The sequence below is a fragment of the Streptomyces sp. H27-C3 genome, assembly GCF_030063415.1.
Lineage (GTDB): Bacteria > Actinomycetota > Actinomycetes > Streptomycetales > Streptomycetaceae > Streptomyces.
This window is the reverse complement of sequence record NZ_JASITA010000023.1, coordinates 54,925-112,595: the sequence shown is the minus strand read 5'-3', so window position 1 is coordinate 112,595 and position 57,671 is coordinate 54,925. Positions and strand designations below refer to the sequence as shown.

The window sequence follows — 57,671 nt, the reverse complement described above, 5'->3', positions numbered from 1 at the left end:
GACTTGGGAGGCTCGGCCTTGCGCGGCGGCCACTGCGGCGGCCGCTGGGTCGCGGCGCGGTGCTGCTGCTGCGCGTACGAAGGCATGACGGGTGCCTGCGGGACGGCGTCACTCGGTCCCGCTCCGGCTCGCGTCCGCCGGCCTTGCCCGGAACCGGGCTCGGCGGGCGGCGGAGTGGATGGCGTAGTGGCAGGCGTGTCGGACACGGGACCCCCTCCCGGCCGGGCACGGCACGCGGCGGAAAGGCAGCGCGTACGACCCGGTGTCTCGTCGGCGCACGCCCGTCATGATCATCGGACGGCGTGGCCGCCAGATTAACGCCGCCCCAGGCCTCCAGCGCTTCCAGGACCGTGGTGTGGCAGGACCGTGACAGTCCCCGGCCCACGCGGCCACGGAGGACACGGACGGCACGGACGGGCACGACTGAACCGTCGGGCGCCACCAGCCCGTCAGACACCGAGCGAGCCCCCGCCCAGTTCAGCCCGTCCGGCGTTTGAGGACCGGGGTCCGGGGCGGAGCCCCAGTTTCGGGAAGGGGCGGGTAGGGGAAAGCGCCGCAGGCAACCCGCACCGCACCCACCGCCACACCACGCAGACCCGCGCCGGCTCCCGAGGCGCCCGCACCCGCCCCACGGCGGGACCCCCGCCTCAGCCGACCCGCGAAGGCACCCAGCCCGGCACCGCTTCGGCCTGCTCCAACCACTCGGCCGGCGGCGCCCCCGCCGACCCCGCGGCAACCACCCCGCCCACGATCGCGCAGGTCGTGTCGACATCGCCGCCCACCTGCGCAGTGGCCCAGAACGCCCGCTCGAAGTCACCCAGCGACCGCGCCGCGGACCACAGCGCGAACGGCACCGTGTCGTGCGCGCTCGTCCGCCGCCCGCAGCCCAGCACCGCGGCCACGGTCCCCGCGTCGTCGTAGTCGAGCATGTCCTTGGCCCGCCGGAGCCCCGCGCCCACCGCGCTGCGCGGCACGAGCGCGATGACGCCGTCGAGCAGCTCCGCCGGCCCAGGCGGCCCGGCCGGGTTCGCCGCGAACGCGGCTGCGGCGGCCACCGCCATGGCGCCCACCACGGCCTCGCGGTGCTGGTGCGTGGTGTACGCCGAGACCTCGGCCTGATGGGTGGCCTGCTCGGGATCGTCCGCGTACCAGGCCCCCAGCGGGGCGATGCGCATCGCGGCGCCATTGCCCCAGGAGCCCTGCCCCTGGAAGAGCGCGGCGGCGAGCTCGCGCCAGTCGCCGCCCTCTCTGACCAGCCGCAGCATCCGGTTGACGGCAGGGCCGTATCCCCGGTCGAAGTCGTGGTGGTCGGCGAAGGAGCGGGCCAGCGCGTCCTGGTCGACCCGGCCGTGCGCGGCGAGCACGGCCAGTACCGAGCAGGCCATCTCGGTGTCGTCGGTCCATTGCCAGGGCCCCGGAGGCAGCTCGCGCCTCTTGAGCAGCGGGTAGTTCACGGGGACGAAGAACTGGGAGCCCAGGGCGTCACCGAGCGACAGCCCGTGCAGGCTGGCCAGTGCGCGTTCGAAGCGCCGGTCGGTGGAGAAGTCAGCGGTCATCGCCCAGCCACTCTATCCGGTGATGCCGTACGGCTCGGGCACCCGCCAGCGTTCGAACTGCCGGTCAAGGCTGTAGCGGCCGTCCTCGCCGAGCTGCAGGATCCGTACCTCGGCGTTGCACGGGTTGGACAGCGACTCGAATTCGGCCACCGACCAGTGGAACCAGCGCATGCAGAACAGCCGCATGGTCAGGCCATGGGTCACCAGCAGCACGTTCGGCGGGTGGTCGGGCGCCTCGAAGCTGCGATAGAGGCTCTCCAGGAACGCCCCGACCCTGTCGTACACATCGGCCCCGGACTCCCCCTGCGCGAACCGGTAGAAGAAGTGCCCGTAGGCGTCCCGGTAGGCCTTCTGCAGCTTTACGTCGTCCCTGTCCTGCCAGTTTCCCCAGTCCTGCTCGCGCAGCCTGGGCTCCTCCCTGGCCCGCACCCGTTCCTGGTCGAGCTCGAACGCGGCGAAGGTCTCATGGGTCCGGCGGTACGGGGAGACGTAGGCGCTGACCTGCTCGTCGCCGAACAGCTCGCGCAGCCGCACGCCGGCCTCCCGGGCCTGCCGCTGCCCGGTCTCGGTGAGCCTCAACGCATGGTCGGGCTCGCGTTCGTACACCGTGTCATCGGCGTTGCCTTCGGATTCTCCGTGCCGGACGAGGACGATGCGCTGCGGTCTTGCCATGCCGAAACCCTAGAACGGGAGATCCGCGGCGGCTCGACCGGGCCGCCGCCCGGCCTCCATACGGCGGATGGTGATCACACCGTCCAGGTCGGCTCCAGCTGGACGACGTCGCCCGCCACCTCGGCCACATCGGCCTCGGTCTGGGCCCGCAGCGACAGACGCTCCACCCGCTCGGCGCGGTACTTGCCGTGCTCGGCGGTGGACTGCCACATGGAAAGCACCAGGAATTCGTTGCCCGGCGCCTCACCGAACATTCCGCGCAGCATCCCGGGCGATCCGGCCATCGCCGGATTCCAGATCTTCGCCTGCATCAGTGAGAAGTGCTCGACCCGGCCCTCGTGCACCTTGCAGTGCGCGACCCGCACCACATCGGCGTCCGCGAACTGCGGCTCGAAGCCCGTCTTCACGTCGAACCGGTGCTCGAAGAGGGCGACTTGGGGGTTCTTGAACGTGCCCGACTGGGCCGATGCGAGCCGCTGGTGCGCGCTCGCCATGAAGGAGTCGTAGAAGGCGCGGCTCTCCCAGAAGGTAAAGACATGCGCCGCTCCCGGCCGCCCCCGGCTCCAACCACCGCCCTGTCCCCGAAAACCCGGTTCTCCCAGCAGCCCCGCCCACTTCCGCTGCCCCTGCTCAAAACCTCGACGGTCGATCACGGTGCAGCGAATCCACTTGACCAGCACCGAGCCATCGTACGACCACCGACGTGTCGCCCGTCACGCTCCGGAGGTCACCGGAGCCCGGTTGACGCCCCTACGACCCGCCCCGCACGCCCCGCACCACGTCCGGCCGTGATCGTTCGCCGCCCGCGCGGTGTCTGTGCGTGACAGCATGGCCAATCAAGCTGATTCTTCTGACAGTTGTGGGAAGGAAAGACCGGTGAGCAGTCTCAACAAGGGGATCGGGAAGGTCGAAGTGACGCTCAAGTGGGACCCCAGTCCCCTTGGTGCCCCTGCCAATGACCTCGACATCATCGCCGCGACGTACTCCGTGGACGATCCGCACGGCGGTCCGGTGTACGTCGTGCACTTCGGCAGCCGGTCGCCGGACGGCACGATCACGCTCAACCGGGACAGCAGGACCGGTCAGGGCTTCGGCTACGACGAGGTCATGACCCTGGAGTTCGACCGGCTGTCCGCCACGTACGCCCGGGTCATGGTGGGCGTGGCGATCCAGCAGGGCGGCGGGCGCAAGGCGTTCGGCGACATAGTGAATGCGAGCGTCCGTATCAGTGAAGACCACACCGTTCTGACGGAAGAGGACTTCACCGCCGTCTCCTCGTCCACAGCGGCCACCATCGCCGAGTTCACCCGGGACGAGGCCGGCGGCTGGGGCATGGTCGAGGTCGTGCGCGGATTCGACACCGACCCGAATTCCTTCGCCCAGCTGATGGGCAATGCGCCTGCCTGACCTGAGAGAGGGGGCCGGCCAGTGGCCGCCCCCCTCTCTCACCTCGCGTGTCCTACCGTCGGTACCGGCGGAGATCACTCACCGGGATGTCCGGTCGATCGTCAGGCGCGGCAGCGCAGCATCTCCAATGGGGGGTTGGCGAGGAGGTCCGCCCAGAAGTCCGCACCGAACGTGCGCACGCCGGCGTCGGACACCGCCAGCGGGACCCAGCTCACGTCGCTGAACCCGGCCGCCCGCAGGGACTTTTCGTAGACCTCGCGGCGCGGGCAGGTGGTGACGAACCCGATCGGCCCGACCGGCGGGTCGAGCAGCGCCGTGATCCGCACGCGCGGTCCGGTCTCGGCCTCCTCGCCGGTCAGCTCGGAGCGAAAGCCGTACTTGTCCAGGGGCGGGCCGTCGAAGCGGTAGTCGGGTGTCTGGGCGAGCACGAAGAACTCGGCGCCGGGCGCCAGGCTCCGGCGCACGTTGCGGCACATCCGCTCCATGGCGGCGACGTCCTGGGCGTAGTTGAGCAGCTGGACCGCCAGTGCGATGTCGAAGCGCCGCCCGAGGGGCCGCAGTTCGGACACATCGCCCACCTCGTAGCGCACACCCAGCGGATTGCGCTCCTCCAACTCCTGCGCCGCCGCGACCATTTCACCGGAGATGTCGACTCCGAGTACCTCCGCGGCGCCGCGCCGCCTGAACTCCCTGCTGTAGAAGCCGGTGCCGGAGGCCAGGTCGAGGACCGACTTGCCGCGCACGTCCCCGACCATGGCCAGGAAGCTGGGCACCTCCCCGTAGTGCGCCAGCGGCAGGGTCTTGAAGCCCTCGAAGGCCTCACCGATCTCGTCGTACTGCTGCCTGCTCACAGTGCTGCCATCCCCCACACTTCGTCATGCCCTTGGCCGCGGGCCACCCCCGTCCCCGGAACGTGCCGCGACCTCCGGCGGGCAGTCTCGCGCACCCCTGGCAGACCGTCGCACTGGCAGAAGCCACAAAGATATGGACACCGTCCCGGCACGTGTACGGGCGGGTGTATGGGTTCGAGGCGAGGCGAACGCACGGACGGGCCTGGGGCATCGCCGGAGACCGACTCCGCCGGCCGGCTCCGGATGCGCGGCACGACGAAGGGGACCGGCATCGGCCGGTCCCCTTCGTGAGCCGTTGCTCAGCTACCTCCGCGGACTACGTCGGATGTCGCATCCCACGCGATCCCCCCAGGTACTAGCTGCAGCCGCTGGTCGAGCCGCAGCCCTCACAGATGTAGCAGCTGCCCGCACGCTGCATCTTCGTCCCGCAGGAGAAGCACAGCGGCGCGTCCGCGCTGATACCGAGCTGCATCTCGACGAGCTCCGCCGAGGTGTGCGCCTGCTTCGGCGCCGGGATGCTCTCCACCTTGGGCGTGGCGACCGCCTTCAGCGGCTCCGCCGGGCGCGGGGGTGCCTGGTGCGGGGCTGCCTGGAGCGGAGCGGACTGGGCCAGGCTCTCCACGTCCATGTTGTCGTCGTCGTCCATGGAGGGCTCGTACGAACCGGTCTCCAGGTGACGCTGACGCTCGTCGGCCGAGTGGATGCCGAGCGCCGACCGCGTCTCGAAGGGCAGGAAGTCCAACGCCAGGCGGCGGAAGATGTAGTCGACGATCGACTGCGCGAGACGCACGTCCGGGTCGTCCGTCATGCCGGCCGGCTCGAAGCGCATGTTCGTGAACTTCGAGACGTACGTCTCCAGCGGAACGCCGTACTGCAGACCGACCGAGACGGCGATCGAGAAGGCGTCCATCATGCCCGCGAGGGTGGAACCCTGCTTGGACATCTTCAGGAAGACTTCACCGAGACCGTCGTCCGGGTAGGAATTGGCGGTCATATAACCCTCGGCGCCGCCCACCGTGAACGAGGTGGTGATGCCGGGACGGCCCTTCGGGAGGCGCTTGCGCACCGGGCGGTACTCGACGACCTTCTCGACCGCGGTACGAATCGTCGCCTCGGTGTTCGCCGTGACCTCGGCCTTGACCTTGTCCTTGGTCTTGGCGGAGAGGGGCTGGCCGACCTTGCAGTTGTCGCGGTAGATCGCGAGCGCCTTGACGCCCATCTTCCACGCCTCGAAGTAGACCTCTTCGACGTCCTCGACGGTGGCCGTCTCCGGCAGGTTCACCGTCTTGGAGAGCGCGCCGGAGATCCACGGCTGGATCGCCGCCATCATCCGGACGTGGCCCATCGCGGAGATGGAACGCTCGCCCATCGCGCAGTCGAAGACCTCGTAGTGCTCGGCCTTGAGGCCGGGGGCGTCGATCACATTGCCGTTCTCGGCGATGTGTGCGACGACCGCCTCGATCTGCTCCTCCTGGTAGCCCATACGACGCAGCGCCTGCGGCACCGTGCCGTTGACGATCTGCATCGAGCCACCGCCGACGAGCTTCTTGAACTTGACCAGCGCGAGGTCGGGCTCCAGGCCGGTGGTGTCACAGGACATCGCGAGACCGATGGTGCCGGTGGGCGCGATGACCGAGGCCTGCGCGTTGCGGAAGCCGTTCTTCTCACCGAGGCGGAGCACGTCCTGCCAGGACTCCGTGGCCGCGGCCCAGACCGGCGAGTCCAGCTCGTCCACGCGGGGAGCCGTGGTGTTGGCGTCGGAGTGCTGCTTCATGACGCGCTTGTGCGGCTCGGCGTTGCGGGCGTAGCCGTCGTACGGGCCGACGACGGCGGCCAGCTCAGCGGAACGGCGGTAGGACGTACCGGTCATCAGCGAGGTGATGGCGCCGGCGAGCGAACGGCCGCCGTCGCTGTCGTACGCGTGACCGGTCGCCATCAGGAGGGCGCCGAGGTTGGCGTAACCGATGCCCAGCTGACGGAAGGCGCGGGTGTTCACGCCGATCTTCTCGGTGGGGAAGTCCGCGAAGCAGATCGAGATGTCCATCGCGGTGATGACCAGCTCGACGACCTTGGCGAAACGCTCCACCTCGAAGGACTGGTTGCCCAGGCCGTCGTCCTTGAGGAACTTCATGAGGTTCAGCGAGGCGAGATTGCACGAGGTGTTGTCCAGGTGCATGTACTCACTGCACGGGTTCGAGCCGTTGATCCGGCCGGACTCGGGACAGGTGTGCCACTTGTTGATCGTGTCGTCGTACTGAATGCCGGGGTCGGCGCAGGCCCAGGCGGCTTCGGCCATCGTGCGGAAGAGGGACTTGGCCTCGACCTCCTCGATGACGTCGCCAGTCATCCGGGCGCGCAGGCCGAACTTGCCGCCCGCCTCGACCGCGTTCATGAACTCGTCGTTCACGCGGACAGAATTGTTGGCGTTCTGGTACTGGACGGACGTGATGTCGTCGCCGCCCAGGTCCATGTCGAAGCCCGCGTCGCGCAGGGCGCGGATCTTCTCTTCTTCCTTCACCTTGGTCTCGATGAAGTTCTCGATGTCGGGGTGGTCGACGTCGAGGATGACCATCTTGGCCGCCCGGCGGGTGGCGCCACCGGACTTGATCGTTCCGGCGGACGCGTCGGCGCCACGCATGAACGAGACCGGCCCCGAGGCGTTGCCGCCGGAGGACAGCAGTTCCTTGGAGGAGCGGATGCGGGAGAGGTTCAGGCCGGCACCGGAGCCGCCCTTGAAGATCATCCCCTCTTCCTTGTACCAGTCGAGGATCGACTCCATGGAGTCGTCGACGGCCAAGATGAAGCAGGCGGAGACCTGCTGCGGCTGGGGGGTGCCGACGTTGAACCACACCGGCGAGTTGAAGCTGAAGACCTGGTGCAGGAGGGCGTACGCCAGCTCGTGCTCGAAGATCTCGGCGTCAGCGGGAGAGGAGAAGTAGCTGTAGTCCTCACCGGCCTTGCGGTACGTCTTCACGATCCGGTCGATCAGCTGCCTGAGACCGGTCTCGCGCTGCGGCGTACCGACAGCGCCGCGGAAGTACTTGCTGGTGACGATGTTGACCGCGTTCACCGACCAGAAGTCGGGGAACTCGACGCCGCGCTGGTCGAAGTTGACCGAGCCGTCGCGCCAGTTGGTCAGGACGACGTCACGGCGCTCCCAGGCCACCTCGTCGTACGGATGCACGCCGGGAGTGGTGTGAATGCGCTCGATGCGCAGTCCCTGCCGATTGGCGGTCGACCCCTTGGAACCCTTGGTGCGGGTCCCTCGTGCCGAACCGCTCGCCGTCTCTGTCATGCCGCCTCCCATATACGGACGAAAACGCCCTGAAGTGCCCGGTTCTTCCCAGGTCACATGTGTTTTTGATGTCCTTGACGTCACACACGGCGCCAGGACAGGTCTGTGTTGTGCCGCCGACTCGGTCAGTCGGTGGCAGCGGCGGGCACGGGGACCTCTGGGGTCACGCCGGCACCACAGCCGCAGTCGCTAGCCGGGGGCTGCTCATCGCGGAGCTCCGCGATGGCGGCCTCGAAGTCTTCGAGCGAGCCGAACGCGCGGTAGACGGAGGCGAAGCGCAGGTACGCGACGAGGTCGAGCTCCTGGAGGGGCCCCAGTATGGCCAGGCCCACGTCATGAGTGGTCAGCTCGGCGCTGCCGGTGGCGCGCACCGCTTCCTCGACCCGCTGGCCGAGCTGGGCGAGGGCGTCCTCGGTGACCGGCCGCCCCTGGCACGCCTTGCGCACCCCGGAGATGACCTTGGTACGGCTGAAGGGCTCGGTGACACCGCTGCGCTTGACCACCATCAGCGCTGCGGTCTCCACCGTCGTGAAACGGCGGGTGCAGTCGGGGCACTGACGGCGACGGCGGATCGAGGTGCCGTCATCCGTGGTCCGACTGTCGACGACGCGACTGTCGGGGTGTCGGCAGAAGGGGCAATGCATGGGTCCCAAGCCTCCTTCACAGCACGACTGAATAGCCTCGGCAGCCCCGCGAGGGGCCTCTTGAAGCAGCTCCCAGCATAGGCGATCGCCGGGCCCCTGAGAGACCGGGGACCACAACTTGTGGGCAGCTGAGGCAATCCAACCACTAGATCTGGGGTTCGGCCGCACTTGGCGCGTTGGCGCGTGTCGTGCGTGTCGCGTCACCGGGGGCCGTGCGGGCCGCCCATGAGAGTACGGGACACACCCCGGGCTCCCGAGGCCGGTGCCGCGCGATGGCACACTGGGGGCGACCCCGGCCGCCCATCGGCCCGGCGTCGAAGGGTACCGTAAATGCCCGAATTGCCTTTCACTCAAAAGGCCCCCCACATACACCCGAACGCGTAATCGCGTAAGGCATTCTGCGGTTTTTCACTCGAACGTGTGTTTGGCGCAACCTTTCGAAAGCTACTACCGTTGTGCCAGCCAGGGAGAGAACATCTCGAAGAGGGGCCGACGTGACCACCACCGCTGACAGCGCAACCATCACTGCCCAGGACCGCTCCCAGAGCCGACTCGAGCCGGTGCATGCAATGAATGAAGCAGCCACAAATCCGGAGGGCACCAAGCCCTCGCGTTCGCTGCCGGGCAGGCCTCCGGGAATCCGGGCGGACAGCTCAGGTCTCACCGATCGGCAACGACGCGTCATCGAGGTCATCAGGGATTCGGTGCAGCGGCGGGGCTATCCGCCGTCCATGCGCGAGATCGGTCAGGCGGTGGGCCTTTCCAGTACCTCTTCCGTGGCCCATCAGCTAATGGCTCTCGAACGCAAGGGCTTCCTACGCCGGGACCCGCACCGCCCTCGGGCGTACGAGGTGCGCGGCTCCGACCAGCCGAGCAATCAGCCGACCGACACGGCGGGCAAGCCGGCCGCGTCCTATGTACCGCTCATCGGCCGCATCGCGGCCGGTGGCCCGATCCTGGCCGAGGAGTCGGTGGAGGACGTCTTCCCGCTCCCCCGTCAACTGGTGGGAGACGGCGAGCTGTTCGTCCTCAAGGTCGTCGGAGACTCGATGATCGAGGCCGCCATCTGTGACGGCGACTGGGTGACGGTCCGCCGCCAGCCGGTCGCGGAGAACGGCGACATCGTGGCCGCGATGCTGGACGGCGAGGCGACCGTGAAGCGGTTCAAGCGCGAGGACGGCCATGTCTGGCTGCTCCCGCACAACGCCTCGTACGAGCCGATCCCCGGCGACGAGGCCACCATCCTCGGCAAGGTGGTGGCGGTACTGCGGCGGGTCTGACATCGCGCCGGCCAAGATCGGGCCCCGGAACCCACTGCGCGGTTCCGGGGCCCTGCTTTGTGCCCTCATGGCGCGCTGCGGCGCCTACAGGCCCTCCGCTTTGGCCTTGGCGTCGATCGCGGAGAGCGACCGGCGGACCTGATTGCGGTCCGTGGTGTACCAAAAATCGGGCAGTGAGGCCCGGAGGTAACTGCCGTAGCGGGCGTTGGCCAGCCGCGGATCGAGCACCGCGACGACGCCGCGGTCGCCCGTGGCCCGCACGAGCCGCCCGGACCCCTGGGCCATCAGCAGCGCGGCATGAGTCGCCGCGACGGCCATGAAGCCATTGCCCCCGCCCTCCTCGACCGCCTTCTGGCGGGCGCTCATCAGCGGGTCGTCCGGGCGCGGGAACGGGATCCGGTCCATGATCACGAGCTGGCAGCTCGGGCCCGGGACATCGACGCCCTGCCACAGCGAGAGCGTGCCGAACAGGCAGGTCTCCGGATCGGCGGCGAAGTTCTTGATCAGCTCGCCCAGCGTCTCCTCGCCCTGGAGCAGGATCGGCTTGTCGAGCTTGCCGCGGAGTTCCTCGGCAGCGGCCTGGGCCGCGCGCATCGAGGAGAAGAGCCCCAGCGTGCGACCGCCCGCGGCCTCGACCAGCTCGGCCAGCTCCTCCATCATGTCCCCGCGCGAGCCTTCGCGACCCGGCGTCGACAGATGGCGTGCGACATACAGGATTCCCTGCTTCGGATAGTCGAACGGCGAGCCGACGTCGAGGCCCTTCCAGACCGGAACGTCCTCCCCTTCGGTGCCTTCCGGTGCCAGGCCGAGCGAGGCGCCCACCCCGTTGAAGTCACCGCCGAGCTTGAGCGTGGCCGAGGTGAGGACGACGGAGCGCTCGGTGAAGAGCTTCTCGCGCAGCAGCCCCGACACAGAGAGCGGCGCGACCCGCAGCGAGGCGCCGAAGCGGTCGTGCCGCTCGTACCAGACGACGTCCCACTCCGAGCCGTTGCAGATACGCTCGGCGACGCCGTGGATCGTCTCGACGGCGGCGCGGGCCTGCTTGCGTACGGCGTCCTCGTCCTGGACGGACTTGTCCCGGGTGTTGCCGAGGGCCGAGATGACGTTACGGGCGGCGTCCCGCAGCGCCATCAACGCGTACCCGAGGTCTTCGGGGACCTCTTCCAGGCGGCCGGGGAGCGCCAGCTCCATCAGCCGCTCGAAGGACTCCGCGGCAGTCTGCAGGGAGTCGGCGACCTTCTCGTCGACCAGCTTGGCCGCCCTTCGCACCGCACGGTTGACCTGCCCCGGGGTGAGCTCACCGGTGGCCACACCGGTGACCCGCGAGACCAGCTCGTGCGCCTCGTCGACGATCAGCACCTCGTGCTGCGGCAGGACCGGGGCGCCCTCGATGGCGTCGATGGCGAGGAGTGCGTGGTTGGTGACGACGACATCGGCGAGCTTGGCGCGCTCGCGGGCGGCCTCGGCGAAGCACTCGGCCCCGTAGGCGCACTTCGTCGCGCCGAGGCACTCCCGTGACGAGACCGAGATCTGGCCCCAGGCGCGGTCCGAGACACCCGGTGTCAGGTCGTCGCGGTCCCCCGTCTCGGTCTCGTCCGCCCAGTCGCGCATGCGCAACAGGTCCTGACCGAGCTTGCTGGTGGGCGCGGCCGCCTCGAACTGGTCGAAGAGGCCGTCCTCCTCCTCCTGCGGGACGCCCTCCCGGAGCCGGTGCAGACACAGGTAGTTCGAGCGTCCCTTGAGCATGGCGAACTCGGGACGGCGGCGCAGCAGCGGATGCAGCGCGTCGACCGTCCGCGGCAGATCGCGCTCCACGAGCTGGCGCTGGAGGGCAAGCGTCGCCGTGGCCACCACGACGCGCTCGCCGTGCGCCAGGGCCGGGACCAGGTATCCGAGGGACTTGCCGGTGCCGGTGCCGGCCTGGACCAGCAGATGGGAATGGTCGTCGATGGCTCCGGCAACGGCTTCGGACATGGTGACCTGGCCGGGCCGCTCCGTGCCGCCGACGGCGGTCACGGCGGCATGGAGGAGCTCGGGGAGTGAGGGCTTCGTCATAGCTCGACCACCCTACGGGGCACCACTGACAGCCCGGATCACACCTGCCGTGCGCATCAGGAGAGGTGGAGGGGGTTGGGAACGGTGCCGTGCACGGCCGCGTGCGGGCGCTCGGGCCGGTCACGGTAACCGTCGAGGTGCAGGCGATTGCGGTTGAGGCAGAGACGTTCGATCCGGGGGGTGAGCAGGTCGAACATCTCGTAGCGCTCCTTGAGCTCGGGAAAGCGCGCCTGGTAGCGCAGGATTTCGGCCCGTACGAGTGACCAGAATTCGTCCTCGGGCAGGCCGAGCTGCGCCTCGTACAAGGGTGCGAGATAGCGGAAGACGCCCACGAAGAGACCCGAGTGGATGAACTGGGTGAGAAAGCCGGGAGGCTCGGTGAGCAGCACCTCGCGTACGTCGTCGGGCATGGAGGCGTGCTCGGGCAGCGGCTGTCCGCTGACGTTCACGTCGTCGACGAAGTCCTTGATCGCGAGCCGGACGGGAACGTCCTGCTCGTCGAAGACGACGATGGCGTTCTCGCCGTGCGGGGAGAAGACGGTGCCGTAGCGGTAGAGGAAGTGCAGCAGCGCCGGCAGCAGCGCCGAGAGGAGTCGCTTCAGCCATGCCTCGGGGGTGAGACCCGAGCGTGTGACGAGCTCCGCGGTGAAGGCACGCCCCTGCGGGTCCGTGAGCAGCAGGGAGGCCAGCGTGCGGGCGCGTTCGCCGGGTGCCAGCCGGCCAGTGAGCGGTTCGCGCCAGATCGCGCCGAGCAATTCCTTGTACTGGTACGGGACTTCGGGCAGGCCGTCGTACAGCGGGTGCTCGACGGCGACCGATGCGACCTCGCCGAGAAGGATCACCCGGCATTCTTCACGCAGGAAGGCGTCACTGTCGCGCAGTGAGTGGACCCAGGCGGTGACGGCGGGCGCCGCCAGGGTTCGCTCGGTGGGCAGTCCGCGCCAGACCAGGGTGTTGAGGATGGCGAGCGGCAGCTTGACCGTGTGCCGGTCGGGTCGGCTCGTATTGAGAAACGTACGGATGGACTGCTGGGGCAGCCGTACGTCGCCGTCGGTGGGCAGCGGCACGATGTCGCCCTGCGCGACCGCGGGGGCGAAGAGCGACAGGACCACCTCGTCCCACTGCCAGGGGTGCACGGGAAGATAGAGGTAGCGCTGCGGATCCAGACCGCGTGACCTGAGGGCGGATGCGAACAACTCCACTGTAGCGGCGTCCAGTTCGCCGGCGTAGAGCTGCTCGGGGGTGGCGAGTGAGGACACTCCGCGATAGGCGGCCAGGTCGGTACTCACCGCGATCCAGGGGAGCTTGGCCGGCCTGCGCGCCTCGGGCGACCAGTGGGCGGTGTCGGTGGCGGAGAAGCCGATGCGGCCCTTGTTGAGGACGAGCCAGGGGTGGCCGGTCTGGTGGCCCTCCAGCTCCGCGTATCCGAGGTCGGCGAGCCGGGTCGCGGGGAGCGCGGTGTGGTCGAGGCGGGCGTCGGCGGCGAGGGTGGCGCTCACTTCTCCGACAAGGTGGCCGAGGGTGGCCCCGTCGAGGCCCAGGAGGCGGCGGGCGAGGACGAGGAAGCGCAGGGGGTCACCGAAGGGGCGGCCCGCGAGGTCGTCGGCGCACTCGCGCAGTTCGATCGTGTCCGGGTCGACGGTCCAGCTGTCGTAGGACCCGCGCCGGGCCCGGAAGGAAAGGATTCCGCCGTCGTCGAGCGGGAGGGTGTGACTCGGGAGTATCCGGCCGTGGTCCTGGGATCCGGCCGCGGCGGGGTCGGGCCCGGTGTGCGGTGCGGACTGCGGGACCGGCTCGATGATCTCCTCGTACGCGAACTCGCCGAGCATCTTGGCCAGGAGGCGGCGGGCGGCCACGTCCCAGGTGCCCGGGTTCAGTTCGGGCGGGGCCAGCAGCGGGGGCGGCTCCTCGAAGTCATGGGCGACGGCGGGGTTCGGCACGGGAACTCCTCTGGATGGAACCCTTTTGGGGCGAGCGGCGCAGGAGAGGTGATGAGTCGTTCGAAGGCGATTCGATCACAACTGCTTTCGCAGGGCACGGTCGCGGATCATCAGGGCGGCCCGTTTGCCGGGAAGGTCGACTTCCGCCGCGAAGCGGAACCCTGCCCCGAGGAAAGCGGCGACGGACGGGGTGTTGCGCAGGGCCGGCTCGGCGACGACCCGGGCGCAGGAGGGGCGTCGGTCGAGAACGAGGTCGGCGACGGCTCTCAGGAGGGCGGTGCCGATGCCCCGCCCTCGGTCGGCGACGCCGCCGACGAGGAGTTGGATCCCGGTGTCGTGGGGGCGGGCCGGGTAGTGCCGGGCCAGCGGATCGAGGTCGGCGCGGTAGATCTCCCAGTAGCTCATGGGTACGCCGTCCAGTACGCCGAGGCAGGGAGCGCTGCGCCCGTCCCCGTCGAGCCGGCCGCGCAGATGGGCCACGGTGGCGTCGTCCGTGCCCGCCAGGTCCCAGAACGCCGCGACAGCGGGGTCGTTCATCCACCGGGCGATGATCGGCAGGTCCCGCTCCACGCGTACGGGGACGAGCCGCAGGACGCCGACGGGGGTGGTGACCGGGCCCCAGTCGGCCGGGGAGTCGAGGAGGTCGTCGCCGGCCTGCTGGGAACCCGTGCCCGTGCGGAACCCGGGTGCGACGCGGGTGGCGGGAAGGGTGTCCGGTCCGGGAAGGGCGCGGGTCCTCGGCTCGTCCTCGCCGAACAGCGCGATGAGCTCGTCGGGCAGCCTCAGGTCGAGGGTGTCCTCAGTGCTGGATCCGGCACGGGGAGCGGCGTTGGTTCCGGCGTCGGTGCTCGCATCGGTGGGAGGCACGGCGACGCTCCTCTCAGCAGTTCGGGTGGGTCATGTCCTTCAGGTGCGAAGGGGGTTGGCGACGGTGACGTAGACGGACTGGGTGTCGACCGGACCGACCAGCTCGTCGAGGCCGTGCAGTCGGGTCAGCAGGTTGGCCTTGCAGCGCAGGCCGGGGGTCTCCAGAAGGTGCGCGGGCAGCGAGGAGCCGAGGGCGGTGTTCTTCCCGAGGAACTGGCGGAGGGCGGCGATGAGCACGCTCTCTTCGGCCAGGCGCTGGGCGCCGAAGGCGCCGATCAGGCCGAGGATGTTGTTGATGCCCAGGTAGTAGGCGAAGCGTTCGTCGGCGACGGCGTCGGTCACGAAGGTGTCGCTGGTGGCGCCGATGCCGGGCAGGCGTTGTTCGAGCGCGGCCCGGCGGGACTCACGGAAGTAGTAGCCCTGGTTGTCGCGGTAGCGGCCGCCGATGGGCCAGCCGTCCGTGTCCAGGAGCACCAGGGTGTTCTGCTGGTGGGCCTCCAGGGCGATGCCCGCGAAGCCGTCCAGCCAGAGAATCGGACGTACGACGTGGTCGAGGTAGCGCAGGAACCACTCGGCGGCGACGGCTCCGGTGGACCGGCCGGTGCGGGCGGCGAGCCCGGCGACGATGTGGGCGAGCCGGGAGCGCATGCCGGTCCGGCCCGGCCAGGGGCGCGGTGCGGTGAGTGCCGCGACGCAGACGGCGTCGTCACCGGGCCCGAACGGGTTGTGGCGCAGCAGGACGTCGAGTCCGGGGACCGGTACGCCGTCCGTCGCGTCGACGGCGAGCCAGGCCGGGTCGCGGACGATGTCGAAGGCGGGGTGGGCGGCCCGCCACTGTGCGGAGAGCCCGCCGCGCAGCAGCCGCTGGACCTCGACGCCGCGGTGGAGTTCCTTGCGGAGGTTCTCGCGGCGGGAGTTGGTGATGCGCACGCCGAGCGAGAGCTTGAGCATGGCGGCGGCGCCGGGGCGGTGCACGGTGCGGATCGAGGAGGTGGGGTGCCAGTGCTCGCCGTACGGCCCGAGGTCGTGCAGGAGGCCCGCGTCCAGGAGCGCGGTGACGCCTGGACGGTGCGACAGATCCCGGGCCTGCCAGGGGTGTAGCGGCAACGGAACCGTGTTGTCTGGCAGTTGGAGCCCGTCGGCGAGGCGGGCGGTGAGCCGCCCGGCCGTGACGGTGCGGCCGCGCTCGGTCCAGGCCGAGTCCTGGGCCAGCACGGAGCGGTCGACGGCCATCCAGTGCAGCGGGAAGGAGCCGCGCAACTCGGGTGAGTAGAGACGCGTTTCCGACTCCGAGAGTCCCTCGCGGCTCTTGGGCGTGGGGTGCAGCGGGTGCCCGAGGAACAGGGACTGCTCGGCGGTGAGGAAGAGGTCTTCGTGGCCGGCGGGCTGCGGGCGGTGGCGCCGGTCGGCGATGAAGTCGGCGGTGCGCCGCACCGAGTCGGCGACCCGGCCGACGAGTTCGGCCCCGCCGCACAGCCCTCCCTCACCCGGCACGTCCTCCCCCCGGGAAGCCTCGCGGCCGAGGAGTGCGGCGAGCGTGACGGCGTCGGCGGGCGGCGCGCCCTGCGGTGCGCCTTCGAGGTCCGGCAGGCCGAAGCGGTGCCATCCGGTGGCCGACCAGTAGCGGACGGGGACGAGCAGTGCGCCGGCGCTGGCGTCGAGCGGGATGCGCAAGGAGGGGCCCGCGGGCCTGGCGAGGCCGTTCTCCCGGACCCAGCACCGCAGCAGGTTCTCGACGGCCGCCGCCTCCGCCGCGGTGTGCGGGTCCGGATGGTCGAGGAGGTCGGGGACGTCCGGGCGGCACGGGTCGGCGGTGTCCGGGCGGCACGGGTCGGCGGTGTCCGGGCGGCACGGGTCGGCGGTGTCCGGGCGGCACGGGTCGGCGGTGTCCGGGCGGCACGGGTCGGCGGTGTCCGGGCGGGCGTCGGGCCGCGCCGGGCGCTGCCCTCCGCGGCCTTCCCCGCCCTGCCGCGGGACCGTGGGTTGATCGACGGCGAGGCCGCTGTGCGTGCCCGGTGCGCCCTGCCCCCGGTCGTGGGCGGTGGGGCGGCTGTCGGCCGCGGACGCGTCGGATGCGGAGGTGGGGTTCAAGGGGGTCTTCCTTGTGGGCTCGTCCGGGTTCAGTGCGACTGCCCGGTCCGCTGCCGGCGCTGCGGGGAGCGCTCGGCGGCCGACAGGGCATCGGCCAGGCGGTCGAGCACCGCGGCGGCCTGGTCGTCGGTGAGGGTCAGCGGGGGCAGCAGGCGTACGACGCTGGAGTGGCGGCCCCCGAGTTCCACGATGAGGCCGCGGTCCAGGCACTCCTGCTGGACGGCGGCGGCCAGTGCGGGGGCGGCCGGCGGTACCCCCGCGACGGTGCGCTCCGCCGCGTCCGGGTCGACGAGTTCGATGCCGATCATCAGCCCCCGGCCACGTACATCCCCGATACAGGGGTGGTCGGCGGCCAGTCCCTGCAACTGGCCGAGCATGCGTGCGCCGAGGACGCCGGCGCGCTCGGCGAGCCGGTGCTCGCGGACGTAGGCCAGAGTGGCCGCGCCCGCGGCCATGGCCAGCTGATTGCCGCGGAACGTCCCGGCGTGGGCGCCCGGCGGCCAGACGTCGAGGTCCGCCCGGTAGACCAGCACGGCCAGCGGAAGGCTGCCGCCGATCGCCTTGGACATCACCATCACGTCCGGCACCACCCCGCTGTGCTCGACGGCCCAGAAGGTGCCGGTCCTGCCGACCCCGGTCTGTACCTCGTCGGCGATCAGCGGGATGGAGCGGGCCGCCGTGATCTCGCGCATCCTGCGCAGCCAGGTGTCGGGGGCGGGGATCACACCGCCCTCCCCCTGGACCGGTTCGAGGATCATTCCGGCCGGCGAAGTCACCCCGCCCTTGGGGTCGTCCAGGAGGCTCTCGGTCCAGCGGGCCGAGAGCTCGGCGCCGCGCTCGCCGCCCACGCCGTAGGGGCACCGGTAGTCGTACGGATAGGGCAGCCGGGTCACGCGCACGTCCTGCGCGCCGCCCGATGCGTCGAGCGCCCCCGCCGTCATGCCGTGGTAGGCGCCGGTGAAAGCCAGCAGTCCGCTGCGGCCGGTCGCGGTGCGGACCAGCTTGAGCGCCGCCTCGACCGCGTCGGTGCCCGCCGGACCGCAGAACTGCACGCGCGCGTTGTCGGCCAGTTCGCGCGGCAGCGTCGCGAACAGTTCGGTGATGAAGGCGTCCTTCACGGGCGTGGCGAGGTCCAGCACGTGCAAGGGGGCACCGGAGTCGATGACCTTCTTGATCGCTTCCAGGACCACCGGGTGGTTGTGCCCCAGCGTCAGGGTCCCGGCCCCCGAGAGACAGTCCAGGTAGCGCCGCCCGTCGGCTCCCTCGATCGTCAGCCCTCGCGCGCGTACGGGAACGATGGGCAGCGAGCGCGCATAGGTGCGAGCCGCCGATTCACGCAGCGACTGACGTCTGAGAATGCCCTCCTGCGCGGCAGGCAGCACCGCGGAAGCAGGTTCGGTCTCGGCCACGTCTGTTGGTCCTCCCGCGGTGACGACTCCATCGCGGGGTGTCGCGGATCCGTCGCCCCCGCAGGGCTGAACAGTGACCCGGCATCCCCCGTACGTACCAACGACGGCGACGGCGCTGGATCACGGGCAAGCAGAAGATCCTTACGCCGACGGAACCGAAGCCCTGCCGAACGCCGTCCCCATCGGCACCGGCATAGTGGGGTCCGCACTCGGGGCCCGGAGCTCCGCCGCCGGGGTGAGCGACGAGTGCGCGGTGTTCACAGCAGACGAATTCGAAGTCCCAGGGGGATCACGACATGCGACCCATTCGCCCGACCTTCACAGCACGTCGTGGGAGGAGCGCACGTCGCGGGTCCTCCCCCGTACTGGCCGCCGTCGGCCTCGCCGCCGCCCTCGCACTGACCGCCACCGCCTGCGGGCCGAGCGAGGACAACGCGGTTGCTGAGCCCTCTGCCAGCGCCACCCTGGGCGGCGACGACAAGATCGTGATTCCGGACGATCTGAAGGAGCGGCTCAAGGAGCAGGGCTTCGACATGGACAAGTGGAAGGGCGGGGCCTGGAAGGACTGGAGCAAGGACGACTGGCTCCGCGAGGCCGAGGACTACATCAACCCGATCATCGAGGACCTGTGGGACCCGGACCGCATGCGGGACGCGGAGCAGCCCGACAAGCAGCCGGTGGACAACGATATTTCGGGTGACGAGGGTGTTACCGACCCGACGCCCGCCCCGGTCGAGGCGCAGCCGGTGGCGTCTCCGTACAGCAAGAGTGCCCCCGCGTCGGGCAAGGTCTTCTTCGACGGCCCCGAGGGCTCGATGGTCTGCTCGGCCACGGTCGTCCAGGACCCGGCGCACCCCGGCAAGTCCAACATGGTGTGGACCGCAGGCCACTGTGTGCACGCCGGCAAGAACGGCGGCTGGTACCGCAACATCGCCTTCGTCCCGTCCTACAACGACGCGGGCAAGTCGGCCGCGGCGCTCCAGGGCGTACCCAAGAACGAAGTCGCTCCGCTCGGTGTGTGGTGGGGCGACTGGGCACAGTCCTCCGAGCAGTGGATCGCCCAGGGCGGTCCGACCGGCGGCGCCGGTGCTCCGTACGACTTCGCGGTGCTGCATGTGACGCCGGAGAAGGGCGGCGGCGGCAAGTCCCTGGAGGAGACGGTCGGTTCCGCGCTCCCCGTCGACTTCAACGCCCCGGCCGTGCCGGAGATCGCGAACATGACGGCGACCGGCTATCCGGCGGCTCCGCCCTACGGCGGCCAGAAGATGCTCCAGTGCGCCGACAAGCCGGGCCGGCTTTCGGTCACGGCGGGCGCCCCGACGATGTACCGCATCGGCTGCACCATGACCGGCGGTTCGTCCGGCGGCGGCTGGGTGGCGCAGGGGCAGGACGGCAAGCCTGCGCTGGTGTCCAACACCTCGATCGGGCCCGTGACGGCCGGCTGGCTCGCCGGGCCGCGCCTCGGCGACGAGGCCAAGGGGATCTACGACGCGGTCAGCAAGAAGTACGCGGGGCAGTAGGCCCGTGCGGAGCCTGCCGTACGGCGGGTGACAGCACGCCAGGGGCCTTCGGAGCACACAGCCGGAGGCCCTTCGCTCGGCCAGGGGAGGCCCCACGCCTTCCTCCCCGGAGGCAACCGGCATAGTGGGGGCCTGCGTTGGGGCGGTCGCAGCGGACCACCTCCTGCATGGCATGCACAAGGCATCTTTTTCCGCCACAGGAACCACACGCGTCACCGCACCGCACGCACAGTCGCACGGCACTACAGGGCGCCGAGCAGATCTTCACGACGATGAGTGAGAAGTACGGCGACAAGTAGCCGTCACGACGAAGGTCCGCCCCCTCACGCGGAGGGGGCGGACCTTCGTGCTTGCTTGCCGCGTCGTGCGGTGGCGCGCCTGTCGTGTCAGGCGGTCGCCGCCGGCACATACGGAGCCAGGTCCGCGGCCAGCTGCTCGTGCACCCGCGCCTTGAGTAGCGTGCCCTCCGCGAGATGCTCCTCGGAGACCACCTCGCCCTCGGCATGCGCACGCGAGATGAGCCCGCCCTGCGTGTACGGCACGAGCGCCTCGATCTCGACCTTGGGACGCGGCAGTTCGGAGTCGATGAGTGCCAGCAACTCGTCCATGCCCGCGCCCGTACGGGCCGATACCGCGATCGCGTGCCGCTCGACGCGCAGCAGCCGCTGCAGCACGAGCGGATCGGCCGCGTCCGCCTTGTTGATCACCACGATCTCGGGCACATCCAGTGCACCGACCTCACGGATCACTTCGCGCACGGCGGCCAGCTGCTCCTCCGGCGCCGGGTGCGAACCGTCCACCACGTGCAGGATCAGGTCGGAGTCACCGACCTCCTCCATCGTGGAACGGAATGCCTCGACGAGGTGGTGCGGCAGGTGCCGTACGAACCCGACGGTGTCGGCGAGCGTGTAGACGCGCCCGCTCGGCGTCTCGGCCCGGCGCACGGTCGGGTCGAGGGTGGCGAACAGCGAGTTCTCCACCAGGACGCCCGCGCCGGTGAGCCGGTTGAGCAGCGAGGACTTGCCCGCGTTGGTGTATCCGGCGATGGCGACCGAGGGCACCTTGTTGCGCTTGCGCTCCTGGCGCTTGATGTCTCGGCCGGTCTTCATCTCCGCGATCTCCCGGCGCATCTTCGCCATCTTCTCGCGAATCCGCCGCCGGTCGGTCTCGATCTTGGTCTCACCGGGACCGCGGGTGGCCATACCGCCACCGCCGCCGGCACCGGCGCCGCCCATCTGCCGGGACAGCGACTGACCCCAGCCGCGCAGTCGCGGCATCATGTACTGCATCTGTGCCAGCGCGACCTGCGCCTTGCCCTCTCGGGACTTGGCGTGCTGGGCGAAGATGTCGAGGATCAGGGCGGTGCGGTCCACCACCTTGACCTTGACGACGTCTTCCAGATGGATCAGCTGGCCGGGGCTGAGTTCACCGTCGCAGACGACGGTGTCGGCCCCGGTTTCGAGCACGATGTCGCGCAGCTCCTGGGCCTTGCCCGAGCCGATGTACGTGGCCGGGTCGGGCTTGTCGCGGCGCTGTACGAGGCCGTCGAGCACCAGGGCGCCCGCGGTCTCCGCGAGTGCGGCCAGCTCCGCCATCGAGTTGTCCGCGTCGGTCGCGGTCCCCGAGGTCCAGACACCGACCAGCACGACGCGCTCCAGGCGCAGCTGGCGGTACTCGACCTCGGTGACGTCCTGCAGCTCGGTCGAGAGACCTGCCACGCGGCGCAGCGCGGCGCGCTCGGAGCGGTCCAGCTGGTCGCCGTCGCGCTCTCCGTCGATTTCGTGGCTCCAGGCGACGTCCTCTTCCATCAGGGCGTCGGCCCGGGGGCTCTCAGCGCCGCCGACGGGGGCGGAGTCTGCCTGTGTTTCCTTGGAAGGGGAGGAAGAGGAGGTCATTGGATCCTTACGTCGATAGGGAAGTCGTTACAGCAGTCACAACGCGTGACGTTCCTGGAAGATTCCCGAAGAATCCCCAAGTCATGCCGTCCCGGCCGGGTCGCTGCCCACAGATACTGGCACGGCCCGGCCGGGCCCGTCACGCGGGTTTCGGCCCTGCCCCCGGTCCTGCCCCGGCCCGCTCTCAGTGCTGCTTCGGCCCCTGCGCCGCGGCCCGCACCGGCGCGGGTGAGACCTTCGGTCCGCTCCGCCACTGCGGGTGACCGGGCATCGGCGGTGTCTTCTGCCCGTACAGCCACTCCTGGAAGAACCCGGACAGGTCCCGGTCCGCGAGCTGCGAAGCGAGGGCGGTGAAGTCGGCCGTCGTCGCGGTGGAGTCGCGGTGGGTCCGCACCCAGCGCCGCTCCAGCTGCTCGAAGGTCTTATTCCCGATCTCCTCGCGCAGCGCGTAGAGCACCAGCGCGCTGCCGTCGTAGACGACGGGCCTGAAGAGGCTGATCTTCTGTCCCGGCGCGGGGGGCTTGGGCGCCGCGGGCGGGCCGCCCGCTGCGCGCCACTCGTCGGACCGCGCGTACGCCTGGCGCATCCTCGTCTCCAGCGGCTTCTCGGCGTGCTCCTCCGCGTACCGCGCCTCGTACCAGGTGGCATGTCCCTCGTTGAGCCACAGGTCGGACCAGGTACGCGGCGAGACGCTGTTGCCGAACCACTGGTGCGCCAGCTCGTGCACCATGACCGAGTCGACGTACCAGGCGGGGTACTCGGGCCGGGTGAACAGCGCCCGCTCGAAGAGCGACAGCGTCTGGGTCTCCAGCTCGAAGCCGGTGGCCACGTCGGCGACGAGGATTCCGTACGTCTCGAAGGGGTAGCGGCCGACCTGCCGCTCCATCCACTCCAGCTGCCCCGGTGTCTTCTTGAGCCACGGTTCGAGCCGCGCGCGGTCCGCGGTCGGCACGACATCGCGTACGGGCAGCCCGTGCGGCCCCTGCCGGTGCACCACGGTCGAGCGACCGATCGAGACCTGGGCGAGCTCGGTGGCCATGGGGTGCTCGGTCCGGTACGCCCAGGTGGTGCCGTTCGCGCCCGGCCGGGTCCTGGCCGCCGGCAGACCGTTGGCCACTGCCGTCAGGCCCTTGGGTGCGGTGATGCGGAAGGTGAAGTACGCCTTGTCCGCGGGGTGGTCGTTGCACGGGAAGACCCGGTGGGCGGCGTCGGCCTGGTTGGCCATCGCCAGACCGTCGGCCGTGCGCACCCAGCCGCCGTCCCCCTCCTCCTTGGGGGCCGGATCGCTGGTGTGCCGGACGGTGATCCGCAGCGACCGCCCCTCCTCCACCGGCTCGGCGGGTGTGAGGACCAGGTCCTCGCCGGTCGATGCGAATGTGGCGCTCTCCCCGTTCACCTCCACGGCCTCGACCTTGCCGCGCGCGAAGTCGAGGTTGACCCGGTCGAGACGCTCCAGGGCCCGCGCCTCGATCTTCGTCACCGCGTCCAGTGGCTTGCTGTTGCTGCCGCCGTAGGTGAAGGCGATGTCGTACGAGAGGACGTCGTACCCGGGGTTGCCCAGGTGCGGGAAGAGCGGATCGCCGATGCCGAGGGGTACGGGTGCGGGGGCGGGCGCGGGGAGTGTCGCCGCGACGAGAGTGACCGAGGCGGCGGCCAGCAGGGCGCCACGCAGGCGCCGGGAGGTGAGCAGCATGGCCTATCGCTATCAGCGCGCACCGCACGGAGGGGGACGACGCGCGTCGGTCCCACTCGAAAGAGCGCCGATCCCGGGTCAGGCGGTGGCCGGGTGCTGGGCGCGGCTCACGTCGTAGACACCCGGCACCTCGCGCATCACCCGCATCAGCCCGGGGAGCTCGGCGGCGTCCGGCAGTTGCAGGGTGTACGTGTGCCTGACGCGCTGCTCGGTCGGCGGCTCGACCGTGGCCGAGACGACGGCCACTCCGGCGGTTGCGATGGCCTCGGTGAGATCGGCGAGCAGCCCCGGGCGCCCGAAGGACTCGGCGACCAGGGTCACCCGGCAGTCCCCGGTGGTCAGCCAGCGCACCGGGACGGGATCACGGCCGCGCACCTGCATCCGCCCCACCGCGGGACACGCTTCGCGGTGCACGGTGACGACGCCGCCGCGCACCACGAAGCCGGTCACTGCGTCCGGCGGTACGGGCGTGCAGCAGCCCGCGAGCCGCACGGTCGTGTCCGGCAGGTCCACCACCGCGTTCTCCGCGCCGCGACGCACCGGGCCGGGGAGCGCGGGGGCGGTGGGTCCCGGGCCGGTCGTGGCGGCGCCCTGCGGTGCGGTGCGGGGGTCGGAGGGGTGTCCCGCGGCGGTCGGCGGCTCGTCGTCCGCGTGTGCCGCGAGCCAGCCGGTGATGGCGATGCGTGCGGCGGGCGTACGGGCGTGGTCGAGCCAGTCGGGCGATGGCCCCGAGCCGCTGTCGTGGGCGAGCAGCAGCTGCACCGTGTCGCCGTCACTGAGCACCGTGCTGAGCGTCGCCAGACGGCCGTTGACCCGCGCCCCGATGCACGCGTGCGCCACATCGCCGTACTGCGCGTACCCCGCGTCCACACAGCTCGCGCCGGCGGGCAGCCCCAGCGTGCCGCCGTCCGCGCGGAAAACGGTGATCTCCCGGTCCTCCGCCAGGTCCGCCCTCAGCGACGTCCAGAAGGTGTCGGGGTCGGGCGTGGATTCCTGCCACTCGAGGAGCCGGGAGAGCCAGCCGGGCCGGGTGGGGTCGGCGCGCTCGCCCTCGACGGCGGGCTCGGCGCTCTCGGTCTGTGCGTACGGATTGCCCAGGGCGACGACGCCCGCCTCGGCGACCTTGTGCATCTGGTGCGTACGGATGAGGACTTCGGCGACCTCCCCTTCCGGGCCGACGACCGCCGTGTGCAGCGACTGGTAGAGGTTGAATTTGGGGGAGGCAATGAAGTCCTTGAACTCGGAGATCACCGGTGTGAAGCAGGTGTGCAGCTCACCGAGCACCCCGTAGCAGTCGGCGTCCTCGCCGACGAGGACGAGCAGCCGTCCGAAGTCCGTGCCACGCAATTCGCCGCGTTTGAGTCCGGCCCGGTGGACGGAGACGAAGTGCCGTGGCCTGATGAGGACTTCGGCGGTGATGTCCGCCTCGCGCAGCACCGTCCTGACGTTCTCCGCGATGACGCCCAGCGGGTCCCCTGCGGCAGCGTCCGCGGCGATCAGGGCGCGGGTGTGCTCGTACTCGTCGGGGTGGAGGATCGCGAAGGACAGGTCCTCGAGCTCGGTCTTGAGCGCCTGCACGCCCAGCCGTTCCGCGAGGGGGATCAGGACGTCGCGGGTGACCTTCGCGATGCGTTCCTGCTTCTCGGGGCGCATCACGCCGAGGGTGCGCATGTTGTGCAGGCGGTCGGCGAGCTTGATCGACATGACCCGGACGTCGTTGCCGGTGGAGACGAGCATCTTGCGGAAGGTCTCGGGCTCGGCGGCGGCACCGTAGTCGACCTTCTCCAGTTTGGTCACCCCGTCGACGAGGAAACAGACCTCCTCACCGAATCCCGTCCGTACCTGGTCGAGGGTCACATCGGTGTCCTCGACGGTGTCGTGCAGGAGCGCCGCGGTCAACGTGGTCGTCTCGGCGCCGAGTTCGGCGAGGATCAGGGTCACGGCGAGCGGATGTGTGATGTACGGCTCACCGCTCTTGCGCATCTGCCCCCGGTGCGAGGTCTCAGCGAGTACGTAGGCCCGGCGCAGGATGGAGAGGTCGGCATCGGGATGGTGCGCGCGATGGGCCTCCGCGACATGGCCGATCGCGTCGGGCAGCCGGTCCCGCGAGACCGGGCCCAGCAGGGCGACACGGCCGAGCCTGCGCAGATCGATCCTGGGACGGCCGCGCCTGCGGCTGGGAGCACCAGGGTTGGTGGCCTCTGCACTCATGGGGCACCTCCGGCAGAATCGACCGGCGGTGGACGGGTGGACCCACGTCCGGGCCGGTGCTTGATGCTACCGAGCCCATCACGCGGCGAAGACCCGCTCTCGCCCAGCGTGAAACGGATCACCCATTCGAGCGAAGCTTTATGCGACAGCCGTTTCCTTTGGGCCGGGAGCGATCCGGCCGACGGTGCCGAGGTCGAGCCAGGCGGGGTCGATGGTGCCCTCGGCGACGATCACGGCGGGGCCGGTCATCTCGACGGCTCCGTCCGGCCGCTCGGTGATCACCAAACGCCCGCCGGGGAGATCCACCGTGTACGTCACGGGGGTGCCCGTCACAGAGGGGTCCTGGCCGTCCCTGCGGGCCGCCGCGACGGCCACGGCGCACGCGCCCGTGCCGCAGGACCGGGTCTCGCCGGAGCCGCGCTCGTGCACCCGCATCGCGACATGGCGCGGGCCGCGGTCGACGACGAACTCGACATTGACCCCGTCCGGGTAGGCGGAGGCGGGGCCGAAGGCCGGGGCGGTGAACAGGTCTCCCGCGTGGGCGAGGTCGTCGACGAACGCGACGGCGTGCGGATTGCCCATGTTCACGTTGCGGGCGGGCCAATCGCGCCCGCCGACGGCGACGGTGACATCGCCATCGGGGAGGTCGGCCCGGCCCATGGAGACGGTGATGTGACCGGGCTCGCCACTCGCGTCCCGCTTGTCGATGTGGACGTTCTTGACGCCGCCCCGGGTGGCGACCTCCAGGCCGCCCTCGCCCACCAGTCCGGCGCGCTGGAGGTAGCCGGCGAAGACGCGGACGCCGTTGCCGCACATCTCGGCGATCGAGCCGTCCGCGTTGCGGTAGTCCATGAACCACTCGGCCTGCGCCGCCATGGCGCGCGCCTCGGGGTGCGCGGCGGTCCGTACGACGTGCAGCAGACCGTCGCCGCCGATGCCGGCTCTGCGGTCGCACAGCTTCGCGACGACGGAGGCGGGCAGGTCGATGGCGTTGTCCGGGTCGGGGACGATCACGAAGTCGTTCTCGGTCCCGTGGCCCTTGAGGAAGGCGATCGGAGAAGTGCTCACGCCGTCAATCGTACGGGTCGGGTACGACAGACCGGCCGGGTGGACACCCGGTGGCCCGGTAGGGCGGAAGCCCGCTAGCGGAGCCTGGCCACACGCCAGACGGCGAGGGCGACGAGGGCGACGCACAGGACCACGTAGAGCGCGACGACCCGCCAGTCCGGGCGCCTGCCCGACTCCCTGGGAGGCAGTCCGGGCCAGGTGTACCCCACGCGGCGGGCGGCCATCATGCCCCAGCCCGCGGCGCAGCCGCTGATCAGCAGGCCCAGCATGGCGACGACGGCGCCGCCGTCGCCGAACTCGAAGGCGAGGGGGAAGGCGAACATCAGGGAGCCGAGTGCGGCGAGGGCCACGATCGGTGCGAGCTGCCAGATCCGCAGACGTCGCTGCGGACGGAGCTCGACCTCGACCTCGGGTCCCACTTGCGCGCCGGAGGTCACGTCCTGCTCGTCGGGCCCGTCGGGGCTCAACCGCTCCGGTTCTTCCTGTGCTCTGTCACGAGGGCCGGCTTCCATCGCCACGCGCCCTCCCCACTTGGATTCACTGGTCGATCGAAGCTCGATGATGGCACGCGTGGGGGTGCCGGAATGACGTGCGGAGCGTCCCGATGCCATCACGTGATCAGGCTGTTATAGCCCCGCTTGAGGGTTTATGCAGGTCAGACGCCTGGTGCCGGTCAACGAGTCAGCAAAAGGTCAGCAATAACCCCAGGTCAACGCCCGATTACGCGGTCGCGACCGAACCCGGAGAGGGGACCGTCACCATCATGTCGAACAAGCTTGCGCGGGGTATGGGGAGCTTCTTCAAGCCCTGCGAGTGCCGCCGGCCCTCCGGCTGCCCGCACCCCTACACCATCCGCTTCCGCAACACCCGAGGCAGGCAGTCCGAGGAGTCCGGCTTCCCCAACCAGGACGCCGCCATCGAACGCCTGACCGCGCTCTACACAGCCCGCAAAACCACGCCGAGGAGTGTCGCCGAACAGCAGGAGACCCTCGGCGAGATGTGCTTCGAGGAGTACGCGAAGGCATGGTTCGCCCGCAAGCGTGGTCTCACCGGCAGCACGAAGGCCGCGACCGAGTCCCGGATGCGCACCCATGCCTATCCGGAGATCGGCTCGCGGAAGATGCACACCTTCGACAGCTTCGTGGTGGAGCGCTTCATCACCGCCATGGAACGCAGCAACGTCGGCGCCGCGACCCAGGCGCAAGTCTTCGCTGTTCCGGTGCGAGCCTGTTCCGGTGCGAGCCTGCCCGGTGGGAGCCGGTTCCGGTATTGGCAAGAGATGTTGCCACAGCGGACGAAGCGGCGCGGGCTCCCGGGCTCCGTGCGCGGGAGAAGTCGGTCAGCCCTCTGCTAGCCCAGTTACCCCAGCGACTCCGTCGCCCCGTCGAGATGAACCAGAATCCGGATCTCGCTCCCGAACCGGTCGTCCGTGATCAGCGCCGGCGTCGGCGCGCCCAGCTGCTGCGCGCGCTGCTGGAGGATCGAGAGGACGACGTCCTGGATGTCCCCGAAGGGCGGCGCGGTGACGGGCACCCCGTCGATCAGCGCGGCGTTCGGGGAGAACACTCGCACCGAGGCCCCACCGTGGGGGGCGGGGGCCGCCGCGGGCCGGGTCGTCTCGCTCATTGTGCGGTTGTCCTTCCGGAGCGGGCCAGGTTGCGGACCGAATCAGGGGTCGCGTCTCAGGCGACGCGTACGTACGTACCTCGGGAGAGGCGCTTGAGCCGCCCCGCCTTGACCATCGCGGACAACACATTACTGACCGCCTTCGACGGGTCCCGGTACGGCCCCGGAGCGGACTCCTGGCGCGCACCGACCTCGTGCGTCACATCCTTGCCGGTGAACGGCTCGGCGAGGGTGGCGACGGTCCGCTCGACGGCCGCGCGGATGCTCAGGGGAGGCGGCTGCGCGGGAACCCCGCTCAGGAGGACGCGGGGGCGCGCGCTGCCGACGGGCGTTCCGGTCGCGGGGACGACACCGGCCGACGCGCTCGCCCCGTCATGCCGGTCCTCGCCCTCGGCCACGCCCTCGGCCACGTTCCCGCACCCGTCCACCAGTTGCGCCGCCAGTGACCGCCGTGCCCCGCGTATCGCCTCCAGCTGCGCGCCGGATATCCCGCTGCCCGGCACCACCGCCAGCATGGTCACGACCGTCTCCGTGTTGGCAAGCGAACCGACGAGGCTGCGCAGCAGCGGCTCCAGGAACGCCTGTTGGAGGGCGGTCACCGGATCGCTCGTGGCCAACGCGACGGAGACCGAGCCCATCAGGCCGTTGTCGGCGCGGGGCGGCGGTTCGCCGGTGTCAGGGAGCAGCGACTCGACCACTCGGCGCGCCTGCCGGATGCCGACGAGCACTTCGGCCGTCAATCCGCTGCCCGGCACGGTGGTGAGCATGGCGGCGAGCTGCTCGGCGCCGAGCGCGGCCGGGGCGGCGGCTCGCAGCAGCGGCCACAGCACGGCCTCCCTGACGGCCATCGCGGGATCGTCCAAGGAGAACGAAATCTTCCCGTCCGCCCCGACTGCCGCGGATTCCCGGTTCGGGTCTTGCAATTGCGAATGGGACGACTTACAGGGCGACTTGCCGGAGCGACTCAGCGGGCCGATTCCGAGCGAACCAGATTTCACCGGCGCGCTCCCGATGCGTACCGATACCCCGTGGTCCGCGGCCAGATGCTCCTGCAACGCGTCGAACGCGTCGAGAATCGCGCCCAGTTCGGGCTGAGTCGACCCGGCGTGGCGCGAACGCTCCGCGTCGTCGTCCATCCGGGAGCGCATCAGCGCCAGCCGACGCGAGACGGTACTGCGGCTGCACCCGAGGCGGACGGCCATCTCCTGCTGACTCGCGTCGGGGTGCCGCCGCTGCTCGGCCATCAGATCGCCGAGAGTGACCTCTTCGCCGTCGGCGGAGCCCAAGTCGCCGTACTGGTCGCCCATCCGGAGCTCACGGCGGATCCACCGGCGGTCGTCGGCCGTGGTGGCCGCCGCGTAGCCGTACGGATCGGTGTGCAGCACGGCGTCCCTGAGGCACTCCGCCCACAGCGGGCAGGACGCGCACATCTCTCGCGCGGCGCCGGCGAGGGTGTCGAACGCCCGCGTCCGGGAGGGTGAACTCTCCCCCTGGACAGGCGGGTTCTCCAACAGCGGATGCTGGAACACGTCCGCACGGCGCTGGCATGGAAGTGACGTTGGCGAAACTGATGCAGAACTCGACGCAGACAGCGTCGTACGGCTGGCCGTACGCATGAATGAAATCCCCCGAGATGATCTTACACTCAGGGCGACTCTATGGTACGAGCGTTCGATCTCGCAAAGTGGAAGCAAACGCGCGCGATGGCCCACACAGAGTCGACTCGCTATCTTCACGAGGTTGGTCAACTGCCTTTTCCCATACGGGCCCGGATGCGGGCCGGAAGTGCCAGAACCGTCTTCGTGCGCTGGTGCATCGCGGTGAATCCACGGCCGCGAATCATCAGAACAGCCACAATTCCCAGGAAGCCGATCGGCACGGCGACCACCGGGAACAGCGTGCCGACGAAGGCCGCGAAGATCAGCACCACATCGGCGATCACCACGGTGATCCCTCGCCTGCCGGGGTGGTCCTTGAGCATCCACGCGCCCAGCAGCGCCATTCCCGTGAGGGCCCAGTAGCCGAAGACGGCCTGGCCAGTGATGGCACCACCCGGACCGCCACGTGCGACTTCGGCCACTGTCGCCATGTAGCCGGTGAGCGCGAGGGTGACCGGCGTCGAGATGAGCGCGAGTACCAACTGGCCGCGATGCCGCAGAAACCAGCCGGCCAGAGCGAGGACGAGTACCAGGCACACACCAATGAAGGCGGACGCGCTCGACGATCCGACATAGAACAGCGTGTACCCGGCGGCCAGCGTGAAGACGACTCGGGGCAGCAGCTTGACAGCGAGCGTGTCCTCACGCTCCTGCCGGACCAGGCGCCGCAACAGGTCGGGAAGGGGAGGGCGCGATGGGCTACCTTCCGCCGACTTCGATCGCCGTGGCGGCGCGGGCGCGAGATCGGCCCTGCGCTGTTTGTCCCCCAGGTTGTTCCGCTGCCTGTCCTCCCGCTCCCCGGCCGAGCCCACGCCCTTCGTCTCCGATACCTGGCGCTTCTTGGCGCGCGCTGCGTTCGCCCCGGCCATCAGATGCCCGTCCCGCCCACGGCTGTGCCGACGCCGGGCCCGGTGGGCACCGATGGGGCGGCGGGTGCGGCAGCTGTGCCCTTCGCGGCGGCTGTCGGCTTGGGCGCGAAGCCCGCCTGCCATACGGGAGTCGGCGCGGGGGGAGCAGGTGCGGGGGGAGCAGGTGCACTCGGGCCGGCCCCGCTGGGCCCCGGTGCGGCAGGGCCGGTAGCTGCGCTGGTGACAGCGCTCGTCGCAGCGCCGGTCGCTGTGCCCTTGCTCGGCGTCGCGCTCAGCGGCGTGATCCGCACGTGGTTCTTGTCCGCTGTGGCAACGTCCGTGGCCAGGTTGTCCAACACAGCGGAGCGCTCGGCGGGGGGCCTGGCCGCATACTCCTCGGGATTGATGTGCAGCGGTTTGGCAGGATCGGCGACCTGTGCTCGGGCGCGGACCTCATCGGACCCGAGCTCGTCCCGTGCGACGTCCGGCCAGTCGTGCGGCGGGGGGTACACGAACTTGACGTTGTCCACGCCGACATCCGGGTTGGCACGCAGCGCGGGCAGCTCGGTGTTGTAGAGCACGCTGAGCGGGTGGGCGTGCTCGGCGAAGACGGCGACTTCGCCCTTCGCGGTGTCGGCGTACTTCTCGGAGAGGACCGACCACGCGCTGCTGGCCAGGGCTTGACCCTGTTCCCTGTCGAAGCCGAGTGCCGTATGGACGTCCCTGTTCCACAAGTGCAGGTTGCTCATCGCCTGGCCGCCCTGGGTGCCTTCCAGATATCGCGCCGCGCCGTCGACTTTCGCGTTTTCGGACTCGGCCCAGGCGGCAGCGACGTATTCGTTGGACAACATCTGCTTGGGCGGAACGTCCGGGTGCGGCACTCCGTAGGACCAGAAGGCCGATTTCACATCGGGGTTCGCTGTGGTGACCTTCATCCGCCGAGCCCGCTCGACGACATACTCCTCGACGCCCATGCCCACTCGGTCGGCGGTCTTGATGAGACGCTCCGCCGTCCGCTCCGCCTGCCCGTCACGCAAGGGAGCGCCGCCCGCGTCTCGCAGCTGTTTAGCCCGTTCCCCGATCGACAGGGGTATCAGGTCCGAGCTCATGCTGCGTCCCGGGGATGGCAGTCCAAGTCGATCATTACGCCTCGCTTGCCCACCCCGCTGCGTGTGACGCCGCCGCTTCGCAGCTCCAAGGCGGTCACTCGGCCTTCGGAACTCGCGTCCCTCCATACCGCCAGCCGGTAAGGCGTACGGCTCCGCAGCCGCGTGTCGCGGGAAGGAAGCCAGTGCGTACCGTTCAGCGGTTCGGGGAAGGCGGGATCATCCCACGCCCCCGAGAACTCCGGTTCGCCGAGGACACTCCGGATTGCTGCCACGTATGCGGGCCAGATCCCACAGGCTCGTTCCAGCACAGAATCGTTCTCGTCGGAAGTGTCGGCTCCCATGCTCCACGTCGTCCAGCCCAGGCTCTTGACCGGACTCCAGCCGCCGTCGATGACAGGATCCAGGCTCATCTTTCCGCCCGTCGCCGACCGCACGCTCAGTACCCGATCGCCGCCGATGGGCACCCAGCCGAAGATCGCGCACCAGTCGTCGAGGGCCTGACCGGGGTTGGGCGGCCCGGCCCAGATGGCCGGCCAGTCCACGTGCTCAAGCCCTTTCACTTCTTCGGCCAAATCCTGCGGTGACCGCTCAATCCTCAATGTGGGCATTGTGTTCCCGCCTTCTCCTCGTACGTGCGTATGTCACAGCAGCCAGACCGGTCCGCGGTCCCCAGCATCCGCCGGACCGTGGCAGACGAGAGAAATACTCGCATCGGCGCGCGCCGGACTCGCCGCACTCCCTGTGCCGAGCAGCATCGTCAGCTCGAACAGCGGCGCTCCGGGCGTGCTGAAGGACCACGTCGCGACCCGATGCGGGGCCTCGTGTTCCAAACGCCACTCGGGGCTGTACCAAGGTCCGCGTCCCGGCAGCTCGGGGAAGTCCGGCGCGTCCCAGCCGCCGCACCAGGTGCACTCGCCCAGCACCTCCCGCACGGCCGCCAGATACCCGGACCAACGCACCGCAGCCCGTTCCGTCACCGCGGCGTTCTCCTCCACCGCCTCGGCCCGGACCCCCCAGGCCGTGTACTCGACCCGGGTCACCGGCCGCCCCGGAGCGACCGAGGCCAGATACTGCCGACCGCCCCGCCGCGTCCGCACGTACTGCCCCGCCTCGAACCACAGCGGCTGCCAGCCGAGCGCGGCACACCAGCGTTCGCGTTCCTCCTTGTCCGCGGGCACGCCGCGCCACACGGTGTCCCAGGCCAAACCGGTGAGCGTCCACAGCTCCGCGACCAACTCCTGCGGGCTGCGGTCTGCGATCAGGGCTGCCACGGGGTCGGCTCCTCAGCTCGTACGGGGTGACAAGTGGGACAGGGCACCGGGCCGCTCACTAAGAGACCCGGCCGTTCGGCCTCGGCGGATTCGGCGGCGGCTGGTTGTTCGGCGGCTGGGGCGCTTGTGGCTGCGGCTGATGTGGCTGTGGCTGTGCCTGATGTGGTTGCGTCGGATACGTCCGCGGTTGCGGCTGCTGCGGCGACGGCTGTTGCGGCGCGGGCCGTTGGCCCTGGGGCTGAGTCGGCACCGAGGTCTGGGCCGGCTGCTGACCGGTGGAGCTACTGACCCGCCGCCGGGACGTGGGCTGGGCCTCGGGATCCGGCTGCTGCCCCTGCTGCTGCTCCGGCAGTTCCGGCGAGTCCGGCTGGACCTGCTTCTTCAGCGGGCCCTGCTGCTTGGACTTCGCTGCTCCGCCGCCCTGAGCCTTGGCTATCCCGTAGGAGTCCTTGCGCTTCTGACGAGCGCTGACGTCGATCCAGCCGCCCTTCGCCAGCTTGCCGCCGAGCAGCTTCTTGTCCGCCGTTCGAACGGTCCCGGCCGCGGTCCGGCCCGCGACACGGCCTCCCACCTGGAGTGCCTTGCCGGGCGCGCCCTGACCCTTGTCGACCAGCTTGCTACTGCCGGTCTCCGCCGCCTCGCGAATACCGAGCGCGTCCTCGGCTCCCGCGACCTTGGGGCTGAACTTTCCGGACAGCAGGTTCTTGAGCAGCATGATAACGGCCACGGTGACCAGCAGCAGCATCAACAGTTGCATACCCAGTGGAACCTGGAGCGGAAGAATCACCTGGTAGAAGAGCAGCAGCACAGTGAGAATTACCCCGAACCCGGCACGCAGCACAAAACTGTGCACAAATGTTTCCCACCATCCCCGCAACAGTTTCTGCTGCGTGGGATGGATAGATATCGACGCGATCAATGGCAGCAGGATCACCATGATGAGCGTCACCGCGTGCCAGAGCAGAGTCAGCAGGCTGAGGCCGATGACCATGAGTCCGACGATGGCGGAGGCAACCAGGGCGTAAATGGCAATGCTGATACGGCTCGCCGGCTTGCGCCCGCTCCACTGGTCGTAGTCGCCGGAGGAGAAGTCATCGGCCATGTACTTGCGCAGATCGCCGTACTCGTCCTCCTTCTTGTCCGTGATGTCTTTCTCGCCGGAGTAGTAGTCCTTATTCGTCACCGACTGCGCGACAACCTGCTTCACCCGGAGATCCGAACATCTCCTCGGACCCCCGAAGTCGCATTTGTCGTCACCCTTGTACGCTATTCGCTTCTTGCCCGGGTCTCCGAACTGACCGATCGACCAGGGGCGGAACGCCAGCGTGTCGTACATCGCGCAGCTGGAGACCCGCATTCCGCGCTGCGTGGCGTTCACGCCGAGGTCGCAGGGCGGTTCCATGAGACCCGTCGCACTGCCCAGAACAGCCTCTGTCAGTACTGCGTTTCCCTGCGCGATGCCGGAGTCCGCCTTCTCGACCACCGCCACATAGTTTCCGTTGACCAGGAAGCCGGATACCGCGACGACCACAAAAGCGGCCCAGCCCACCCCCGCCCAGACTTCACGCATGTCTCCCTTGCGCCATTTACCGAACACCCAGATTCCGGTGAGCAGGATCATCGTGGGAACGGCGAACTTGAACACACGGTTGTTGAGGCGATCGACGACGCTGTCCTTGCCTTCGACCGTCTCCTCGTACAGAGCCGCCAGCGGGCTGGGGTTGGACGAGATCTCCTTCACGCTGATCGCGGCGCGGCTCATGACCTTGCTCAGATCGAAAATCATCTGGCCGATGGAGTTGGTGATGTCGTTCTGGATGCTGCAGTCGTCGTCCTCGGCGGAGTCGTCGCCTTTGGCCTGCTTCTGGCTCACCTGGGTGGAAGCCCAGTTGAGGCCCCGCATGCTGTTCAGCTCGTACAGCGTGTACTGAGCGGCTCCCTTGGGAAGTTTCTCCGCTCCGGAGACCAGACCGCCTTTCCCGTCCCACTGCCGGACCGAGGGAAAGATGTTCTCCGCGCTGACACCCGGCATATCAGCCTTTTGATTGGTGCTCTGGTCCACCCAGTCACAGGTGTCCATGAACGCCTTCGCCGGCTGTGGAGCGGAGAGCGAGAGCGCCAACACCGTGAATACGACGAACAGCGCGGCCCGAGCCGCCACCCCGGTGCTGGTGAGCACCTTGAACACGTTTTTCCATGTCCAGCGCTTCGCTGGACGGCCAACGCCGTTCCGGCGGCGGATCAGCATGAGAAATCCTTCGGAAGAAACTTCGAGAAGTTCGAGAAGCCGGCATCCGCGGGCGTACGCGCGAGGTAGTCGTGGCCGGTTCCCGCTCTGCCGCGCGTCACAGCACCGCGCCAGACCGGACTGACTCCGCTTCGAGCGAGGCAGCAGCAGCCGCGGCGACCTCGGCCGCCGCGTCCGAGGCCGCGGCCTCCTGCATGAACGTCCATTCCCACACGCTCGAAGGCGGGTTGACGCCCTGCCGGGCGGGCCGGGTCGTGCCGTTGGTGTCCGTCGCCGCGAGGATCTCTTGGAAGACCAGGTCCACCGCGACGGTGCCGACCCGCTTGTCCACATCCCGTTGAAGGCAGACTCCGGTGCGCAGCTCCTGCAGTGCGTTGATGACCTTCGCGTCGTCCTCCGATCGGCCCAGCAGCGGTGCCACGAGTGCCGCTTCCTGCCCGGACTTCTGCTTGAAGGCGAAGACCGTGTGGATCTGGTTGGCGCCACCGCTGCGCGCCTCGGAGTCCTCGATCTGCACCAGGTCGATGGCCTGCTGCGTGATGAGGACGATCACCGCCAAGTAGGAACGCCCCTGCTTCAGCGCCCTGCGGATGAGGTCTCGGCCGCTCTCGGTCGCGGTGACGACGTACGCCTCGTCGACGAAGAGCGCCTTCGGCCGGAGCCCGACCTCCCCGGTGACCGGGTTCTTCTCGTAACCGACGTCCAGCATCTGGCTGCCCAGCTCGACGACGGCCATCAGCGCCGTGGCCGCGAGCCGTTCACCCGGGTTCCAGTTGCGCGGGTCGGAAGCGGCCGGCGACTGGTAGCCGCGCAGAGTGATGACCGTGCGGCGCTTGCGCATGCTGGAGAGCGTCATCGGCTTCTCGGCGAAGGCCAGCCGGGCATACGGAAGGGTTCGCAACTCGGTGAGCAGCATCTGCGCCAGCTTGAGTTCCTTGATGGCCTCCCGGTCGCCGGACGCAACCGCACTGTCGTAGGCGCGTACGACCTCGTCGACGACCGCCCACAGTGTCGGTCGCGGTACGTGCAGTTCCGCGTCACGGGCGCTGTAGCCCTGCTCGACCGCTTGTCGAATGGAGGAGTTGTACCAGCCCACGACGGTCGCCATCCCCTCGATGACGGGAAGCCGTACCCGCTGGTAGTCCTCGTCGCCCAGGAACCCGCGCAGCATGCTCTCGGCGAGCAGGCGCCCGGAGGCGACATCGCGGGCGACGACCCAGGGGTCGAGCACACCGGCCCGTCCCTTGAGGAGGTCGACAACCTCGGTTTCGTCCCAGAACTCCCGGTTCACCGGCTGGAATCGGCTCTGCGTCGTGCCGACGAGTCCCGCTTCGGCATCGCCGCTGAAGCCCGGATCGTTCACCTGGGCGCCGAAGGCGAGGTAGTAGCACAACTGGGCGAAGTCGGTCTTCGGGTCGATGACCAGGCAGCGGACTCCGGACTCCGACTCCTCGTAGAACTTCTGCAGCGCGAGCGAGGATTTGCCACCACCGGAGGCGCCCACGATCGCCATGCCGCCGCCGTCGTTGCGGGCCGGGCCGACGTGCAGCGAGTAGTGGACCGGCATCTTGCCCGCCCAGCCCACCAGGTTTCCCACCCAGCCCAGGCGCTTGCCTGAGCGCTGTTCGGGGTTGTCACCGATCTCGGGACCGGCTGTCGGCAACCCGGCGCCCAACTGCTCGACCTCCTGCAACCGCAGGTAGGGAGCGATGGGCAGCTTGGGAGCGTCACCGGGGAGCTGGGACTGCAACAGCCTCCACTGCTGACGGGTCGGCCGCAACAGCGTCACCTTCAGGTCCTGCTTGAACTGCATCTCCAGGACGCGGCGGCGCCGCTCCAGTTCCTTCAGGTCGGGCGCGGAGATCGTGAAGCGGATCTGCGCTTCCATGCCCGGCATCTTGTGCTCGTCGATGTCGTCGCACAGGTGCTGGGACCGGGTGACCTGGCTGGCGAGCTTGGTATCCGGGCTCCGGCCCGAATTGGCCATGTCGTTCATCTCGTCGAGGAGGTTTCCCCGGATCTTGTCCGCCCGGTCTTTGAACTTCAAGTGCGGGATGAGGGTGAACCGCATGTCGATCTCGACCGGGAAATCGACATGCTGGGCCGCGTAACGAGCCCACGCCGTGCTCTGCCGGAAGCGCGTCTCGGCCGGCCAGCTCGCCGCGACCAGGGTGGTCGTGTAGCTGGTCTGCCGCTCCCCGGACTCCTCGTCGTACTGGTGCAGCACGATGTGCGTTTTGCGGTTCTCCCCGGAGAAGTCCACCACCAGGTCGAACTGGTCCGGGCCCCAGGAGCGGCTGCCCAGCACGGGCTCGGGGGCCACCGGCAGGTCGCCGTGCAGGGGTTTGCGGATCATCCACACGAGTTCCTCGCGCGAGAGCGGGGAGCCGCGCATGCCCTCCAGGCTCTCGTGCACCTCCGCCGCGACCTGCGTCCACTCGGCGAGGACGGTCGGGTTGAGGTATTCCTCGGTGACACCGGTCGCCGAGGAGGCGGCCTTGTCGGCGACGCCGCGTACCCCGCGCAGGATGGAGGCGTCCTCGTGCGGCTCGTCCTCCTCCGCGACCACGCCGTTCCCGCCCCGCTTGAGGGTGCCCAGCTTCACCAGGAGGATGTTGCGCTCGCGCATCGCGCCGATGCGCTCCTGGTACTCCGCCTTGCGGAAGTTGTATGCCTTGTAGTTCTCGGTCGGGTCCCAAGCCACCGCGTTGAGATCCTCGGCCCAGGTCAACGCCGTGATGGGCTGATAGACCTTGCGGTAGTGGCACTCCACGTTGCGGTCGCCGCGCGCGATGTTCAGCAGGCCGCGCGCCGGGTTCTCCGCCATCGCCTGCAGTTCCGCGGGGTTGAGGTACTCGTCGATGGCGGTCGGCAGCACCAGACCGGTCCACACCGAATCGCCGTGCACGAAGATCATGTCGTCGGCGTAGCGGTACGGCAGCCGGAGTTCCTCGCGCTTGGCCACAGTGGCGGAGCCGGACGACGGCTTGCGCGCGGGCCGTCCCTTGGCCTGCCCCTGCCCGTTGTTCTTGGACGTCGCGGCCATGATCAGCACAACGACGAAGAACGCCGCCGCCGCCAGCAGAAGAATCAGCAAGAACATCGAGGCGTCATCCCATGGATGTGTCGGGCAGGGCTTCCGACGTGGGGCCGGTGGTGCCTGCGGAGAATGAGGAGCCGCGTGCGGCGGCGACCGCGTGCGCCGCGTCGTACCGCGCGTGCCAGCGGGGCGAACCGGGTGTCCAGAGAATGACCTGCCAGTGGATCTCTTCCGGCTCCCGGTCGGCCGTCAGTCCCTGCAGCCGCTTGGGCTGGAACCAGAAGTCGACCCACACCACGACCTGCTGGCTGAGCGTGAGCGCGGACGGCAGCGGACGACCCCAGATGAAGTAGACGCCGAAAGGCGGCCCGAGGTAGAGGATCGAGGTCAGCATCGAGAACCCGAGGAACGGCACGACAGCCGACAACGACAGCAGCGCGATCATCCAGATCAGGCCGAAGCCGAAGGCCGCGCCGAGAGCCGGCAGCAGCAGTCCGGGCAGCGGGATGTTCCCCCAGTTCCAGATCCGCTTCGGCCGGTTCAGCAGATCGGTGTGGTCATAGGCGACCATCGCCTCAGGATCGTGCCCCGACATCGGCTGTTCCCCCCTCGTCAGCGGACCGTACGGAATGTATGTGTGGCCGGGTGGGCCCGGGCCGGGCCCACCCTCGGCTCACCCCTTGCCGCCGCCGATCTGCTCACCGAGTCCGATCAGCATCGAGGCGAGACCGGCGGCGCCACCGATGATCAGAGCGGCGAGCGCGATCATGCCGAAGCCCTGGAATGCCTCGCGCATACCGTCGCCGCGCTTCATCGACATCAGCATCCGGATACCGAGAATGAGCAGAGCGATGATCGCGACCATCGTTCCCGCACCGCGAAGGATGTTCTCGACATTGCCGAACATTCCCTCCAAAGTCTGCGCGGCGAGAAGCATGCTGTTCCTTTCGAGATGAATTGAGGGGCCGTGCACGCACAACCGACAGAGAGCCGATCGCACCTGAACTCAGGACTTCTTGTCGCCCTTGTTCCTGGGACCGTCTTTTTTCCTTGGGGCATCGTTCTTGGATCCGGGGGGAGTTGACGATCCCGCCGGGTCCGAGGTCTCCGTGGGATCCTCGGTCGGTTCGAGCGTGCCTTGATCCGCTCCGCCGGGCGCCGGGATATCCGCGTCGGCACTCCCACCTTCCGGGTCCAGGACCCCACCGCGAATGTCCTTGATGAACCAGCCCTGTTCGGTGTTCACCACGGTCACTCGATACGAGCGGCTCAGCTTCGCGCCATGCGCGTCGGTCCACGCGACCTCCACCCGGGCCTGCACCGGCTGATCGGTGCGGTAGGTGTAGGTGTTGCCGTCCTTCGCACCGACGGGGGCAACCGCCTCCACCGTGGTGATCTGCGGCTTCTCCAGCGCACCGGCCAAGCCACTCGTCGCGGAGGTCGACGCGTCAGGCGTGGTGAACCGGGTCATGGCCGTGGCGTCCGACTCACCCCATGCCTCGAAGAATCCCGGAAATACCTTTTCCTGCAACTGCGTCGACAGCTCATCGTCGATTTCCGCCTCGTCCCCCAGAACAGGGGCCTTCCCCTCGGTGGGCAGCGGCATTTCTCCGACGTTTCCGACGATACGCAGACCTTGACCGGTTTCAAGATCCTTCACGTACACCGGAATGCTCAATACTGTGACCACGCCACTGTCCAGGCGTGCCTGAACACCCATATAGCGGCCGTGAGCGCCGAACTCACGAAGCGGTTCCACGGTTCCGTCCCACGTGACCGAGACTACCTTCTGCTTGCCCGTGCCACTCCAGCCGCAGTCGGGGTCAACACCGGAGGAAGCGAACTCGGCGAGGGCGTCACGCCGTTCGTCGACCGTCTCCGGGGAATAGGTCAGGCACTGGACGGCATACCGCTCCGCGAACGTTCCGGCCTCGGCGGTCGGGAAATCAGTCAGCCGATAGCGCCGCACATCCTTGGTGGACAATTCGGCCACCTGCTTCCCGGACTTACCCACGACCATGCCCATGACACCGCAGGAACCGAGCGCCAACAGGCACGTGCTCACCAGGACGGTCGCGCGCAAACCGATATGCGTACGCCGACCGCTCGCAGGGATGCGTCCACCCGCCTTGGGAACGTCGAACGGCACGCCCTTGCCCGCGGCGCTCACCGGACGCGGCTGCTGCCCGGCCGTGCCGGACCCCGGCGACGCCTGCGGCCGCGCCTGGGGGGCGCGGCCGCTGGACAACTCCCCGCCGGCTGCCGCACCGGCTGCGGCGGGCCGCCCACCGCCCGCGCTCCCGGACTTCTTCTGCTCACGAGCCGCCTTCTTGCGCTCGTACTCAGCCTTCCGCGCGGCCTTGGCCCGCTCCCGCTGCTCCTTCTTCCCGCTGCCAGACTTCTGCGAGCGACGCGGCGGGAGGGTCGGCACCCCGGCCTGGCCCACCGGCGCACCGGCCTGCGGAGCGCTGCGCACCCACGCGGCGGCGACCTGAGCTCGCGCCGCGTCGGAAGGCGGCGGGCCGGGGTACTGGGGCTGAGCCTGTCCCGGAACCGGCTGCCGGCCTTGTACCGGCTGCTGTCCTTGCTGCCGGCCTTGCGACGACGTCCACGCCTGTTGGTGCCCAGGATCCTGGGCACCGGCCTGCGGCTGCTCCGGCGGGGGACCGAAGGATGCTGGGGGCTCAGGAAGCTGGCCTCCGCCGACCGCGCCAGCAGGGCTGTTGTGGTCTGTCATCGGGGCGCTGTCTCCAACGTGTTCGATCGCCGGCCGCCATGCGGCGGGCCCCGGTCCAACCGGGTGCGTCGGCAGTCTGACAAACACCTGTCGCAGCGAGACCCCGGTCTTCCTCGCCGTGCGAGGACAGGAAAGCGCTGACGCCGACTTTGAGGAAAGCGGTGAGGAAAGCGCGGGGCGGCACCGGACAATTCGCGGCTTTCAGGCCGTCCGGCTGACACAGCGATCGGTCATGATGTGCGGGGGCACGCGCCCTTCCGTCGCACCCCGCACTCCGCAGACACAGCCGACCGCGCCGAAGGACGAGAGTTGAGCGACCAGTACGTGCCCCCCGAGCCGGCCGCGCCCCGAGCATGGGGTAACGCCCAGCAGGCCGCACCGCAACAGCCCGTACCGCAACAGCAATGGGCCGTCCCTCCGCCGGTAGCACCCCAGGCTCAGGTCACACAGGCTCAGCACGCCTGGGTCGACGGATACGAGCCCGGCAATCCTTGGCAGGCGAGGCTGTGCATGCAGTCGTCACTGGGCACGCTGACGTTCCCGCTGACACCGCACACCATGCCCGAACTCCTGGAGCAGCTCGTGCTCGTCGCCCAGGAGCAGCAGGGCCTTCCCGTCGGATTCTCCGATACCGAAGCACCGGGGCAAGCGGGAACGCACGACGAGGCAGACGGTGACGAACAGGAGCGTGCGGACGCCCCCGGAGGCAAGAAGAGCAGCGCCGCCTCCCGGCTGAGCGGCTGGGCTGTCGTGCACGAGCTGTGGGAGCGCGACAACCCCACCGTCCGGATCGCGATGGGTGCCATCGTGGTCGTCCTGCTGCTCCTCGGTGTCTTCATCGCCTGACGGCCGGTCCGGAACACCGCGATCCCACTCCGCCCCGATCCAGACAGAAGGCCCGCCGCCCGTGACGACTGACGACCGCCCCGGAGCCGAGGATGTGGAGTTCCTCTTTCCCGACGTCTACGTGTTCGTTTCCGACTACGTGTCCCAAGTCGTACGTCGGAGGGTCAACGGTTCCCTCGCCACCTGGTGTCCCCGGTGGTGGGAACACCCGGAGGCGGGAGCCCGGCTCTCCGCTCTGTGGCTCGCGTTCGAACACCTTCGGCACGACTCCGCCCTGGGCATGTCCACTTGGTGGCTGCACCACGCCGACCCGCACCTGCGCGTCCTGATGGACCCGGATGTGGGCCCCTTCGCCGCCTGCTCACCGAAGGACGGCCACACGGCCTACCCCTTCGACCCGCTGCCGGTGGACCCCTATACGCCCTGACGCGCCTGCGCCCCCACCCCGTAAGGAGCCCTTCCATGCGCACCAAGCACGTATTCGCCATCACGGCCCTACTCGCTCTCAGCGTCACCACCGCCGGCTGCGGCGGCAGTGACAACGCGGCGGACAAGAAGGGCTCGGAGACCTCCGCGGCCAAGAACGGAGGGACGAGCGGGGGCGATGGGGACGGTGGTAAGAGCGATGGCGCGGGCGGCGCGGAGCTCAGGCTCGCCAAGGTCTCCGATATGGACCGGCTGGTTCAGCTCATCGGCACCGCCACCCTCTGCGAGGACATGAGCCGGAACGCGGAGGACATCGACTTCAGCGATATCGACGGCGACAGCTCGGGCGGCACCGCGGCGACAACCGCTGAGGGCGACAAGACCTGGTCCATCAAGGAGCGTGCCGCCTGCTACGGCGAGAGCCGGGCCGACAACGTTCACCGACTGATCCTGATCAAGAACATGGCGCAGTTCCAGGCCGCCTACAAAGCCCAACACGAGGCCGAGATCAAAGCAGGCGACGGCGACTCCCGGGCCGACTACTTTATCGGTCAGAATTTCGCGGTGAAGCTCAACGGCATACGCGGGAGCGACGAGGAGGACCTGCTGGGGCTCGGGCTACTCGCCCTGAACTGCACGCCCAACTACACGCCGCCGGCCAACTTCAAGAACGAGCAGGCACTCGTCGACGGCTGTGTCCTGACCGACGCCACCTGAGTGCCGCGCCGGGGCCGACGCGCCGCCGGCCCCGGCGGCGCCCGTCCCTCGCGGAGATCTCCCGAGTCCTCGCCGATGTCCCGGCTTGAGGACTCGGCTTTCCTTGCCCTCACCGCCCGAGGAAAGCCGCACGCCTCCAGTGCTACACCCTCTGCCTACCGTGTCCCGGATACCGCCACCGCCGGACGCCGGACAACTAGGGAGACCAAGGGCCATGGAGACGGAAGCGAGACAGAAGCGCACGGGGCTGCTCGCCCTGGGAGTGCTCGGCTTCCTCATGATCGCTGTGCTGGTGGTCTTCACGGTCTTCGACGGGGACGACGACGAGACGCCGGAGCCCGGCGCCGCCCGGCCCGCCGCGTCGAGCACCGCTGATGACTCCCCGGCCGGCGACGAGGACTCCGAAGAGGCCCCTGCCGGTTCCGGGGCGAGTGCCCAGCCCGGCCCCACCCCGATCGTGCCGCTGACCGAAGTGGGCGAGGCCCACCAGGTGATGACCCGCTACATGGCCGGCATCAGCACCTACGACCACACCAGCACCGCCGCGTCCTGGGGTCCGCCCTTGTTCGAGTTGACCTCCCGCGAAGCCGGGATCAAGGAGACCACGGCTCTGCCCAGCGGTAAGGCGTGGGCGGAGTGCCGGCAGGAGCGGTGCTCGTCACGAGCGACGGCCGTGGCGACCCGCGACGCGCTCGTCTCCGATGACCTCACACGGGGCAGCGGCCGGACCATCTCCACTGTGGTGAAGGTCGACATCACCCGGAAGACCGATGACGACACGCAGACGGAGAGCAACACGTGGCTGGTGAGCGCCCGTTACCGCGACGGGGCGTGGCAGGTGACCGGGTTCGACATCTTCGGCCTCGGCAACATCGGTTCCTCCGGCCAGGACGAGCAGTGAGGCTTCCGTGGTAGCCCCCGCGGTCCTTTCCGCGGCCGCTAAGGCTGTGAAGGTCGCCAAAGCGGCCAAGGCTGCCGGTCAAGCCGCCGGGAACGCCCAGGCCGACGAGAAGAAGAAGCAACAGCGGCGGATCATCATACTGGTGGCCCTGCTGAGCAGCGGCAACGTGCTGCCGGTGACCGGGCTCATCCTCATTCTCATGGTCCTTCTGACGTCGCTGCTCGGAGCCATAGGCGGCGGTGCCGCGGCGGCGGCCTGCGGCGAGTACGCGGACAACGCCAACTCCGGCAACACCTCTCCCGCTGCGGCGACGAATCCGATCATGCCCGCGGGCAAGGTCTACATGCCGAGCACGACAGCGCGTAACGAGATACCCCCGAGAATGATTCTCGCCGCGATGCGCGGTGCCGCCCACTACGAGGGTCTCGACTGGACCCTGATAGCCGGGCAGATGTACCAGGAGACGAAGTACGGGCAGGACAAGTCCGCCGCTCCCGGCGGCAAGAACAGCGCCGGCTACATGGGCATCCTGCAGTTCGGCACGCCTGCCTGGACCGACTACGGCGCCGACGGCAACGACGACGGCGAGCAGGACCTCTACAACGTGGACGACGCGGCGTTCGCCGCCGCCAAATACCTGCACGCGCAGAAGGCCGAGACCAATGCCGCTGAGGCTCTGCGGGTGTACTCGGGATCGACCACGTCCAACACGATCTACCTTCGCGTGGTCCTCACCCAGGCCGCCCGCTATCGCGGCGTCCTCACCGGGGACAAGGAGCTGATCAAGCGCTGGTACAAGCACCTTGCCACGACCATCGGGAAGAATCCGGATTTCCCCACGCTCGGCAAGCAGTCGGACATCCCCGAACCCGTTGGCAACAACGCGCAGATATCGCAGGCGACCAGCATCGGCTCACAGCCCGCGAGGAGCTGGTCAACGCCGCCTCTGGACGACGAGGGTTCCCGGAAGACATCCGCCCGAGCCGCATCGGCGGTTGGCGTCGCGGGCGACTCGGACGCCGGGAACTTTCCCGCCATGACGAGCGCCGCGTTCAGCAAGCCCCTGGCCGCTCCCAAGGCGCCCCGTGCTCCTGCCGACCCGAAGGGTGAGAACGGCAAGGACTGGCAGTGGCCCATGAAGAAGGGCAGCTACCAAATCGGTACGCCTTACCACAAGAACGGCGGCATGTGGAGTCTCGGCTACCACACCGGCCTGGACCTGGTGGCTTCCAGCGGCACGCCCATCTTCGCCCCGGCCGACGGCAAGGTCATCAAGGCCGCGGGCGGCGGCTCGTACGGCAATGAGACCAACCTCAAGCACGCCGGTGGGGTGGTGACGCTGTACGCCCACCAGACGAAGATGCTGGTCTCGGCCGGACAGAGCGTGAAACGCGGCCAACAGATCGGTACGGTCGGCGCGACCGGCAATGTGACCGGTCCGCACCTCCACTGGGAGGTGCGGGTGCCGGGCGTCGACAACCCGTTCGTCAGCGGCCAGGACAACGGCCCCGGAATGGTCGACCCGGCCGACTGGCTCAACGGCAAGGTATCCGCCAACCCGGACTACGGAAGCGTGCCGGGCGGAGCCGACGGAAAGGCGAAGGACGCCCAGTACGCGGACTGCGCCGCGCGGGCCGGCGGCCCCCAGGTGGCCCCGGACGGCGCGGGCGCCTCCGGCGTGCTGCCGTCGTCCGACGACCCTGTAGTCAGGGCAGCGCTCGGATGGGCGCAGCGCGGCATCGGCGTCCCGTACGTCCTGGGCGCGCCCAGGCTCGCCGGAGAGAGCCCGTCGAGCTTCGACTGCTCCAGCTTCGTCCAGTGGGCGTACTACCAAGCGAGCAGCGGGAAGATCAACATCACTGGCGCCACCTTCAGCCAGGAGCCCTACCTCAAGAAGTACAAGATCTCGCTCTCCGAGGCGCAGCCAGGGGACTTGATCTACTTCAACCCCAGCCAACGCGGCTCCGAGCACGTCGGCATGGTGTGGGACCCGAAGGGTCACAAGATCATCCATGCGCCGCGTCCGGGCAAGTCGGTCGAATTCAGCAAGTGGGATGTTCAGGGCAAGATCACCGCCGTGTACCGGGTGCCGATCCCACAAGGCGCCAACGCGGTCGAGGGTGACGGCAAAAGCGGCAAGGAGAAGGGCGCCTGACGCCTGCTCAACGGAGGCATCGCAGCGGAGAACAGCCATCAGGAAAGCGGAGTGGGAACGTTGAAGCAGATTCGTATGGCGTCAGTCATCGGTGTGGCCCTGTCGCTGGGACTCATCGCCGGATGCGGCGGGTCCGGGGATTCGGAGGCCGGCTCCAAGGCCGGCGGAGACGCACCGAAAACCGGTGCCAAGGCTCCCGGGGCCAAGGGGCTGGCCTACCGGGGCGCCCCGATACCGGGCCTCGCGAAGCAGCAGGCATGGAGCACCGACTCCAAGCAATCGAGCCAGTGTGCGGGCGACGCTTCCCTCCCGGCTGACAAGCAGGACGGCGCCATCTGCTCCGTGGGCGACGCCGTCGTACTGATCGAGACAGTGCCGGCTGACACCGAGGGCATGGACCAGGAGGAAATAGACCAGCAAGAAGCCGACGACCATTTCGTCGGCCGGCTCCACGACGCCGCCACCGGCAAGGTGCGCAAGACGTTCGATATCAAGATCCCGGTCAAGGACACTGAATACGACAGCCGCGAGGCCGGCCAGATCGTGCAAGTGGGCCAGTGGCGGGACGGCTCGCCGGCCGTGCTGGTCCGCACGCACCTCGCCACCAAGGCGAAGGGCCTGAAGAAGGCGACCGACAAATCGGTTCTGACCATGTACGCGCCGTCCGGCGAGAAGCTGGGCAGTTCCACCTTCGACGACATCGCATACGAGGACGCGGCGGTCAGCAATGGCTATGTGGTCGACGATACGGACACGGACACCAAGCTCATCCCGATCGGCGGCGGCAAAGCCCGAACGCTTGCCTACGACGACGGTGACATGACGATCGGCTCCGGTTTCGGATACAGCATCGGCACCGATACCTCCTATCAACCTTGGGGCGATTACCTGACAGCGACCGATGCTCTCAGCGGCAAGCAGGCGTGGAGCACCGAGACGCAGACCCCGCCCGCCGCCGTAAGTAAAGCGACGGAGAAGGACAAGATCGCTGATGTCTCCGCTGAGCCCTTGCGCGGTGACAAGGGCCTGCTCGTCTGGTCCGCACCCGGAAAAAACGACGCGGTCCTCACAGTGGTCGACCTCAAGACCGGGCGCCGCCTGACCGAGGGCCCCCCGATCCGGCTCAACACCACCAGTGAGGACGACGGCAGCGTCCGCACCCCCGACGGCAACACCTCCGTCATCCAATACGGCGAAGGCGCCGTCGCCTGGAACACGAAGACCGGCGAGGAGCTGTGGCGTCAGGGGGCGGACGAGCAGAACATCACGCCGCTGGCCTTGCCCGGCAATGGTGTCCTCTACGCGGATCTCGACGAAGGCGGCACGGTCGCGCTGGACGCCGACACCAAGAAGCTCCTGCCCGGCAAGGTCGAGGAAGTCCCCGAGTTCACGGACAACGGCTATGCCGTCGTCAGCGGCGAGAACGGCTTCTTCGTCTTCCGCACCAAGACCGTCTGAGCCGGTCGTCCGCACACCAGAAGGGACACCCCAGCGGTGACCGCAGAGCAGCAGAAGAAACCACGCGCCGAGGACGACTGGACCGCCGAGATCGTCATTCTCGTGGTGGTCGTGCTCGCCGGCGTGAGCGCCGCGTGGCTGGCCGCTGCGGCCGGCGCCTCGTTCAGTGACGGGGCGGCGCCGCCCGGCGACCCGTTCTCCTTCGTCATCCAGCTCGTGAAGGGCGGCTACTCCTGGCCCGGCGGCGCGGCCAACGCGATCGCCGGCGCCGAGGCGCTGCTGCTGGGCGTCTGCGGGCTCGCCGCGTACCGGGTGCGCGAGCGGATCCGTAACAAGCCCAAGGTCGACGCCGCGGCCCGGCATCTGGCCAAGGGCAGCGAGCTGGGCAAGCTCACCCACCACGGCGCGGCGGCCACCGCGAGCCGGCTCGGCGCGCAGACCGGCTCCCCCGGAGTCTTCATCGGCCGTTCCGTACAGGGCAAGCAGCCGCTGTACGGCTCGTTCGAGGACATGCACATCGACATCTGGGGCCCGCGCACCGGCAAGACGACGCGCCGGGCGATCCCCGCGATCCTCGACGCCCCGGGCGCCGTGCTCGTGACGTCCAACAAGCGGGACATCGTGGACGCGACACGCGGCCCGCGCGCGGCCCGCGGCCCGGTGTGGGTCTTCGACCCGCAGCAGGTGGCCCAGGAGTCGCCGAGCTGGTGGTGGAATCCGCTCTCGTACGTCACCGACGTCGCCAAGGCCCGCAAGATGGCCGACCACTTCGCGTCCGGCTCCCGCGACGCGTCGGCCTCGACCGACGCCTTCTTCGACCCGGCCGGCCAGGACCTGCTGGCCAACCTGCTGCTGGCGGCGGCCACCGGCGGCCTGCCGATCACCCAGATCTACACCTGGCTCTCCAACCCGAAGGACGACACGGCCGAGCGCATCCTGCGCGGCGCCGGACACGTCATGCCCGCCGACGGCGTCTACGGCGTGCTCAACGCGCCGGACAAGCAGCGCAGCGGCATCTACGGCGTCGCGCAGCAGATGGCGTCCTGCCTGGTGAACCCCGAGGTCAACCGCTGGGTGACGCCCGCTACCGGCGAGCCGCTGCCCGAGTTCGACCCGCACGCCTTCGTACGGGCCGCCGCCACGCTGTTCTCCCTCTCCCGCGAGGGCCGCGACTCCGCCGGGCCGCTGGTGACCGCACTGACCGTCGCGGTGGTCGAGGCCGCCGAGGAGTACGCCACCACCCAGCGCGGCGGCCGGCTGCCGCTGCCGCTGGTCGGCGTACTGGACGAGGCCGCCAACGTCTGCCGCTGGCGCAACCTGCCCGACCTCTACTCGCACTACGGCTCGCGCGGCATCATCTTGATGACCATCCTCCAGTCCTGGGCCCAGGGCATCGAGGTGTGGGGCGAGCGCGGCATGGAGAAGCTGTGGTCCGCGGCGAACGTACGGGTCTACGGCGGCGGTGTCTCCGACACCAAGTTCCTCGGTGATCTCTCGGAGCTGGCGGGCGAGTTCGAGCTGACGGACTACCAGACGACCCGCGAAGCGGAATTCGGCGGCTGGTCGGGCAACCGCAGTGTGAACCAGTCCAGCCGCCGGGAACGGGTCCTCCAGGTCTCCGACCTCGGCTCGATGCCCCCCGGCCGGGCCCTGGTGCTCGCCTCCGGCACCAAGCCGGTGCTGGTGGAAACGGTCCCGTGGTGGGAGGGGCCGCACGCGCGGGCGGTCCAGGCTTCACTGGCGAAGTACGACCCGGGGGTGCGGTAGGGGGCGGGGTTTGGGGGGCTGGGGTCGGCCGGCTTGGTGTTGGCCCCGGCCAGCCCGACGCAGGACCGGGCCGACCTCGGCTCGACGCCCACGGCCGCCGGCCAGCCTTCCCGCCGCAGACGTCGACTCCCGATGACTGCCGCACCAACCCCGCCGCAGCGCAACTCCGTTGCTCTGCGGAGCGCGCGCAACGGACTCCGGAGGGCCTCGCCGCTCCCCGGACACCCGCACCCCGCCCCGCGAATTCGCCAAGGGCAGAACACCGCTCCCTCCCCGCCGGGCGCAACGCTCCTAGCCTTGAGGGGTGAGCAGCCACGCGCCGAACCAAGCCCGCGTCATTCCCCTGCGCCCGGTTGCAGCGGCTGCTGCGCCGGCCCCGAAACCCGCGGCCAGAGAGCCCCTTTGGCGGCACATCGTCGGTGACGTCGTGCGCCGCGAACGCCTCGCCCGGGAACGCACGCTCCGGGATGTGGCCGACGCGGCCGTGATCTCGATGCCGTATCTCTCCGAGCTGGAGCGCGGGACGCAAGGAGGCTTCCTCCGAAGTCCTCGCGGCCGCCGCCCACGCCCTCGGGCTCGGGCTCGGGCTCGGGCTCGGGCTGGGCGATCTCCTCGCCCTGAGCCAGGGCGAGCTGGCCCGCCTCGCGCAGGCGCGATCGGCCAAGACCCGCGCCGCTCCCACCCGGGCCACCCCCGCCACCTCGGTCAACGCCGTCAACTCGGCGCGCAGCCTCAGCTCCGTGCGCGTCGTCGCCCCGAGCGATGATGACAACCCGGTGACGTACATCGGAGAGCTGAGCACTCGACGCACCCGGGCGCGGAGGGCCTCGCGAGCGACCTCGCTGACGACCTCACGGATGAGGTCGTGGTCGTACGAAGCGAGGCTCGCAGCCTGAGAAGCCGGCGGGGGCCGGGCGACGGCCCCCGCGCGCGGCCGTCGCTCCCCTGCGCCGAGCGACGGCCGCACACACCCCGCACCCCACCCGCCCCCCGCTCAAGCAGCCGTCGCCCCCACAGCCCTCCGCCGGCTGAGCACCCCGTCCGCGAGCCCGTACGCCACGGCCTCATGAGCGGTGAAGACCTTGTCCCGGTCCATGTCCGCGCGGAGGGTCGTGACGTCGTGGTGCGTATGCCGGGAGAGAACCTCCTCGACCTCGGACCGGATCCGGACCATCTCCTTGGCCTGAAAGCTGAGGTCCGAGACCGTCCCCTGCCGGCCGCCGGCTGTCCCAGCAGCACCCGGGCGTGTTCGAGGACGAACCGCCGCCCGGGGTCTCCGCCGGCGAGGAGCACCGCTGCGGTCGAGGCCGCCTGCCCGACGCAGAACGTCGCGATCGGCGAGCCGACGAAGGTCATCGTGTCGTAGATCGCCAAGCGAAGTGACCGAGCCGCCCGGCGAGTTGATGTAGATCGCGATCTGGCTGTCCGGGCTCGACGATTCGAGCTGCAGCAGCTGGGCGATGACGACGTTCGCGACGCCGTCGTCGATCTCGGTGCCGAGGAAGATGACCCGCTCGGACAGCAGCCGGCTGTAGATGTCGTACGCCCGCTCCCCCTGCGCGGTGCGCTCGACGACGGTCGGGATCGTGTACTGGCTCGTGGTCGGGATCGCGTACCGGCTCATGTCAGAGTCCCATCCGTCGCTGCGAACCGGCCGGGCGGACGTCGGCGAGCGACTCTTCAGTAGTCCACCGCCACTCCCTGCCGCGGGTCGCTCGCCTGGAACAAATCCAGCGTCCGCAAATCATTCCTCGGCGTACGGATCACCACCTCGACTTACAACACACTCCGGCACCCCACCACGGCCAACCAATGCAAATGACCACCCGTCAGTAAAGTCAGCTAAAGGTCAGCACCAGCCAGCGATGCGTCATCCCTGATCGTCGACTTCTGATGAAACTCCGCAACCTAGCAACTCGCCCTGACCTGCCTCGATTTAGCCCAGAGAGAGTCCCCCACTACGCCATCGTTTCTCGTCATGCGATCAGGCTGTTATAGCCCCGATTTAGGGTTTATGCAGGTCAGACGCCTGCTGCTGGTCAGCGAGTCAGCAAAAGGTCAGCAAGAGTCCCAGGTCAGCGCCGGTTTTACCGGTCGCGACCACCCTGGAGAGGGAACGATATCGATCATGTCGAACAAGCTTGCGCGGGGCATGGGCAGCTTCTTCAAGCCCTGCGAGTGCCGCCGGCCCTCTGGCTGTCCGCACCTCTACACCATCCGCTTCCGCAACACCCGCGGCAGGCAGTCCGAGGAGTCCGGCTACGCCGACCAGGACGCGGCCATCGAACGCCTGATCGCGCTGTACGCAGCCCGCAAAACCACGCCGCGGAGCGTCGCCGAACAGCAGGAGACGCTCGGCGAGATGACCTTCGAGGAGTACGCGAAGGCATGGTTCGCCCGCAAGCGCGGCCTCACCGGCAGCACGAAGGCCGCGACCGAGTCCCGGATGCGCACCCATGCCTATCCCGAGATCGGCTCGCGGAAGATGCACACCTTCGACAGCTTCGTCGTGGAACGCTTCATCACGGCCATGGAACGCAGCAACGTCGGCGCCGCGACCCAGGCGCAGGTCTTCCTGCGGGTGAAGGGCATCCTCAAGGACGCGCACCGGCGCGGAATAATAGGTCTCGACCCGCTGCTCGATGTCAGCCCGCCGGAGTACCGCCCGGGCTCGACCGTGATCCCCACCAAGGAACAGGTCGGTCTGCTGCGCGTGGCCCGCGACGACGACGCCTTCCGCCTCATCGTCGACCTCATGGCCGGCATGGGCCTGCGCAACGGCGAGGCCCTCGCCGTCAACGTGAACAACATGGTCGCCAAGGACGTTTACCGGGTGCACCAGCAGGTCCACGACCGCACCGTCACCCTGGAACCCCTCAAGCACAGGAAAACCGGCGAGTTCCGTGAGGTGCCCCTGCCCGCTTTCGTCCGCGAAAGCATCGAACACTACGCCGCCACCCACGGAACCTTCCAAGGCGGCTACCTCCTAAAGACCATGCGCCCCAGCACCGGAAACGCCTTCCTCTCCCCCGCCACCCTCCGAAGGTGGTGGACCAACCTCCAGCAGCAGAAGCCCGAACTCACCCCCAAGGGATGACCATGTACAGCTTCCGCCACTACTTCGCCTCCAACGCCCTCGGACAAGGCATCCCCATCACCGACGTCGCAGACTGGATGGGACACAACGACATCAACATCACCTTCCGCACCTACCGCCACCTCCTCCCCGGATCCGTCTCCAAAGCCGCCACACTCCTCAACAACGGCCTCAACTTCAACACCCCGACCGTGGAAGGGCCCAAAGCCGCCGCAGCGGCCTGACATACGAATCGATACGACGCCGGCCCAGCCGTCCGAAAAGGGAGTGCAGGCTGGGTGCGCAGTCCTGCGATCCAGCTCCGCAGCACTCGGCCGACCAGGAGGCCGTTCGCGGGCCGCCGACGTGAAGGAGCTCGGGCACTTCACCGGCCCCGAGTTGCTCCGCCTGCGGGCTGGGCGCGGCCCGGGGAGCAGCTGACGTCTGTGAACTGCTTGTTCATGCACCATGCACCAACTCGTACACCGAGAACGGGATGTCCTTGATCCACGACGTTGCTGTGACCATTCACGGACACACCGAAGGATCGCCGTCCGGAAAGCGGATACCTTCGTCAGGTGCTCGCCGGACGCAACGGCAGCGAGGCGATCTGCCGCGACCTTGACGGCGCCTCCGCTCCGGCCGCCTCCGCCGCAGCTCCCGAGACCATCCAGATCGCAAATCGGTGGCATGTCCGAAAGAGCCGGGTGTAGCCGCTCTCATGACGCCGTCCACAGGCATCTCCTCGGATGGCCTGCCTGAATTTGCCGAGCGCTGCGCCCACCGCGAGATTGTCACTGAACGTACTGGCCTTGGTCGCCGTGTGTGACCGTTCTGCTTTCGGCCAGTCTCGACTCTCTCCGACTGGAGCAGTGCATGAAGAAGACGACTGCCGCCTCGATAGCCACCCTGGTGGCGATAGCGTCCGGGGCCTTTCTTGCGCCCGCGGCTGTTGCCGATGACACGGCCAAGGGCGACGAGCTGCACGCGATGCTGTCGCCGGTGCCGACGAGCAAGGTGACCGGCTCGGGTACGGCGATGGTGCACCTCAAGGGGCACGAGGTGACCGTGAAGATCAAGACGCGGGGGCTGCTCGCCGACGCCCCGCACGCCCAGCACTTCCACATCGGGGCCAAGGGGCAGTGTCCGCCGGCTTCCGCAGCCACGCGGCACAACGGTCAGCTGAGTCTGAACACCACCGACGGCCTGCCGTTCTACGGCAAGATCGGCGCCTCGCTGACCACGACCGGTGACACCGGTGCCGACCACTCGGCTCTCGCGGTCGACCGTTTCCCGATGGGCGCCTCGTACACCTACGAGCGCACCTTCACCGTTGATGACGCGACGGCGGAGAGTCTGCGTGCCCAGAACGCTGTCGTCGTCGTCCACGGCATCGACTTCAACGGCAACGGCAAGTACGACAACGTGCTGGGTGCCAGCGACCTCGACCCGAAGCTGCCCTCAGAGGCCACCAACCCGGCGCTGTGCGGCCCGCTGAAGATGGCCCCCGCCGGTGCGGTCGCCGGAGGCATGGGCGGTGCGCAGGCGAATGACACCACCACGGCCCTGTCTGTGGCCGGAGGTCTGCTGGTGGCCGCCGGGGGCGCTGTGTACCTGCGCCGGCGCACCAACCGCCAGAGCTGACCGGCACGTTGCCGAGCTTGCGGCCCGGTGGCCGCCGCGGTGTTCTCACCGCGGCGGCCACCGCCTGCACCGTCGCCGCCCTGGTCATCCTGTCCGTCACCCTCGTCTCCACCTCGCAGCCGCCCCCGGTCCCGCCGGAGACAGGACGCGGGGACAGAACCGCCCCGCGTGACACTTCCGCCCCGTACGCTCCGGGCCTGCCTCACTCGCGGCCCGTCTCCGTCAAGATCCCCGGAATCGGCTTGACGGCGAAGGTCGAGGGGGTGGGCCTGACCGCCGACCGCTCCGTGGCCCTGCCGGCCGACCCGGACCATGTCGGGTGGTACACGGGCTCCGTCACGCCGGGCGAGAGCGGCAACACAGTCGTGGTCGGCCATCTGGACTCTGCCACCGGACCCGCCGCACTGTACGCAGCGGGCGCTCTGCGCCCCGGCGACCGCATCAGCCTCCAACGCCGAGACGGGACCACCGTCACCTTCACGGTCACCGATCTCAACGTCTGGGCCAAGGACCACTTCCCCTCACGCCGTGTCTACGCCCCCACGACAGAGGCCCGGCTGACGGTGATCACCTGCGCGGGCTGGGACGACGACGCCGACACCTACACGTCGAACCTCGTCATCACCGCCCAACGAGAACCCCAAGACGGCGCCCCCGCCCGTAATCAGGGCGAACCGCTTGTGTGAGAAGACGTCGTTCGGGTGTACAGGCGGGCCATTGAGCGGTACCTGGAGGGTGCCCTCCGGCCCTTTCCTCAAATATGGGTTCGATGCCTGCGCCGTCCGGCGTGGCCAAGGAGATGGGATGCGATGGGTACGGACCACATCGACACCGGACTGCTCAGAGAACTGACCGAGCAGTCGCAGGATCTGAACAGTGACGCGTTGCGGGTGACGAACGTTTCGCTGACCGACTTCGAGGAGGCTGCGGAGCCCGCGGGCCGACGCTGGTGGCAGCGTCGCGGCACTGTCCTGGGGGCAGCGGGGGCAGCGACCCTGCTGGGGGGCGGCCGTGCGGCGGCTGCTTCCCGTAACGACATCATGGCGCTGCAGACCGCCGCATCGCTGGAGAATCTGGCGGTGAGCGTCTACCAGACCGCCGCCGGGCTGCCGTTCATCAAGGACGGCAACAAGACAGTGATGGCGTTCATCGAGAAGACGACCGCGCAGCACATCGCGCACGGCAAGGCGTTCAACGCCGCCGCGACGAAGGCGGGCGGCAAGGCCCAGACGGACCCGGACCCGAAGTACGCCGCCATCGTCAAGAAGCAGCTGCCGTCGATCAAGACTCCCGCGGACGTGGTCGAACTGGCCATCACCCTGGAAGACGTGGCCGCGCAGACCTACACCAAGAACATCGGCCAGGTCGAGGACAAGAACCTGCGGCAGCTGTTCGCCTCTGTCGCCCCCGTGGAAGCACAACACCGGGCCACCCTGCTGGCCGTGCAGGCCCTGCTGGCCGGGGACCTGCCCGACCTCATCGCGATCCCCACCAATCTCGCCAAGCTCCCCGCCGCCGCGGGCAAGGTCGGGTTCCCCGACGCGTTCTACCCCACCAAGAGCGCCTCGCCGGTCAGTGAAGGGGCAGTGAAATGACCACCAGCAAGCACGGCTCCTGGGAACTGCCGATCAGCGAGAGTGAACTCTCCCGTCTGACCAAGGAAATGGATCAGGCCCACCAGGAGACCCTGCCTGTGATGGCCGCTTCCGCCCGCGACCTCACGCAGGAACTCCACGACCTGCGCGCCACAGAACCCGACACCGGCCAGCAGCAGCGCGTGCACCTCGCGCGCCGCCGGTTCCTGGTCGGTGCCGGCGCGTCCGCCGCCGCGTTGGCGCTGGCCGCGTGCGGCGGCAAGTCCGAGGTACGCGCCACCTCCACCGGCACCCCGTCGAAGTCGCCGTCGGGCACCTACACCGGGGACCTGAAGGTGGTCGCCCTGGCGGCCGCTCTGGAGAACCAGGCCGTCGGCGCCTACCAGGCCGCTCTCAAGGCGGCCAAGGACGGCAAACTGGGCGACGTACCACCGGCGTTCGCGGCCTTCGCGCAGACCGCGATGAGCCAGCACAAGGATCACGCCGACGCGTGGAACGCGATCCTGTCCTCTGCGGACAAACCGAAGATCTCCGGGACGCCGCTGTCCAACCACGACGACGTCACCACAGCACTCGGCAAGGTCAAGGACGTCCCCGGAGTGGCCAAGCTCGCCCTCCAACTCGAGGACCAGGCCACCCAGACGTACGTGTTCGCGACGTTCAACGTCAAAAGCGAGGGTGGGATCAACACGGCCGCGACCATCGCCCCGGTCGAAGCCATGCACTCGGCGATCCTGCACTACGTGCTCGGCCAGTACCCGGTGCCCGACGACTTCATCGGCACCGACAAAGCCGCCAGCACCAGCCTGCTGACTGCCTGACCCACCCTAGGGCCAGGTGCAATGCCCGCGCCTGGCCCCAGGACCGGCACGCCAACAATCCCATCGGAGAAACGATGTCCCTGCGCCCCCGCAGACCGCACACGGCCATCACCGCTGCCGCCGCAGTCCTGTGCATGCTGACGACCCTCGCGGGATGCTCGGACGGCAAAAGCTCTGATCCCTACGCTCCGTCCTCCGCCTCCGCATCGTCATCCGCACGCTCCCCCTCGCCCTCGGGCGACAAGGAAGCCAAGATCACGATCAAGGACTTCACGTTCGAACCCGCCAACCTGACGGTCGCCCCAGGTACGAAGGTCACCGTCGTCAACGAGGACTCGGCCCCTCACACGGTGACCGCCGGCGGCGACAAGCCCTTCGACACCGGCAACATCGCCGCGGGCAAGAGAGCCACCTTCACCGCGCCGTCCCGCGCAGGAAAGTACGCGTACATCTGCACCATCCACCAGTACATGAAGGGCTCACTCACGGTCCGCTGACCTCGGATGCCCGTATACCCCTGAGGCCCGCACTCAGCCCGGGCCGGGAAGGGAAACGCATGCCACTCGAACCGCCACCGTCCGCCCGTCCGGCGCACCGGCTGCTACGGGGCGTAGCCCGTATTCTGGCCGCCGCAGGGCTCGCGGTGAACGCCTACGTGCACGCGCGCCTCGCGGACCAGTACGACGCCGTCGGAGACACCATCACCCAAGGCACCCTCTTCCGGACCGAAGCCGCCCTGGCAGCACTCGCGACCCTGCTCGTCCTGGCATGGCACCGCCGACCGGCCGACACCTTCGCATGGCTGGTCGCCGCAGGAGGACTGGCCGCCCTGCTCATCTACCAGTACGTCGACGTCGGGGCACTCGGACCCCTCCCGAACATGTACGAACCCGTCTGGTCCAGCGACAAAAAACTCACCGCAGCCGCCCAAACCCTCACCATCGTGACCACCACACTGCTCCTCCTCACCCGTGGACGCCGTCGCAGATGAGACCTCGACATCCCGCGCAGGATGCCTCCGGAAATGGGTCTGCCAAACGAACGGAACGGAATTGTCTCCCTTTCGGTGGCGACTCAGCGTGCCGATGGGTGGCGTTGACATGGCATGCGTGACACCAACGAGCGCGTGCATGCGGTGTCGGGCGTGTTGAGAGGTCGTTTCTTCCCAATGTTTCATCCCGAAATTAGGTGTAGATCCTGATTCGCGGGGTCGCGCCAGGAGATGGTCGCTTCGCCGGTGAGGCGGCGGGCCATCAGGTCAGTCATGGCGAGGT

The 57,671-nt window shown here is 69.1% G+C and carries 47 protein-coding genes and 3 pseudogenes (2 of these 50 only partly in view); 20 read left to right on the top strand and 30 right to left on the bottom strand.

Annotated features, from left to right (window positions below; genetic code table 11):
- The 4 genes from QMK30_RS22930 to QMK30_RS22915 form a co-directional block, all read right to left on the bottom strand.
- On the bottom strand, window positions 1-86 hold the beginning of the coding sequence (locus QMK30_RS22930) for a DUF4153 domain-containing protein (protein ID WP_502963201.1). Its footprint begins 1,486 nt before the window's first position; only the first 86 of its 1,572 coding nucleotides appear in the window; the start codon lies at window positions 84-86; the stop codon falls past the left edge of the window.
- 561 nt (window positions 87-647) lie between these two features.
- Window positions 648-1,556 (bottom strand): ADP-ribosylglycohydrolase family protein, encoded by a 909-nt coding sequence (locus tag QMK30_RS22925; protein ID WP_283520173.1) that lies wholly within the window; start codon window positions 1,554-1,556, stop codon window positions 648-650.
- A 12-nt stretch (window positions 1,557-1,568) separates the two neighbouring features.
- Window positions 1,569-2,228 carry a histidine phosphatase family protein gene (locus QMK30_RS22920; RefSeq protein WP_283520172.1) on the bottom strand — a complete coding sequence of 220 codons (660 nt, stop codon included), beginning with the start codon at window positions 2,226-2,228 and terminating at the stop codon, window positions 1,569-1,571.
- A 74-nt stretch (window positions 2,229-2,302) separates the two neighbouring features.
- The gene (locus QMK30_RS22915) at window positions 2,303-2,908 is read right to left on the bottom strand and encodes a YdbC family protein (protein ID WP_283520171.1); all 606 of its coding nucleotides are present in this window, start codon (window positions 2,906-2,908) and stop codon (window positions 2,303-2,305) included.
- Window positions 2,909-3,104: 196 nt separating this feature from the next.
- Between QMK30_RS22915 and QMK30_RS22910 the strand changes: the two genes are divergently transcribed.
- Window positions 3,105-3,635, top strand: coding sequence for a TerD family protein (locus tag QMK30_RS22910; RefSeq protein ID WP_283520170.1), 531 nt, complete (start codon window positions 3,105-3,107; stop codon window positions 3,633-3,635).
- 101 nt (window positions 3,636-3,736) lie between these two features.
- Here the strand turns inward: QMK30_RS22910 and QMK30_RS22905 are convergent, their stop codons facing one another.
- From QMK30_RS22905 to nrdR, 3 genes are all read right to left on the bottom strand, one after another.
- Entirely contained in the window at window positions 3,737-4,486 is a 750-nt protein-coding gene (locus tag QMK30_RS22905) for a class I SAM-dependent methyltransferase (RefSeq protein ID WP_283520169.1), read from the bottom strand.
- Window positions 4,487-4,841: 355 nt separating this feature from the next.
- On the bottom strand, window positions 4,842-7,781 hold the full coding sequence (locus tag QMK30_RS22900; RefSeq protein WP_283520168.1) for a vitamin B12-dependent ribonucleotide reductase: 2,940 nt from the start codon (window positions 7,779-7,781) through the stop codon (window positions 4,842-4,844).
- 125 nt (window positions 7,782-7,906) lie between these two features.
- A complete protein-coding gene (gene nrdR, locus QMK30_RS22895; protein WP_283520167.1) occupies window positions 7,907-8,425 on the bottom strand; it encodes a transcriptional regulator NrdR in 519 nt (172 codons plus the stop codon).
- 494 nt (window positions 8,426-8,919) lie between these two features.
- On the opposite strand from nrdR, the gene lexA reads away from it, so the two are divergent.
- Window positions 8,920-9,705, top strand: coding sequence for a transcriptional repressor LexA (lexA, locus tag QMK30_RS22890; RefSeq protein WP_283520166.1), 786 nt, complete (start codon window positions 8,920-8,922; stop codon window positions 9,703-9,705).
- 84 nt (window positions 9,706-9,789) lie between these two features.
- Here the strand turns inward: lexA and QMK30_RS22885 are convergent, their stop codons facing one another.
- From QMK30_RS22885 to QMK30_RS22865, 5 genes are all read right to left on the bottom strand, one after another.
- Complete coding sequence (locus QMK30_RS22885) at window positions 9,790-11,760, bottom strand: ATP-dependent DNA helicase (RefSeq protein WP_283520165.1); 1,971 nt, start codon at window positions 11,758-11,760, stop codon at window positions 9,790-9,792.
- A gap of 56 nt (window positions 11,761-11,816) precedes the next feature.
- On the bottom strand, window positions 11,817-13,700 hold the full coding sequence (locus tag QMK30_RS22880) for an IucA/IucC family protein (protein ID WP_283520164.1): 1,884 nt from the start codon (window positions 13,698-13,700) through the stop codon (window positions 11,817-11,819).
- Between the two features lie 75 nt (window positions 13,701-13,775).
- Complete coding sequence (locus QMK30_RS22875) at window positions 13,776-14,567, bottom strand: GNAT family N-acetyltransferase (RefSeq protein WP_283520163.1); 792 nt, start codon at window positions 14,565-14,567, stop codon at window positions 13,776-13,778.
- Between the two features lie 39 nt (window positions 14,568-14,606).
- Window positions 14,607-16,658, bottom strand: a complete 2,052-nt coding sequence (locus QMK30_RS22870; RefSeq protein ID WP_283520162.1) for an IucA/IucC family protein — start codon at window positions 16,656-16,658, stop codon at window positions 14,607-14,609.
- A gap of 29 nt (window positions 16,659-16,687) precedes the next feature.
- On the bottom strand, window positions 16,688-18,067 hold the full coding sequence (locus tag QMK30_RS22865; protein ID WP_283520161.1) for a diaminobutyrate--2-oxoglutarate transaminase family protein: 1,380 nt from the start codon (window positions 18,065-18,067) through the stop codon (window positions 16,688-16,690).
- 296 nt (window positions 18,068-18,363) lie between these two features.
- Here QMK30_RS22865 and QMK30_RS22860 point away from each other — a divergent pair, with 296 nt between their 5' ends.
- The gene (locus QMK30_RS22860; protein WP_283520160.1) at window positions 18,364-19,587 is read left to right on the top strand and encodes a trypsin-like serine peptidase; all 1,224 of its coding nucleotides are present in this window, start codon (window positions 18,364-18,366) and stop codon (window positions 19,585-19,587) included.
- A 386-nt stretch (window positions 19,588-19,973) separates the two neighbouring features.
- Here QMK30_RS22860 and hflX read toward each other — a convergent pair whose 3' ends face one another.
- The 5 genes from hflX to QMK30_RS22835 form a co-directional block, all read right to left on the bottom strand.
- Complete coding sequence (gene hflX / locus QMK30_RS22855) at window positions 19,974-21,482, bottom strand: GTPase HflX (RefSeq protein ID WP_283520159.1); 1,509 nt, start codon at window positions 21,480-21,482, stop codon at window positions 19,974-19,976.
- A gap of 184 nt (window positions 21,483-21,666) precedes the next feature.
- Window positions 21,667-23,175 carry a M1 family metallopeptidase gene (locus QMK30_RS22850; protein WP_283520158.1) on the bottom strand — a complete coding sequence of 503 codons (1,509 nt, stop codon included), beginning with the start codon at window positions 23,173-23,175 and terminating at the stop codon, window positions 21,667-21,669.
- A 78-nt stretch (window positions 23,176-23,253) separates the two neighbouring features.
- On the bottom strand, window positions 23,254-25,386 hold the full coding sequence (locus tag QMK30_RS22845) for a RelA/SpoT family protein (RefSeq protein WP_283520157.1): 2,133 nt from the start codon (window positions 25,384-25,386) through the stop codon (window positions 23,254-23,256).
- A 138-nt stretch (window positions 25,387-25,524) separates the two neighbouring features.
- On the bottom strand, window positions 25,525-26,454 hold the full coding sequence (dapF, locus tag QMK30_RS22840) for a diaminopimelate epimerase (protein ID WP_283520156.1): 930 nt from the start codon (window positions 26,452-26,454) through the stop codon (window positions 25,525-25,527).
- Window positions 26,455-26,528: 74 nt separating this feature from the next.
- Window positions 26,529-26,966, bottom strand: coding sequence for a hypothetical protein (locus QMK30_RS22835; protein ID WP_283520182.1), 438 nt, complete (start codon window positions 26,964-26,966; stop codon window positions 26,529-26,531).
- A gap of 251 nt (window positions 26,967-27,217) precedes the next feature.
- Here QMK30_RS22835 and QMK30_RS22830 point away from each other — a divergent pair, with 251 nt between their 5' ends.
- On the top strand, window positions 27,218-27,808 hold the full coding sequence (locus QMK30_RS22830) for a hypothetical protein (protein ID WP_283520155.1): 591 nt from the start codon (window positions 27,218-27,220) through the stop codon (window positions 27,806-27,808).
- Between the two features lie 5 nt (window positions 27,809-27,813).
- On the opposite strand, the gene QMK30_RS22825 is transcribed toward QMK30_RS22830, so the two are convergent.
- The 11 genes from QMK30_RS22825 to QMK30_RS22775 form a co-directional block, all read right to left on the bottom strand.
- Window positions 27,814-28,080, bottom strand: a complete 267-nt coding sequence (locus tag QMK30_RS22825) for a hypothetical protein (protein WP_283520154.1) — start codon at window positions 28,078-28,080, stop codon at window positions 27,814-27,816.
- A gap of 56 nt (window positions 28,081-28,136) precedes the next feature.
- Window positions 28,137-29,591, bottom strand: coding sequence for a WhiB family transcriptional regulator (locus QMK30_RS22820; RefSeq protein WP_283520153.1), 1,455 nt, complete (start codon window positions 29,589-29,591; stop codon window positions 28,137-28,139).
- Window positions 29,592-29,824: 233 nt separating this feature from the next.
- Window positions 29,825-30,607 carry a hypothetical protein gene (locus tag QMK30_RS22815; RefSeq protein WP_283520152.1) on the bottom strand — a complete coding sequence of 261 codons (783 nt, stop codon included), beginning with the start codon at window positions 30,605-30,607 and terminating at the stop codon, window positions 29,825-29,827.
- On the bottom strand, window positions 30,607-31,695 hold the full coding sequence (locus tag QMK30_RS22810) for a hypothetical protein (protein ID WP_283520151.1): 1,089 nt from the start codon (window positions 31,693-31,695) through the stop codon (window positions 30,607-30,609). The genes QMK30_RS22815 and QMK30_RS22810 overlap by 1 nt, the downstream gene beginning before the upstream one ends.
- A complete protein-coding gene (locus QMK30_RS22805; protein WP_283520150.1) occupies window positions 31,692-32,237 on the bottom strand; it encodes a hypothetical protein in 546 nt (181 codons plus the stop codon). The genes QMK30_RS22810 and QMK30_RS22805 overlap by 4 nt, the downstream gene beginning before the upstream one ends.
- 99 nt (window positions 32,238-32,336) lie before the next feature.
- Window positions 32,337-32,966 carry a hypothetical protein gene (locus QMK30_RS22800; RefSeq protein WP_283520149.1) on the bottom strand — a complete coding sequence of 210 codons (630 nt, stop codon included), beginning with the start codon at window positions 32,964-32,966 and terminating at the stop codon, window positions 32,337-32,339.
- 58 nt (window positions 32,967-33,024) lie between these two features.
- The gene (locus QMK30_RS22795; RefSeq protein ID WP_283520148.1) at window positions 33,025-35,214 is read right to left on the bottom strand and encodes a hypothetical protein; all 2,190 of its coding nucleotides are present in this window, start codon (window positions 35,212-35,214) and stop codon (window positions 33,025-33,027) included.
- Between the two features lie 97 nt (window positions 35,215-35,311).
- Entirely contained in the window at window positions 35,312-38,317 is a 3,006-nt protein-coding gene (locus QMK30_RS22790; RefSeq protein WP_283520147.1) for an ATP-binding protein, read from the bottom strand.
- Between the two features lie 7 nt (window positions 38,318-38,324).
- Window positions 38,325-38,825 carry a hypothetical protein gene (locus tag QMK30_RS22785; RefSeq protein WP_283520146.1) on the bottom strand — a complete coding sequence of 167 codons (501 nt, stop codon included), beginning with the start codon at window positions 38,823-38,825 and terminating at the stop codon, window positions 38,325-38,327.
- Window positions 38,826-38,927: 102 nt separating this feature from the next.
- Entirely contained in the window at window positions 38,928-39,191 is a 264-nt protein-coding gene (locus tag QMK30_RS22780) for a TrbC/VirB2 family protein (protein ID WP_283520145.1), read from the bottom strand.
- A gap of 69 nt (window positions 39,192-39,260) precedes the next feature.
- On the bottom strand, window positions 39,261-40,700 hold the full coding sequence (locus QMK30_RS22775; RefSeq protein ID WP_283520144.1) for a conjugal transfer protein: 1,440 nt from the start codon (window positions 40,698-40,700) through the stop codon (window positions 39,261-39,263).
- A gap of 600 nt (window positions 40,701-41,300) precedes the next feature.
- On the opposite strand from QMK30_RS22775, the gene QMK30_RS22770 reads away from it, so the two are divergent.
- The 8 genes and pseudogenes from QMK30_RS22770 to QMK30_RS22735 all read left to right on the top strand — a co-directional run.
- Window positions 41,301-41,837: a hypothetical protein gene (locus QMK30_RS22770; protein WP_283520143.1), complete on the top strand. Its 537-nt coding sequence runs from the start codon at window positions 41,301-41,303 to the stop codon at window positions 41,835-41,837.
- Window positions 41,838-41,898: 61 nt separating this feature from the next.
- Window positions 41,899-42,264 carry a DUF4913 domain-containing protein gene (locus QMK30_RS22765; protein ID WP_283520142.1) on the top strand — a complete coding sequence of 122 codons (366 nt, stop codon included), beginning with the start codon at window positions 41,899-41,901 and terminating at the stop codon, window positions 42,262-42,264.
- 35 nt (window positions 42,265-42,299) lie between these two features.
- Window positions 42,300-42,980 (top strand): hypothetical protein, encoded by a 681-nt coding sequence (locus QMK30_RS22760; protein ID WP_283520141.1) that lies wholly within the window; start codon window positions 42,300-42,302, stop codon window positions 42,978-42,980.
- 214 nt (window positions 42,981-43,194) lie between these two features.
- Window positions 43,195-43,881: a hypothetical protein gene (locus QMK30_RS22755; RefSeq protein WP_283520140.1), complete on the top strand. Its 687-nt coding sequence runs from the start codon at window positions 43,195-43,197 to the stop codon at window positions 43,879-43,881.
- 46 nt (window positions 43,882-43,927) lie between these two features.
- The gene (locus QMK30_RS22750; protein ID WP_283520139.1) at window positions 43,928-46,036 is read left to right on the top strand and encodes a peptidoglycan DD-metalloendopeptidase family protein; all 2,109 of its coding nucleotides are present in this window, start codon (window positions 43,928-43,930) and stop codon (window positions 46,034-46,036) included.
- A 75-nt stretch (window positions 46,037-46,111) separates the two neighbouring features.
- The gene (locus tag QMK30_RS22745) at window positions 46,112-47,494 is read left to right on the top strand and encodes an outer membrane protein assembly factor BamB family protein (RefSeq protein ID WP_283520138.1); all 1,383 of its coding nucleotides are present in this window, start codon (window positions 46,112-46,114) and stop codon (window positions 47,492-47,494) included.
- A gap of 36 nt (window positions 47,495-47,530) precedes the next feature.
- On the top strand, window positions 47,531-49,261 hold the full coding sequence (locus tag QMK30_RS22740; RefSeq protein WP_283520137.1) for a type IV secretory system conjugative DNA transfer family protein: 1,731 nt from the start codon (window positions 47,531-47,533) through the stop codon (window positions 49,259-49,261).
- Between the two features lie 304 nt (window positions 49,262-49,565).
- Window positions 49,566-49,938 (top strand): annotated as a pseudogene (locus tag QMK30_RS22735) (helix-turn-helix domain-containing protein); the annotation flags it as partial.
- A 317-nt stretch (window positions 49,939-50,255) separates the two neighbouring features.
- On the opposite strand, the pseudogene QMK30_RS22730 reads toward QMK30_RS22735, so the two are convergent.
- Window positions 50,256-50,885, bottom strand: a pseudogene (locus QMK30_RS22730) (ClpP family protease).
- A gap of 504 nt (window positions 50,886-51,389) precedes the next feature.
- On the opposite strand from QMK30_RS22730, the gene QMK30_RS22725 reads away from it, so the two are divergent.
- From QMK30_RS22725 to QMK30_RS22690, 8 genes are all read left to right on the top strand, one after another.
- The gene (locus QMK30_RS22725; RefSeq protein WP_283520136.1) at window positions 51,390-52,358 is read left to right on the top strand and encodes a tyrosine-type recombinase/integrase; all 969 of its coding nucleotides are present in this window, start codon (window positions 51,390-51,392) and stop codon (window positions 52,356-52,358) included.
- Window positions 52,355-52,582: a tyrosine-type recombinase/integrase gene (locus QMK30_RS22720; protein WP_283520135.1), complete on the top strand. Its 228-nt coding sequence runs from the start codon at window positions 52,355-52,357 to the stop codon at window positions 52,580-52,582. Before QMK30_RS22725 ends, QMK30_RS22720 begins: the two co-directional genes overlap by 4 nt.
- A 631-nt stretch (window positions 52,583-53,213) precedes the next feature.
- Window positions 53,214-53,981: an LPXTG cell wall anchor domain-containing protein gene (locus QMK30_RS22715; protein ID WP_283520134.1), complete on the top strand. Its 768-nt coding sequence runs from the start codon at window positions 53,214-53,216 to the stop codon at window positions 53,979-53,981.
- A 17-nt stretch (window positions 53,982-53,998) separates the two neighbouring features.
- On the top strand, window positions 53,999-54,667 hold the full coding sequence (locus tag QMK30_RS22710) for a sortase domain-containing protein (RefSeq protein WP_283520133.1): 669 nt from the start codon (window positions 53,999-54,001) through the stop codon (window positions 54,665-54,667).
- A 123-nt stretch (window positions 54,668-54,790) separates the two neighbouring features.
- The gene (locus QMK30_RS22705) at window positions 54,791-55,576 is read left to right on the top strand and encodes a ferritin-like domain-containing protein (protein ID WP_283520132.1); all 786 of its coding nucleotides are present in this window, start codon (window positions 54,791-54,793) and stop codon (window positions 55,574-55,576) included.
- The gene (locus QMK30_RS22700) at window positions 55,573-56,397 is read left to right on the top strand and encodes a ferritin-like domain-containing protein (protein WP_283520131.1); all 825 of its coding nucleotides are present in this window, start codon (window positions 55,573-55,575) and stop codon (window positions 56,395-56,397) included. Before QMK30_RS22705 ends, QMK30_RS22700 begins: the two co-directional genes overlap by 4 nt.
- A gap of 74 nt (window positions 56,398-56,471) precedes the next feature.
- Window positions 56,472-56,894 carry a cupredoxin domain-containing protein gene (locus QMK30_RS22695; RefSeq protein ID WP_283520130.1) on the top strand — a complete coding sequence of 141 codons (423 nt, stop codon included), beginning with the start codon at window positions 56,472-56,474 and terminating at the stop codon, window positions 56,892-56,894.
- A 59-nt stretch (window positions 56,895-56,953) separates the two neighbouring features.
- Window positions 56,954-57,388 (top strand): hypothetical protein, encoded by a 435-nt coding sequence (locus QMK30_RS22690; protein ID WP_283520129.1) that lies wholly within the window; start codon window positions 56,954-56,956, stop codon window positions 57,386-57,388.
- A 182-nt stretch (window positions 57,389-57,570) separates the two neighbouring features.
- Here QMK30_RS22690 and QMK30_RS22685 read toward each other — a convergent pair.
- A pseudogene (locus QMK30_RS22685) lies at window positions 57,571-57,671 on the bottom strand (IS5 family transposase) (its annotated part continues 94 nt past the right edge of the window); the annotation flags it as partial.

Coding starts and splice junctions, on each gene's coding strand:
- QMK30_RS22925 (WP_283520173.1), bottom strand. CDS start 1,556: ATGACCGCTGACTTCTCCACCGACCGGCGCTTCGAACGCGCACTGGCC.
- QMK30_RS22920 (WP_283520172.1), bottom strand. CDS start 2,228: ATGGCAAGACCGCAGCGCATCGTCCTCGTCCGGCACGGAGAATCCGAA.
- QMK30_RS22900 (WP_283520168.1), bottom strand. CDS start 7,781: ATGACAGAGACGGCGAGCGGTTCGGCACGAGGGACCCGCACCAAGGGT.
- nrdR (WP_283520167.1), bottom strand. CDS start 8,425: ATGCATTGCCCCTTCTGCCGACACCCCGACAGTCGCGTCGTCGACAGT.
- QMK30_RS22885 (WP_283520165.1), bottom strand. CDS start 11,760: ATGACGAAGCCCTCACTCCCCGAGCTCCTCCATGCCGCCGTGACCGCC.
- QMK30_RS22860 (WP_283520160.1), top strand. CDS start 18,364: ATGCGACCCATTCGCCCGACCTTCACAGCACGTCGTGGGAGGAGCGCA.
- hflX (WP_283520159.1), bottom strand. CDS start 21,482: ATGACCTCCTCTTCCTCCCCTTCCAAGGAAACACAGGCAGACTCCGCC.
- QMK30_RS22850 (WP_283520158.1), bottom strand. CDS start 23,175: ATGCTGCTCACCTCCCGGCGCCTGCGTGGCGCCCTGCTGGCCGCCGCC.
- QMK30_RS22845 (WP_283520157.1), bottom strand. CDS start 25,386: ATGAGTGCAGAGGCCACCAACCCTGGTGCTCCCAGCCGCAGGCGCGGC.
- QMK30_RS22835 (WP_283520182.1), bottom strand. CDS start 26,966: ATGGAAGCCGGCCCTCGTGACAGAGCACAGGAAGAACCGGAGCGGTTG.
- QMK30_RS22830 (WP_283520155.1), top strand. CDS start 27,218: ATGTCGAACAAGCTTGCGCGGGGTATGGGGAGCTTCTTCAAGCCCTGC.
- QMK30_RS22825 (WP_283520154.1), bottom strand. CDS start 28,080: ATGAGCGAGACGACCCGGCCCGCGGCGGCCCCCGCCCCCCACGGTGGG.
- QMK30_RS22815 (WP_283520152.1), bottom strand. CDS start 30,607: ATGGCCGGGGCGAACGCAGCGCGCGCCAAGAAGCGCCAGGTATCGGAG.
- QMK30_RS22810 (WP_283520151.1), bottom strand. CDS start 31,695: ATGAGCTCGGACCTGATACCCCTGTCGATCGGGGAACGGGCTAAACAG.
- QMK30_RS22795 (WP_283520148.1), bottom strand. CDS start 35,214: ATGCTGATCCGCCGCCGGAACGGCGTTGGCCGTCCAGCGAAGCGCTGG.
- QMK30_RS22790 (WP_283520147.1), bottom strand. CDS start 38,317: ATGTTCTTGCTGATTCTTCTGCTGGCGGCGGCGGCGTTCTTCGTCGTT.
- QMK30_RS22785 (WP_283520146.1), bottom strand. CDS start 38,825: ATGGTCGCCTATGACCACACCGATCTGCTGAACCGGCCGAAGCGGATC.
- QMK30_RS22780 (WP_283520145.1), bottom strand. CDS start 39,191: ATGCTTCTCGCCGCGCAGACTTTGGAGGGAATGTTCGGCAATGTCGAG.
- QMK30_RS22760 (WP_283520141.1), top strand. CDS start 42,300: ATGCGCACCAAGCACGTATTCGCCATCACGGCCCTACTCGCTCTCAGC.
- QMK30_RS22755 (WP_283520140.1), top strand. CDS start 43,195: ATGGAGACGGAAGCGAGACAGAAGCGCACGGGGCTGCTCGCCCTGGGA.
- QMK30_RS22745 (WP_283520138.1), top strand. CDS start 46,112: ATGGCGTCAGTCATCGGTGTGGCCCTGTCGCTGGGACTCATCGCCGGA.
- QMK30_RS22725 (WP_283520136.1), top strand. CDS start 51,390: ATGTCGAACAAGCTTGCGCGGGGCATGGGCAGCTTCTTCAAGCCCTGC.
- QMK30_RS22720 (WP_283520135.1), top strand. CDS start 52,355: ATGACCATGTACAGCTTCCGCCACTACTTCGCCTCCAACGCCCTCGGA.
- QMK30_RS22715 (WP_283520134.1), top strand. CDS start 53,214: ATGAAGAAGACGACTGCCGCCTCGATAGCCACCCTGGTGGCGATAGCG.
- QMK30_RS22705 (WP_283520132.1), top strand. CDS start 54,791: ATGGGTACGGACCACATCGACACCGGACTGCTCAGAGAACTGACCGAG.
- QMK30_RS22700 (WP_283520131.1), top strand. CDS start 55,573: ATGACCACCAGCAAGCACGGCTCCTGGGAACTGCCGATCAGCGAGAGT.
- QMK30_RS22695 (WP_283520130.1), top strand. CDS start 56,472: ATGTCCCTGCGCCCCCGCAGACCGCACACGGCCATCACCGCTGCCGCC.
- QMK30_RS22690 (WP_283520129.1), top strand. CDS start 56,954: ATGCCACTCGAACCGCCACCGTCCGCCCGTCCGGCGCACCGGCTGCTA.